General features: G+C 60.7%; 48 protein-coding genes and 2 tRNA genes (2 of these 50 only partly in view). 18 read left to right on the top strand and 32 right to left on the bottom strand.

What is annotated here, in order from left to right; all coding sequences use genetic code 11:
- The 3 genes from ACMDB8_RS02225 to ACMDB8_RS02215 form a co-directional block, all read right to left on the bottom strand.
- Positions 1-159, bottom strand: the 5' portion of a protein-coding gene (locus ACMDB8_RS02225; protein ID WP_056725421.1) for an ABC transporter substrate-binding protein. 975 nt of this gene lie to the left of the window's left edge; 159 of the gene's 1,134 nt are visible here — the first part of the coding sequence; the start codon lies at positions 157-159; its stop codon lies off the left edge, out of view.
- 362 nt (positions 160-521) lie between these two features.
- Positions 522-1,805, bottom strand: coding sequence for an L-pipecolate oxidase (locus ACMDB8_RS02220; RefSeq protein ID WP_056725423.1), 1,284 nt, complete (start codon positions 1,803-1,805; stop codon positions 522-524).
- 144 nt (positions 1,806-1,949) lie between these two features.
- Positions 1,950-3,440, bottom strand: a complete 1,491-nt coding sequence (locus ACMDB8_RS02215) for an L-piperidine-6-carboxylate dehydrogenase (RefSeq protein WP_056725425.1) — start codon at positions 3,438-3,440, stop codon at positions 1,950-1,952.
- Between the two features lie 175 nt (positions 3,441-3,615).
- Here ACMDB8_RS02215 and ACMDB8_RS02210 point away from each other — a divergent pair, with 175 nt between their 5' ends.
- The 3 genes from ACMDB8_RS02210 to nadE all read left to right on the top strand — a co-directional run bounded on the left by ACMDB8_RS02210 (position 3,616) and on the right by nadE (position 6,705).
- Positions 3,616-4,527, top strand: a complete 912-nt coding sequence (locus ACMDB8_RS02210; RefSeq protein WP_056725427.1) for a LysR family transcriptional regulator — start codon at positions 3,616-3,618, stop codon at positions 4,525-4,527.
- Between the two features lie 119 nt (positions 4,528-4,646).
- Positions 4,647-5,873: a nicotinate phosphoribosyltransferase gene (gene pncB, locus ACMDB8_RS02205; RefSeq protein WP_056725428.1), complete on the top strand. Its 1,227-nt coding sequence runs from the start codon at positions 4,647-4,649 to the stop codon at positions 5,871-5,873.
- A gap of 4 nt (positions 5,874-5,877) precedes the next feature.
- Complete coding sequence (nadE, locus tag ACMDB8_RS02200) at positions 5,878-6,705, top strand: ammonia-dependent NAD(+) synthetase (protein WP_056725430.1); 828 nt, start codon at positions 5,878-5,880, stop codon at positions 6,703-6,705.
- A 150-nt stretch (positions 6,706-6,855) separates the two neighbouring features.
- Here the strand turns inward: nadE and azu are convergent, their stop codons facing one another.
- Positions 6,856-7,302 carry an azurin gene (azu, locus tag ACMDB8_RS02195; protein WP_056725433.1) on the bottom strand — a complete coding sequence of 149 codons (447 nt, stop codon included), beginning with the start codon at positions 7,300-7,302 and terminating at the stop codon, positions 6,856-6,858.
- Positions 7,303-7,646: 344 nt separating this feature from the next.
- Here azu and ACMDB8_RS02190 point away from each other — a divergent pair, with 344 nt between their 5' ends.
- Positions 7,647-8,234 (top strand): TIGR00730 family Rossman fold protein, encoded by a 588-nt coding sequence (locus ACMDB8_RS02190; RefSeq protein ID WP_056725436.1) that lies wholly within the window; start codon positions 7,647-7,649, stop codon positions 8,232-8,234.
- Between the two features lie 68 nt (positions 8,235-8,302).
- Positions 8,303-8,482 carry a hypothetical protein gene (locus ACMDB8_RS02185; protein WP_007973286.1) on the top strand — a complete coding sequence of 60 codons (180 nt, stop codon included), beginning with the start codon at positions 8,303-8,305 and terminating at the stop codon, positions 8,480-8,482.
- A gap of 224 nt (positions 8,483-8,706) precedes the next feature.
- Here the strand turns inward: ACMDB8_RS02185 and ACMDB8_RS02180 are convergent, their stop codons facing one another.
- The 11 genes from ACMDB8_RS02180 to rnr form a co-directional block, all read right to left on the bottom strand.
- Complete coding sequence (locus ACMDB8_RS02180) at positions 8,707-9,597, bottom strand: transglutaminase family protein (protein WP_223541723.1); 891 nt, start codon at positions 9,595-9,597, stop codon at positions 8,707-8,709.
- A complete protein-coding gene (locus ACMDB8_RS02175) occupies positions 9,597-12,083 on the bottom strand; it encodes a circularly permuted type 2 ATP-grasp protein (RefSeq protein WP_409078575.1) in 2,487 nt (828 codons plus the stop codon). The genes ACMDB8_RS02180 and ACMDB8_RS02175 overlap by 1 nt, the downstream gene beginning before the upstream one ends.
- Before the next feature lie 88 nt (positions 12,084-12,171).
- Entirely contained in the window at positions 12,172-15,447 is a 3,276-nt protein-coding gene (locus ACMDB8_RS02170) for a DUF2126 domain-containing protein (protein WP_409078574.1), read from the bottom strand.
- A gap of 364 nt (positions 15,448-15,811) precedes the next feature.
- Positions 15,812-18,115 carry a YgiQ family radical SAM protein gene (locus ACMDB8_RS02165; RefSeq protein WP_056725442.1) on the bottom strand — a complete coding sequence of 768 codons (2,304 nt, stop codon included), beginning with the start codon at positions 18,113-18,115 and terminating at the stop codon, positions 15,812-15,814.
- 188 nt (positions 18,116-18,303) lie between these two features.
- Positions 18,304-19,701: a replicative DNA helicase gene (gene dnaB / locus ACMDB8_RS02160; RefSeq protein WP_056725443.1), complete on the bottom strand. Its 1,398-nt coding sequence runs from the start codon at positions 19,699-19,701 to the stop codon at positions 18,304-18,306.
- Between the two features lie 108 nt (positions 19,702-19,809).
- Positions 19,810-20,256 (bottom strand): 50S ribosomal protein L9, encoded by a 447-nt coding sequence (rplI, locus tag ACMDB8_RS02155; protein ID WP_007973276.1) that lies wholly within the window; start codon positions 20,254-20,256, stop codon positions 19,810-19,812.
- A 19-nt stretch (positions 20,257-20,275) separates the two neighbouring features.
- Positions 20,276-21,169, bottom strand: a complete 894-nt coding sequence (locus tag ACMDB8_RS02150; RefSeq protein ID WP_056725445.1) for a hypothetical protein — start codon at positions 21,167-21,169, stop codon at positions 20,276-20,278.
- A gap of 36 nt (positions 21,170-21,205) precedes the next feature.
- Complete coding sequence (gene rpsR / locus ACMDB8_RS02145) at positions 21,206-21,436, bottom strand: 30S ribosomal protein S18 (protein WP_002551829.1); 231 nt, start codon at positions 21,434-21,436, stop codon at positions 21,206-21,208.
- 28 nt (positions 21,437-21,464) lie between these two features.
- Positions 21,465-21,887: a 30S ribosomal protein S6 gene (rpsF, locus tag ACMDB8_RS02140; protein WP_008048087.1), complete on the bottom strand. Its 423-nt coding sequence runs from the start codon at positions 21,885-21,887 to the stop codon at positions 21,465-21,467.
- Positions 21,888-22,176: 289 nt separating this feature from the next.
- Entirely contained in the window at positions 22,177-22,944 is a 768-nt protein-coding gene (gene rlmB / locus ACMDB8_RS02135) for a 23S rRNA (guanosine(2251)-2'-O)-methyltransferase RlmB (protein ID WP_007973273.1), read from the bottom strand.
- Positions 22,941-25,568 carry a ribonuclease R gene (gene rnr / locus ACMDB8_RS02130; protein WP_056725446.1) on the bottom strand — a complete coding sequence of 876 codons (2,628 nt, stop codon included), beginning with the start codon at positions 25,566-25,568 and terminating at the stop codon, positions 22,941-22,943. The genes rlmB and rnr overlap by 4 nt, the downstream gene beginning before the upstream one ends.
- A gap of 225 nt (positions 25,569-25,793) precedes the next feature.
- Between rnr and ACMDB8_RS02125 the strand changes: the two genes are divergently transcribed.
- The 4 genes from ACMDB8_RS02125 to ACMDB8_RS02110 all read left to right on the top strand — a co-directional run bounded on the left by ACMDB8_RS02125 (position 25,794) and on the right by ACMDB8_RS02110 (position 28,884).
- Positions 25,794-25,880 (top strand) — tRNA-Leu (locus ACMDB8_RS02125).
- Positions 25,881-26,047: 167 nt separating this feature from the next.
- Positions 26,048-26,134: transfer RNA gene (locus ACMDB8_RS02120), tRNA-Leu, on the top strand.
- A gap of 183 nt (positions 26,135-26,317) precedes the next feature.
- Complete coding sequence (locus ACMDB8_RS02115; protein WP_056725448.1) at positions 26,318-27,328, top strand: extracellular solute-binding protein; 1,011 nt, start codon at positions 26,318-26,320, stop codon at positions 27,326-27,328.
- Positions 27,328-28,884 carry an ABC transporter permease gene (locus ACMDB8_RS02110; RefSeq protein WP_409078573.1) on the top strand — a complete coding sequence of 519 codons (1,557 nt, stop codon included), beginning with the start codon at positions 27,328-27,330 and terminating at the stop codon, positions 28,882-28,884. Before ACMDB8_RS02115 ends, ACMDB8_RS02110 begins: the two co-directional genes overlap by 1 nt.
- 90 nt (positions 28,885-28,974) lie before the next feature.
- On the opposite strand, the gene ACMDB8_RS02105 is transcribed toward ACMDB8_RS02110, so the two are convergent.
- The 12 genes from ACMDB8_RS02105 to ACMDB8_RS02050 all read right to left on the bottom strand — a co-directional run bounded on the left by ACMDB8_RS02105 (position 28,975) and on the right by ACMDB8_RS02050 (position 43,979).
- On the bottom strand, positions 28,975-30,909 hold the full coding sequence (locus ACMDB8_RS02105; protein WP_409078572.1) for a methyl-accepting chemotaxis protein: 1,935 nt from the start codon (positions 30,907-30,909) through the stop codon (positions 28,975-28,977).
- Positions 30,910-31,059: 150 nt separating this feature from the next.
- Positions 31,060-32,349 carry an adenylosuccinate synthase gene (locus ACMDB8_RS02100; RefSeq protein WP_409078571.1) on the bottom strand — a complete coding sequence of 430 codons (1,290 nt, stop codon included), beginning with the start codon at positions 32,347-32,349 and terminating at the stop codon, positions 31,060-31,062.
- A gap of 54 nt (positions 32,350-32,403) precedes the next feature.
- Positions 32,404-33,591, bottom strand: a complete 1,188-nt coding sequence (locus ACMDB8_RS02095; RefSeq protein ID WP_056725456.1) for an ATP phosphoribosyltransferase regulatory subunit — start codon at positions 33,589-33,591, stop codon at positions 32,404-32,406.
- Positions 33,592-33,903: 312 nt separating this feature from the next.
- Positions 33,904-34,773 carry a protease modulator HflC gene (gene hflC / locus ACMDB8_RS02090; RefSeq protein ID WP_056725458.1) on the bottom strand — a complete coding sequence of 290 codons (870 nt, stop codon included), beginning with the start codon at positions 34,771-34,773 and terminating at the stop codon, positions 33,904-33,906.
- On the bottom strand, positions 34,773-35,948 hold the full coding sequence (gene hflK, locus ACMDB8_RS02085; RefSeq protein WP_056725459.1) for an FtsH protease activity modulator HflK: 1,176 nt from the start codon (positions 35,946-35,948) through the stop codon (positions 34,773-34,775). Before hflK ends, hflC begins: the two co-directional genes overlap by 1 nt.
- A gap of 96 nt (positions 35,949-36,044) precedes the next feature.
- Positions 36,045-37,346, bottom strand: a complete 1,302-nt coding sequence (gene hflX / locus ACMDB8_RS02080; protein ID WP_008048071.1) for a ribosome rescue GTPase HflX — start codon at positions 37,344-37,346, stop codon at positions 36,045-36,047.
- Positions 37,347-37,358: 12 nt separating this feature from the next.
- On the bottom strand, positions 37,359-37,619 hold the full coding sequence (gene hfq / locus ACMDB8_RS02075) for an RNA chaperone Hfq (RefSeq protein WP_003221112.1): 261 nt from the start codon (positions 37,617-37,619) through the stop codon (positions 37,359-37,361).
- 93 nt (positions 37,620-37,712) lie between these two features.
- On the bottom strand, positions 37,713-38,684 hold the full coding sequence (miaA, locus tag ACMDB8_RS02070) for a tRNA (adenosine(37)-N6)-dimethylallyltransferase MiaA (protein WP_056725461.1): 972 nt from the start codon (positions 38,682-38,684) through the stop codon (positions 37,713-37,715).
- Complete coding sequence (mutL, locus tag ACMDB8_RS02065) at positions 38,684-40,594, bottom strand: DNA mismatch repair endonuclease MutL (protein ID WP_056725462.1); 1,911 nt, start codon at positions 40,592-40,594, stop codon at positions 38,684-38,686. The genes miaA and mutL overlap by 1 nt, the downstream gene beginning before the upstream one ends.
- Positions 40,591-42,021, bottom strand: a complete 1,431-nt coding sequence (locus tag ACMDB8_RS02060) for an N-acetylmuramoyl-L-alanine amidase (protein ID WP_056725463.1) — start codon at positions 42,019-42,021, stop codon at positions 40,591-40,593. Before ACMDB8_RS02060 ends, mutL begins: the two co-directional genes overlap by 4 nt.
- Positions 42,022-42,492: a tRNA (adenosine(37)-N6)-threonylcarbamoyltransferase complex ATPase subunit type 1 TsaE gene (tsaE, locus tag ACMDB8_RS02055; RefSeq protein ID WP_056725465.1), complete on the bottom strand. Its 471-nt coding sequence runs from the start codon at positions 42,490-42,492 to the stop codon at positions 42,022-42,024.
- Positions 42,480-43,979 (bottom strand): NAD(P)H-hydrate dehydratase, encoded by a 1,500-nt coding sequence (locus tag ACMDB8_RS02050; protein WP_409078570.1) that lies wholly within the window; start codon positions 43,977-43,979, stop codon positions 42,480-42,482. The genes tsaE and ACMDB8_RS02050 overlap by 13 nt, the downstream gene beginning before the upstream one ends.
- A 63-nt stretch (positions 43,980-44,042) precedes the next feature.
- Between ACMDB8_RS02050 and queG the strand changes: the two genes are divergently transcribed.
- Complete coding sequence (gene queG, locus ACMDB8_RS02045) at positions 44,043-45,122, top strand: tRNA epoxyqueuosine(34) reductase QueG (protein ID WP_056725468.1); 1,080 nt, start codon at positions 44,043-44,045, stop codon at positions 45,120-45,122.
- On the opposite strand, the gene ACMDB8_RS02040 is transcribed toward queG, so the two are convergent.
- Together ACMDB8_RS02040 and orn are read right to left on the bottom strand one after the other, a co-directional pair.
- Complete coding sequence (locus ACMDB8_RS02040) at positions 45,104-45,715, bottom strand: trimeric intracellular cation channel family protein (protein ID WP_056725470.1); 612 nt, start codon at positions 45,713-45,715, stop codon at positions 45,104-45,106. The genes queG and ACMDB8_RS02040 overlap by 19 nt on opposite strands.
- Positions 45,716-45,875: 160 nt before the next feature.
- A complete protein-coding gene (gene orn, locus ACMDB8_RS02035; RefSeq protein ID WP_223541729.1) occupies positions 45,876-46,418 on the bottom strand; it encodes an oligoribonuclease in 543 nt (180 codons plus the stop codon).
- 107 nt (positions 46,419-46,525) lie between these two features.
- Between orn and rsgA the strand changes: the two genes are divergently transcribed.
- From rsgA to ACMDB8_RS02015, 4 genes are all read left to right on the top strand, one after another.
- Positions 46,526-47,557 (top strand): small ribosomal subunit biogenesis GTPase RsgA, encoded by a 1,032-nt coding sequence (gene rsgA, locus ACMDB8_RS02030; protein ID WP_223541730.1) that lies wholly within the window; start codon positions 46,526-46,528, stop codon positions 47,555-47,557.
- Between the two features lie 201 nt (positions 47,558-47,758).
- Entirely contained in the window at positions 47,759-48,166 is a 408-nt protein-coding gene (locus ACMDB8_RS02025) for a TIR domain-containing protein (RefSeq protein ID WP_056725477.1), read from the top strand.
- A gap of 2 nt (positions 48,167-48,168) precedes the next feature.
- Positions 48,169-49,128, top strand: coding sequence for a caspase family protein (locus ACMDB8_RS02020; protein ID WP_409078569.1), 960 nt, complete (start codon positions 48,169-48,171; stop codon positions 49,126-49,128).
- The gene (locus tag ACMDB8_RS02015; RefSeq protein ID WP_056725481.1) at positions 49,128-49,619 is read left to right on the top strand and encodes a toll/interleukin-1 receptor domain-containing protein; all 492 of its coding nucleotides are present in this window, start codon (positions 49,128-49,130) and stop codon (positions 49,617-49,619) included. The genes ACMDB8_RS02020 and ACMDB8_RS02015 overlap by 1 nt, the downstream gene beginning before the upstream one ends.
- A gap of 51 nt (positions 49,620-49,670) precedes the next feature.
- Here the strand turns inward: ACMDB8_RS02015 and motB are convergent, their stop codons facing one another.
- Positions 49,671-50,717, bottom strand: coding sequence for a flagellar motor protein MotB (motB, locus tag ACMDB8_RS02010; RefSeq protein WP_056725483.1), 1,047 nt, complete (start codon positions 50,715-50,717; stop codon positions 49,671-49,673).
- A 161-nt stretch (positions 50,718-50,878) separates the two neighbouring features.
- Entirely contained in the window at positions 50,879-51,730 is an 852-nt protein-coding gene (motA, locus tag ACMDB8_RS02005; protein ID WP_015093220.1) for a flagellar motor stator protein MotA, read from the bottom strand.
- A 167-nt stretch (positions 51,731-51,897) separates the two neighbouring features.
- On the opposite strand from motA, the gene ACMDB8_RS02000 reads away from it, so the two are divergent.
- From ACMDB8_RS02000 to asd, 3 genes are read left to right on the top strand one after another with little or no spacing between them, the layout of a single operon-like run.
- Complete coding sequence (locus ACMDB8_RS02000) at positions 51,898-53,436, top strand: HDOD domain-containing protein (RefSeq protein ID WP_223541734.1); 1,539 nt, start codon at positions 51,898-51,900, stop codon at positions 53,434-53,436.
- A gap of 41 nt (positions 53,437-53,477) precedes the next feature.
- Positions 53,478-54,293, top strand: a complete 816-nt coding sequence (locus tag ACMDB8_RS01995; RefSeq protein ID WP_056725488.1) for a rhodanese-like domain-containing protein — start codon at positions 53,478-53,480, stop codon at positions 54,291-54,293.
- A gap of 18 nt (positions 54,294-54,311) precedes the next feature.
- The gene (asd, locus tag ACMDB8_RS01990; protein WP_056725489.1) at positions 54,312-55,172 is read left to right on the top strand and encodes an archaetidylserine decarboxylase; all 861 of its coding nucleotides are present in this window, start codon (positions 54,312-54,314) and stop codon (positions 55,170-55,172) included.
- A gap of 119 nt (positions 55,173-55,291) precedes the next feature.
- Here asd and serB read toward each other — a convergent pair whose 3' ends face one another.
- Positions 55,292-56,506, bottom strand: coding sequence for a phosphoserine phosphatase SerB (gene serB, locus ACMDB8_RS01985; protein ID WP_056725491.1), 1,215 nt, complete (start codon positions 56,504-56,506; stop codon positions 55,292-55,294).
- Positions 56,507-56,641: 135 nt separating this feature from the next.
- On the opposite strand from serB, the gene ACMDB8_RS01980 reads away from it, so the two are divergent.
- A protein-coding gene (locus ACMDB8_RS01980) for an AhpA/YtjB family protein (RefSeq protein WP_056725493.1) crosses the window boundary here: on the top strand, positions 56,642-57,671 show its 5' portion. 488 nt of this gene lie beyond the right edge of the window; 1,030 of the gene's 1,518 nt are visible here — the first part of the coding sequence; it begins with the start codon at positions 56,642-56,644; its stop codon lies beyond the right edge, outside the window.

The raw sequence follows: 57,671 nt of genomic DNA, 5'->3' as shown, positions 1-57,671 counted from the left end.
CTGTGCACCCTTCATGTACTGTTCGCCAAATGCCGCGTTGGCGCCAGTCATGGGTCCCGCTACGCCGATCTTGATGTCAGCCTGAGCAAACGCAGAAACACCCAGCGCAGTTGCCACTGCGAGGGCCAGAAAACCTTTCTTGTAAAACGTCTGGGACATGAGGTGGTGCTCCATGGTTTTTTTAATTGGCACTGCGACTTCACTGAATGCTCAGAGCAAGGGCCGTGCCATCGGTTTTTTATTCTGAAAAAAGTCGCTGCTTTCTTGTTATTTCGACTGTTTCGATCCCATTTTCATTGGGCGTGCAACCGTCTAAACCGCTGAAGGTAGTACCATTATTTTTTTGAGGCGCAACCCGACTGCGCCATCATTGCAACCGCGGCTTTAAACGACGTGCAACCAGCCTGTAACAACGTGCGTCACCGAAGTGCACACTGCTGGTGCGAGACTGCTACAACCCGCACCACTACAGGCTAGCCGCAGATCGAAAAAGCGCCGCTCCCCACTGCAAAAAACAACCTTCAGATCACGATCCGCAGGCACTGGCCTGCGTGATACAGCGAGAATCCCGCCTCATACAGACAGCTGCGCAACCCTACCCCGGCCAATGGCTGCATGGGCGCGAAAGGAATCGGAAGCGCTTGAGGATTTCCGTTACACAGGTAATCGGCAAAGGCCTTGCCGACCACTGTTCCCGTGGTCACGCCCCGGCCGTTGTAACCGGTGACTGCCACTAAACCGGGCGCCGGTTCGAACAGGCGCATCAAATGATCGGGGGTAAAGGCGATGCAACCGGTCCAGGTGCACTCCCATTCCACCGGTTTCAGGTAAGGGAAGTAATGTTGCTGCACCCGGTCGGCCCAGGCCTTGAGGAACCAGGCCGGTTTCTGATTGCCATTACCCAGGCTGCCAAGCAGCAGGCGACCGTCCTTGTCTCGACGGATACTGCTGAGCACCTGTCGGGTGTCCCAGGAACCCTGTCCTCCGGGCAGAATTTGCCGGGCGGCCTCTTCGGTCAGCGGGGCCGAGGCCACCTGATAGTAATAACCGGGGAAGAAATTGCGCCGCAGTTCCGTCCAGTCGCCCTCGGTGTAGGCATTGGAGGCAATCACCACTTTCTCGGCCATGACCGAGCCTTGGGCGGTTTGCACAGACCAGCGTTGGCCCTGACGCTCGAGTCGGGTGACCGGGGAATGATCGAATAATTGACCGCCCAGGCCGATGGCCGCCTTGGCCAGCCCCGTGGTGTAGGCCATCGGGTTGAGCGTGCCGGCGCGGCGATCGAGCAGCGCGGCGGCGATCTTTTTCGTGCCGGTGGCTTGTTCGCAGGCCTGGCCGGTGAGCAATTCCACCGGCGCACCGCGTCGTTTCCATTGTTCTTCACGACTGCGCAAGTCGGCTTCGCCACGGGCGTTGTGCGCCATGTGCAGCGTGCCTTCGCGGCGCAACTGGCAATCGATGTTGTACTTGTCCACAAGGCTGAACACCAGGGAAGGCGCCGCCCCCAGCATGCGGTTGAGCTGGCTGCCGACCGCCTCGCCAAACCCGGCTTCGATCTCGTCCGGGGGAATCCACATCCCGGCATTGACCAGCCCGACGTTGCGCCCCGAACCACCATGGCCGGCACGATGGGCCTCCAGCACACAAACGGACTTGCCCTGCTCCAGCAGATGCACCGCCGCCGACAAACCGGTAAATCCGGCGCCGATGACGCAGACATCTACTGAAACCTCACCCTTGAGGGCCGAATTGTCCGGCCTTTGCGGCGTCAGTTTTTCCCACAGACACTCTTCGCGTAACGGCATTGCCAGACTCCAACAGAAACCTAACCCACCTCGTTGTCGCCGCCAAAAGATCGCAGCCTGCGGCAGCTCCTACAAAATCGCAGCCAGCCACAGTCCCGTAGGAGCTGCCGAAGGCTGCGATCTTTCCAGCTTCACAATCAATACTTAATCGAAGGTGATGCCCTGCGCCAACGGCAACTCCAGCGAATAGTTCACGGTGTTGGTCTGGCGGCGCATGTAGCCGCGCCATGCATCGGAGCCGGACTCACGACCGCCGCCGGTTTCTTTCTCGCCACCGAACGCGCCGCCGATTTCCGCGCCGCTCGGGCCGATGTTGACGTTGGCGATGCCGCAGTCACTGCCCACCGCCGACATGAACTGCTCGGCTTCACGCACGTCGGTGGTGAAGATGCACGAGGACAGGCCTTGTGGCACGGCGTTGTTCAGGCGCAGGGCTTCCTGGAAGTCGCTGTAACCGACCACGTACAGGATCGGGGCGAAGGTTTCGTGGCACACCACATCGCTCTGCTCGGGCATTTCGACGATGGCCGGTGAAACGTAGTAGGCATTCGGGAACTTGTCTTGCAGCTGACGCTCACCGCCAAACACCCGGCCGCCTTCGCTCAAGGCCTGCTCCAGCGCATCCTGCATGTTGTCGAAACTTTGCTTGTCGATCAGCGGGCCGATCAGGTTTCCTTCCAGCGGATGGCCGATACGCACTTTCGAGTACGCCGCTTTCAGGCGGGTGACGATTTCCTCTTTCACCGACTCATGGGCGATCAGGCGACGCAGGGTGGTGCAGCGCTGACCGGCGGTGCCGACGGCGCTGAACAGGATCGCGCGAACGGCCATGTCCAGGTCGGCGCTTGGACCGAGGATCATTGCGTTGTTGCCGCCCAGTTCCAGGATGCTGCGGGCGAAACGTGCGGCGATTTTCGGTGCCACTTCACGGCCCATGCGGGTGCTGCCGGTGGCGCTGACCAGCGCGACACGCGGATCATCGACCAGGGCTTCGCCGGCATCGCGACCGCCAATGATCACTTGGCTCAGGTACGGTGGGGCATCGCTGAAGTTCTTCAGCACGCGATCGAACAGCGCCTGGCAAGCCAGTGCGGTCAGCGGGGTCTTTTCCGACGGCTTCCAGATCACCGGGTTGCCGCAGACCAGCGCCAGCGTGGCGTTCCAGGCCCATACCGCGACCGGGAAGTTGAATGCACTGATCACCCCGACAACGCCCAGCGGATGCCAGGTTTCGCGCATGTGGTGGCCAGGACGCTCGGAGGCGATGGTCAAACCGTACAACTGGCGTGACAGGCCGACGGCGAAGTCGCAGATGTCGATCATTTCCTGAACTTCACCCAGGCCTTCCTGGGTGATCTTGCCGGCTTCCCAGGACACCAGCTCGCCGAGGTCGGCCTTGTATTCGCGCAGGATGTCACCCAGTTGCCGTACCAGCTCGCCACGGCGCGGCGCCGGGACCTTGCGCCACAGTTCGAACGCATGATCCGCGCGACTGATGTGCTGCTCGACTTCAGCAGCGCCCTCCCAGTTCACGGCGGCAATCGTGCTGCCATCGATCGGCGAATGCACCGGCACTTTGCCGTTCTGGTACAGGGCCGGGTTCACACCTAGACGATCAAGCAATGCGGCAACCATGGGTCACTCCTCAAGCAAAAGACAGAACACGTGCAGCCGGAAATTCACGGCTGATCAGACCTGTAGTTTTAGCTGCCCGGAGGTTACTCAACAAACGACCATTAAGAGAGATATCATTCCGTTTATTCATGCTGTGCATTGCTGGCAATAAAGAGACAAGAACCAAGGACCGCCCATGCTGAATAAACGCTACTTGCCATCGATCGCTGCGTTGCAGTGCTTCGAGGCCGTCACCCGGCATTTGAGCTTCACCCGGGCCGCCGAAGAGTTGAACCTGACCCAGAGCGCCGTGAGCAAACAGGTCGCACAACTCGAAGAGCTGTTGCAGCACCTGCTGTTTCGCCGGGTGCGCCGACGCCTGCAGATGACGCCGGCTGGCGACCTGTACCTGGTTGAGGTGCGAAAAATCCTCACGCAGGTCGAGATGTCGACCCATTACCTGCGTTCCTACGGCGGCGAGACTGAAGTCCTGCGCGTCTCGACACCGCCGACCTTCGGCGCACGCTGGCTGGTGCCGCGCCTGAAAGGCTGGCGCCTGCGGCATCCGTCGATCCACCTGGACCTGTGCAGCGAACAGGAAGCCGACGACTTGCTGCAAGGTCGCAGCGACCTGGCGTTCTATTTCGGCCAGGGTTCGCGGCCGGGTTCCGAATGCCTGAAGCTGTTCGGCGAAGAGCTGGTGCCGGTGTGCGCCCCTGGCAGCCTGCCGGACACACCGTTTACCGATCCGACGCAACTGACGGACCTGGTCCTGCTGCAAAACGCTTCCCGCCCCCAGGCCTGGCATGACTGGTTCGACCATCAGGGCTACCACACCGAGCACAGCTACCACGGCCCGCGCTTCGAAACCTTTTATATGTGCATCCGCGCCGCCCAGGTCGGTTGCGGCGTAGCGTTGTTGCCGCGTTTTCTGGTGGAGGAAGAACTGGCTGACGGCAAGCTGGTCATTCCCTGGCAGCATGCAATGCCCAGCACCGACGCCTATTACCTTGCATACCCGGAGCACTCGGCGGAAGTGCCCAAGGTGCGGGACTTTGTGAAGTGGATGCTGGAGCAGATCGATAGCCCGGAGGCGGTGCAACATTAAGCCCCTGCACAATCCCTGTGGAATCCGCTGCGTTCCAAGAAATCGCTGGCATTCCTTGCTACTGATATGCGCCACTAGCGCCACCGATCAATACCGCTGCAACGCTGGAGATTCCCGTTATGAGCGAGAGTGTGTTTGCCGATCGCATCGTGCAGAACCTGCTCGACACCGACTTCTACAAACTGACGATGATGCAGGCGGTGCTGCACAACTACCCGAACGTCGAAGTCGAATGGGAGTTTCGGTGCCGTAACGGCGAGGACTTGCGCCCGTATCTGGCGGAAATCCGCTTCCAGATCGAGCGCCTGTCCGAACTGAGCCTGAGCGCCGACCAGTTGAGCTTTCTGGAGCGCATCAGCTTCCTGAAGCCGGACTTCCTGCGTTTTCTCGGTTTGTTTCGCTTCAACCTGCGCTACATCCACACCGGCATCGAAAACGGTGAGCTGTTTATCCGCCTGCGTGGCCCCTGGCTGCATGTGATCCTGTTCGAAGTGCCGCTGCTGGCCCTGGTCAGCGAGGTGCGCAACCGCTATCGCTACCGCGAAGTCGTGCTGGAGCAGGCCCGCGAGCAGCTCTACCGCAAGTTCGACTGGCTGAGTGCCAACGCCAGCAGTGATGAATTGTCGGAATTGCAGGTGGCCGATTTCGGCACCCGCCGTCGCTTCTCGTATCGGGTGCAGGAAGAAGTGGTGAACGTGCTCAAGCACGATTTCCCCGGACGCTTCGTCGGCACCAGCAACGTGCATCTGTCCCGGGAACTGGACATGAAACCCTTGGGCACCATGGCCCACGAATGGATCATGGCGCACCAACAACTCGGCCCGCGGCTGATCGACAGCCAGATCGCCGCCCTCGATTGCTGGGTCCGCGAATACCGTGGCCTGCTGGGGATTGCCCTGACCGACTGCATCACCATGGATGCCTTCCTCGGCGATTTCGATCTGTTTTTCGCCAAGCTTTTCGACGGTTTGCGCCACGATTCAGGCGATCCGGTGGTCTGGGCGGAAAAAGCCATCGCCCACTATCACAAGCTCGGCATCGACCCGATGAGCAAGACGCTGACCTTCTCCGACAGCCTGACATTGCCCAAGTGCCTGGAAATATTCCGGGCGCTGCGCGGTCGGATCAATGTCAGCTTCGGCATCGGCACCAACCTGACCTGTGATATTCCGGGTGTCGAACCGATGAGCATCGTGCTTAAAATGGCCGCCTGCAACGGCCAGCCGGTGGCGAAGATCTCCGACGAGCCAGGCAAGACGCACTGCAAAGACCCGAATTTCGTCGCTTACTTGCGACACGTTTTCCAGGTTCCTGCCACCCTTTCAAGTACATCAAGCAAGGAGTGAATTCATGCAAGCCGTACAGCGTGAGATTGCTGAACAGCTCAAGGTCCAGCCGCCATTCGCCGACGAAGCCGCCCTTGAGGCCGAAGTCGCCCGGCGGGTGACCTTCATTCAGGACTGCCTGGTCAACTCCGGGCTCAAGACCCTGGTACTGGGCATCAGTGGTGGTGTCGACTCCCTGACCGCTGGCCTGCTGGCCCAAAGGGCCGTCCGTGAACTGCGCCAGCGCAGCGGTGATGCCGCCTACAAGTTCATCGCCGTGCGCCTGCCCTACGAAACCCAGTTCGATGAGCACGACGCCCAGGCTTCGGTGGATTTCATCAAGCCGGACGAGCGCCACACCGTGAACATCGGCGCGGCGGTCAAATCCCTGGCCAATGAAGTGGCGGCCTTCGAAGGCAAACATGCGGTGTCGGTGGACTTCGTGCTCGGCAACACCAAGGCGCGCATGCGCATGGTCGCCCAGTACACCATCGCCGGCGCGGCCCATGGCCTGGTGATCGGCACCGATCACGCGGCGGAAGCGGTGATGGGTTTCTTCACCAAGTTCGGTGACGGCGCCTGCGATCTGGCGCCACTGAGTGGCCTGGTGAAAAACCAGGTCCGCGCCATCGCCCGCAGCTTCGGCGCGCCGGAGTCGCTAGTGGAGAAAGTCCCGACCGCCGACCTTGAAGACCTGTCGCCGGGCAAACCGGACGAAGCCTCCCACGGCGTGACCTACACCGAGATCGACGCCTTCCTGCACGGCGAACCGGTGCGTGAAGAGGCGTTCAAGATCATTGTTGATACGTACAACAAGACCCATCACAAGCGGGTGATGCCGTTTGCGCCGTAACGCCTGCGCGCAGGAGCGTGTAGGAGCTGTCGAGTAAAACGAGGCTGCGATCTTTTGATGTTCAAGATCAAAAGATCGCAGCCTGCGGCAGCTCCTACAAGTGCAAAAAAAGCGTCCACTAAGGACGCTTTTTTTATGACTGCGATTCGATTACTTCAGGGTAACCGTACCTTTCATCATCGAGATGTGGCCCGGGAACGAGCAGAAGAAACCGTACTTTTGAGCCGCATCCAACTTGGACACATCGAAGGTCACCGAGTCTGTCTCGCCAGCGCCGATGACCTTGGTGTGGGCAATCACGCGGGCGTCGCCTTCCTTCAGGTAGTTCTTGTCGATGCCGGCGCTCAGGCCGTCGGTGGCGATCGGCTGCATGTCGGCTTCTTTACTCAGCACCCAGTTATGGCCCATGACGTTCTTCGGCAAGCTGCCGGAGTGCTTGAGCTCCACGGTAAACGTCTTGCAGCTCTTGTCGATTTCAATGGCCTTCGTGTCGAAAGACATCTGGTCGGTGGAGTCGACAGTGACTTTGCACTCTGCAGCCATCAATTGGCTACTGGCCAGTGTCAACAGGGATACCGCAACAAGTTTGGCAAACATGGTGAATCTCCAAGGCAGGGTTAACGAAATCGCGAATAAACAGAAGACTGCCTGAAAACCTCGCAAGTTCATATGACTTGAATCAAAAATTGTATACAACTTTCGCGCTATGACACCGATGCGAAATATCTACCGGCCAAGCGTCTGGCCCGGGCCTATCATCAGACCGTCCCCCTTCAAATGGAACGTCTGTCATGTCAATCAACAGCCTGTTGTGCAGTTTGCTCGCCGCCTATGCCTGCGGCGCCAGCGGTACGTACGAAACTCCGGAACAACAAGTCTAGCCCTTGGAGTGCCGTGCGCCTGCCTTTACTCTGTGGCCCTGATCGACCATGGAGCAAGGCATGTCTTTAATATCCGTTTGTGTATTTTGTGGTGCCAGCACCGGCACCAACCCGGCTTACCGCGAAGCAGCCGTGGCCCTTGGCCGGGCGTTGGCCGAGCGCAAGCTGACCCTGGTGTATGGCGGTGGCGCCGTGGGCCTGATGGGCATCGTCGCCGATGCGGCCCTGGCGGCCGGCGGTGAAGTGATCGGCATCATCCCGCAAAGCCTCAAGGACAAGGAAATCGGCCACAGCGGCCTGACTCGCCTGGAAGTCGTCGATGGCATGCACGCGCGCAAGGCCCGGATGGCCGAGCTAAGCGATGCCTTTATCGCGCTGCCCGGTGGCCTTGGCACCCTCGAAGAACTGTTCGAAGTCTGGACCTGGGGCCAGCTCGGCTACCACGGAAAACCGCTGGGTTTGCTGGAAGTGAACGGTTTCTACAGCAAATTGACGTCTTTTCTTGATCACATCGTCGGCGAAGGCTTCGTTCGCGGGCAGCACCGTGACATGCTGCAAGTGAGCGAATCGCCGCAAACCCTGCTCGATGCTCTGGATGCCTGGCAACCGTCCGTAGCGCCAAAATGGGCCGAGCAAAAACCCAGCTAACGGCTCGGCACCGATACAGGGCAGAATATGCGCCGCTCAACCTCACCTTCGACCCCAGAGGATCGCCCATGGCTAAACCTAATTATTCCTTCGCCAAACGTCAGAGAGACTTGGCCAAGGAGCAGAAGAAAGAGGAAAAGCTTCAGCGCAAGAAAGCTACAGCTGAAGAAGCGGCACTGAACCCTGAGGGTGAAGTGGCGGCAGAAGACGATGTTGATGCACCGAAAGACTCGGCGCCTGACGCCTGAGAACCTCCGGGCCCGATAACCTGATCAGGCCCACCGGATCTGTGTCCAGGGTTGGCAGCTTTGCTGTCGACCCTCACAGGCCAGTCTGAAATACCCCTTTCCAGAAACCACTGCACACCCCCTGTGGGAGCGGGCTTGCTCGCGAAAGCGCAGTGTCAGGCAACATCCTTGTTGAATATGAAATTGCTTTCGCGAGCAAGCCCGCTCCCACATTTTGACCTGCGTTAATCCAGTGGCATCACGGTCACACGCACTTCCGGATCATGGTTGCCCCCACCCAGAATCACCCCCCGCAACGGCGACACATCGGAAAAATCCCGGCCCCAGGCCAGGGTGATGTGCTCCAGTGCCGGTTGCACATTGTTGGTCGGATCGAAATCCACCCACCCCAGCACCGGACAAAACACCGAGACCCAGGCGTGGGACGCATCGGCGCCGATAAGCCGAGGCTGGCCCGGGGGTGGCTGAGTCAGCAAGTAGCCGCTGATGTAGCGCGCCGCCAACCCTCTGGAACGTACGCAAGCGAGCATCAGGTGGGCAAAGTCCTGACAGACCCCGCGCCGACGCTCCAGCACCTCCACCAGCGGCGTCGCCACCTGGGTCGCCTCGGCATCGAAGGTGAACTCGCTGAAGATTTTCTCCATCAGCGCCTGCACGCCGAGCAATAACGCTCGACCGGGCGGAAAACAGCTTTGCGAGAACTCGACGAAGTTTTTCTTCAAATGCACATACGGCGATTCAAACCGGTATCGGCAGGCTTCGAGTAGCTCGGGCGACAGCGGCTGGCTGCTGTAGGTCAGCGCGCTACGGGTCTGTTCCCACGCGGGTGACCGATTGAAGTCCAACGCAGGCCGGGGCAGCACTTCAATGGTCAGGCTGGCGTTGACCAGCAATTCATCATGAGGACGCTCGAACGCCAGCCGGGTCAGCGGATTACCGAACACATCCAGTTCATCCCGACGCGAGGTCGGCTCGGGGCTGATCTGCAATTGCCGGTCGGTGCAGCGCTGCCAGGCACAAGGCCGCGGCCACAAATGCGCCAGTTGCTGGGCCAGGGACACCGGGCTGTCGTAGTGGTAATGGGTGTCGTGGAAAATCTGGTAATGAGCACTCATCAGACGGACACCGTGCGTTGGCTGACATCATCGACATGGGCGAAATGCCGCAGCGCCAGGCGATCGGAAACCTGCCCGCTGGCGTCGGCGATCTCTTGCAGCAGCGCGGCCAGCCCCTCGATGGCGGCGCGAACACTGGCGTCGCCGAACAGCGGGTTTTCCAGGCAGCCCAGATCGAATCGCGCCAGACGCTCGACCAATTGTGGCAACGCGGCTTCACGCGGCACGCCAAAGTCATCGTTGAGACGCTTGAGGGTGCGGGTCACCAGTTTCAACTGGAACAACACGGCATGAGGGTTCTGCTCGTCGAGCAAAAGCAGGTCGAGCACCGGGATCAACTGTGCCACCGCCAGGTATCGAGAACGGTAGGTGATGCTGCTGTTGCCCAGTTCCAGCAGCCATTCCAGCCCGGCCTGGTCAAAAGCCCCGGCGCCCCGAAGGAAGGCCGCCAGGCTGCCGCTGAGAAATTGCAGGCGCTCGATCCGTCGGCCAATCATCAGGAAACGCCAGCCTTCGTCCCGGGTCATGTCGTCCAGTGCAAAGCCGGACAGCGCCGCCAGGGACATCACCAGACGGTTGAGGAAATCCAGCAGCTCGCCGAAATCCGGCTCTTCGGTTTCCAGCTCCATGGCTTCGCGCTGCAACTCCACCAGCGCCTGCCAGTTTTCCCGCGAGAGCTTGCCGCGCACCTGCGAAGCAGCCCACTGCAAGCGCTGCAGGTTGGAACGCAGGCTGAACGGCCAGTCATCACCGAGCAACGCCGCCAACAGGCGCTCCTGCAACTCGCCCTCCTCGGGCAGCAATATCAGCCGTTCGCCGAGGTCCACAGCGGCCTGCAGGGCTTGCGGGTCGTCGCCGTCGACATAGAGCGCCAACATGATGCGCAGCAAACGGGCACTGTCGTCGCAACGCTCGCAGTAACGACCGAACCAGAACAGGTTTTCCACGACTCGCGACGGCAGGTACGGATCGCGCCGCACCAGATCGTGAACGCCGATGTTGCGCTGGGCCTTCCATTGTTCGCCACTGGGCGCACGCTCGCCCAACACCCAGGTGTCCTTGCTGGCGCCGCCGCGCTGCATCGACACCACTTCGGCATCGGCTTGGGCGGCGACCCGGGTCAAGCCACCGGGCAATACCCGATATCCCACGCGACTGGCCACCGCATACACGCGCATGCCGATGGCGCGGGGTTGCAATTGACCGTCTTCGGCTTGCCAGATCGGCGCCTGGGACAACTGCGCGAGTTCTTGCGCCACATAGGCGTAGGGCCGAGCCTGCATGCGCTCGGCGAGTTCCTGGCGCTGTTTTTCACTCAAATCCCGGCCAAATACCGGAGCAAAGCTCTGGGACGGAAACGCCGGCTTGATCAGCAGTTCCGGCAGTTTCTCCAGGGCCTGGGCCAGAACCGGCGCTTCGCCACACCACCAGGTGGCGATGGACGGCAGGATCAGTTCTTCGCCAAACAGGAATTGATTGATCTTCGGCAGGAAGCCCAACAAACCGGGCGACTCCAGCACTCCGCTGCCGAGGGCGTTGGCCACCAGCACCCGCCCCTGCCGCACGGCTTCCAGCAGGCCCGGCACGCCGAGGGCTGAGTCGGTACGCAGTTCCAGCGGGTCGCAGAAATCGTCATCAAGCCGACGCATGATCGCGTGAACCCGACGCAGGCCACTCAGTGTTTTCAAGTAGACCGTGGCGTCGCGCACCGTCAGGTCGCCGCCCTCCACCAGCGGATAACCGAGCTGGCGAGCCAGATACAAATGTTCAAAATAGCTTTCGTTGAAACGCCCCGGTGTCAGCAGTACCACCAACGGCGCGTCCCCGTCACTCGGGGCCTGACGGGCAAGGGTTTCCTGCAAGGTGCGGAAGAACCCGGCCAGGTGCTGCACTTTCAAATCGCGGTACAACTCGGGAAAGGCCCGGGACACAATCGTGCGGTTTTCCAGCGCATACCCGGCTCCCGAAGGCGCCTGGGTACGATCCGCCGTCACCCACCAGCGACCATCGGGTGTGCGCGCCAGATCCACGGCATACAGATGCAGAAAGGCCCCGTCGGGCGGGCTGATACCCTGGCAGGGCCAAAGGAAGTTGTTGTGACCGAACACCAGCTCGGCGGGCAGCAGACCTTCGGCAATCAGCCGTTGCGGACCGTAAAGGTCAGCCAGCACGGCATTGAGCAAGCGCGCCCGCTGAGCGATGCCCGCCGACAACTGTTGCCACTCATCAGCTGCGATGACATGGGGCAGCAGGTCCAGCTCCCACGGCCGGTCCGCACCCTTGGGATCGGCATAGACGTTATAGGTAACGCCGTTTTCCTGAATCTGCCGGGTCAGCAGGGCCTGACGCTGCACCAGCTGCGCCGGCGTGCTGCGTTGCAACTGCTCAAACAGCCGGCACCAGTGCGGGCGCACGGCGCCACTGTCGTCGAGCAGTTCGTGATAGGTGCCCGCCGTCAGCGGGTAGCGGTCTAGCAGGTCAGGCATGGAAAGCTCGGCAGACAGCAATGAACGGTCAGACTAACGCAGGCTCGTGACGCCCGGATATACGAAAAATCCGAGCGTCGCGTACGGTTTAGAAACGTCGCAAATCGAGTGTCATAGGTAGCTCGTCATTAATTTCCACATTGGGTACAGGAAGTTTTCCCGGCGTGTGTCCGATGCGGAAGAACCGCGCCATTCGCCGGCTCTCCGCTTCATTGGCATTGACCGGCAAGCTGTCGTAGTTGCGCCCGCCCGGATGGGCCACGTGGTACTGGCAACCGCCCAGCGAGCGCTGCATCCAGGTGTCGAGCAGGTCGAACACCAGCGGCGCGTGCACCGGGATGGTCGGTTGCAGGCAGTTGGCCGGTTGCCAGGCGCGAAATCTCACGCCCGCGACGAATTCGCCTACACGTCCGGTGGGCTGCAAGGGCACCGGAATGCCGTTGCAGGTCAGCAGATAACGCTGGGGCGGCAAGCCGCTGAGCTTGACCTGCAAGCGCTCCAGCGACGAATCCACGTAACGCACCGTACCGCCCATGGCGCCCTCTTCGCCCAGCACGTGCCAGGGTTCGAGCGCCTGGCGCAGTTCCAATGCAATGCCGCTGACGGCGTAGTCGCCAACCTTGGGGAAACGGAACTCCAGATGCGCGGCGAACCATTCCGCCCGCACCGGATAACCGGCGGCGTTGAGGTCGACGATGACATCGGCGAAGTCTTGCTCGATAAAGTGCGGCAACAGGAAGCGATCGTGCAGCTCCGTGCCCCAGCGCGCCAGTTTCGGCGGTGCATAGGGCTCGCGCCAGAACCGCGCGACCAGCGCCCGCAGCAACAGCTGTTGCGCCAGGCTCATTCGGGCATGGGGCGGCATCTCGAACGCACGCAGCTCCAGCAACCCCAGGCGCCCGGTGGCACCGTCCGGCGAATAGAGTTTGTCGATGCAGAACTCGGCACGGTGGGTATTGCCGGTCACATCGATCAGCAGATTGCGCAGCAGCCGGTCCACCAACCATGGCGGACATTCTTCACCCGGTTCAGGCATCTGTGCGAAGGCAATTTCCAACTCGTACAAGGCATCGTTGCGCGCTTCGTCGACACGGGGCGCCTGGGACGTCGGGCCGATGAACAATCCGGAAAACAGGTAGGACAGCGACGGATGGTTGTGCCAGTAGCTGATCAGGCTGCGCAGCAGATCCGGGCGACGCAAAAACGGCGAGTCCCCCGGCGTCGCGCCACCCAGCACAAAGTGGTTACCGCCGCCCGTGCCGGTGTGTCGGCCGTCGATCATGAATTTCTCGGTGGTCAGCCGGGTCTGGCGCGCTTCTTCGTAGAGGAATTCTGTGCGCTCGACCAACTCATCCCAGGTCGCGGACGGCTGCACGTTGACCTCGATCACCCCCGGATCCGGGGTGATGCGGAAGTTGCTCAGGCGTGGATCGCTCGGCGGCTCGTAGCCTTCCAGCAACACCGGGCACATCAGCTCTTCGGCGGTGGCTTCGATGGCAGCGACCAGTTCGAGATAGTCCTCGACCCGTTCCAGCGGCGGCATGAATAGGTACAACCGACCCGCCCGCGCCTCGGCGCAGAAGGCGGTACGGGTCAGCCAGTCGGCGGACTCGTCGATCTTCGGTGCGCGTTCCTGCACCTCGGCAGCTTCGCTTTGGCTTTGCAGTTGCGTGGTGTCGGGCAGCGGCGGGAAGTCTTGATTCGGGTCTTGCGGATGAATGAACGGATATTCCGCCGCTTTCACCCAGGGTTGCGAACCCAGCGGCAAGCGATAGCCCAGCGGCGAGTCCCCTGGCACCAGTCGGCAGTGCTCGTCGCGCAAATACCAGCGGCCGCTCTGCCATTGATCGCCCTTGGCAGTGCGCGCCAATGGAAGGACCTGGCCAATCACCTTGTCCAGGCCTTGGCTGAATACTTTGCGCAGGCGCGCACGCTCCAGAGGTTCTTCCAGGCGCGAGTCTTCGGCGCTGACGTTTTGCGGCAGCATCCCTTCGCGCCAGAGGTAATAGAAATTGTCTTCGTAGGCCGCAAAAACAAAGCGTGTCGGAATTTTCAGGCGTTCGGCGACACTCGCCAGAAAACGCCCGGCCAGTGCTCCGTCGGCGCCGTAGTCTTCCTGCTCGTCGGCGATCAGCGCGCTGTTGTGCCAGATCGGCACGCCGTCACGGCGCCAGTAGCAATTGAGCGACCAGCGCGGCAGTTGCTCGCCGGGGTACCACTTGCCTTGCCCGAAATGCACCAGCCCCTGGGGCGCGTAGTGTTTACGCATGCGTTGGAACAGTTCGGAGGACAACCGTCGTTTATCCGGCCCCAATGCCGCGGTATTCCATTCGGCGCCGTCCGGGTCATCGATGGACACGAAGGTCGGCTCGCCGCCCATGGTCAGGCGTACATCACCCTCCAGCAGGTCGGCATCGATCTGCCGGCCCAGGGCCTGGATCGCCAGCCACTGGTCGTCGGTGTAGGGCTTGGTGACCCGTGGTGCCTCCCAAATCCGCTCCACGGACATTTCGTGGCTGAATTCGCACTCGCAGGGTTCCACCAGGCCACTGATCGGCGCCGCTGAGGACGGATCGGGACTACAGGCCAAAGGAATATGTCCTTCACCGGCAAACAGCCCGGAAGTCGCATCCAGGCCGATCCAGCCAGCACCGGGCAAGTACACCTCGCACCAGGCGTGCAGGTCGGTGAAATCCACTTCGGTGCCGGACGGCCCGTCGAGACTTTTGACGTCGGCGGTCAGCTGGATCAGGTAACCCGACACAAAACGCGCCGCCAGCCCCAGGTTGCGCAGCAATTGCACCAGCAACCACGCGGAGTCGCGGCACGAACCGGAGGCCTGATCGAGAGTGTGCTCAGGTGTTTGTACGCCGGGTTCCATGCGGATCAGGTAGTCGATGTCTTCGCTCAGGCGCTGGTTGAGCGCGACGAGAAAGTCCACGGCAGGCAACGGAGTGCGGTCGATGCCGTCCAGGTAGGCCTTGAACTTCGGCGTCAGGGGCAGGGTTTCCAGGTACGGCGCCAGCTCCTTGCGCTCATCCGCGGCATAGGTGAAGGGGATTTTTTCCGCGTAGGGTTCGAGGAAGAAGTCGAACGGATTGAAGATCGCCATTTCGGCCAGCAGATCGACTTCGATTCGCAAATCTTCGGTTTTTTCCGGGAACACCAGCCGCGCCAGGTAATTGCCCTGAGGGTCCTGCTGCCAGTTGATGAAGTGCTGTTCGGGGGAGACTTTCAGCGCATAGGACAGAATCCGCGTGCGGCTGTGGGCAGCGGGACGCAGGCGAACAATCTGCGGGCCGAGCTCGACAGCGCGGTCATAGCGGTAATGCGTGACGTGGTGCAATGCGACATGAATCGACACGGCGTGCCTCCTGCGAGCCTTGAGCGTATGGGAAAGCGCGCAAGACTTATGCCATCCAGCAGCACTGGCGCTTTCTTCGGTTGCCTGAGGCAGTACAGCACCAAAATCGGGCGATGCAGGGAAATGGTTTGACGCAGGTGCACATAAATGTGGCGATCAGACAGAAATTAGTTGGCAGTTCCGGCCTCTTCGCGGGCAAGCCCGCTCCCACAGGGTTTTGCTGTGAACACAAAACTGCGGGCAACCCCAATAACCTGTGGGAGCGGGCTTGCCCGCGAAGGGGCCAGTGGCTCCAACAAACCTTTCAGCCTTGAATGCAAAACGCCAACCCGAAGGTTGGCGTTCTGTTCAGCTCAAGCGAGGTTTAGCGCGGCACGACCGGCTTGCGGGTCGGCTTTGGCCCCTTGCCCTTGGCCGCGTCCTTGCGTTCCTTGGCCGCCTGCTGGTTGCGGGCGAACGCCGCGGCCTTGGCCTGTTCGCGCTTGTCCCACGGGTTGCCGCCATCGCTGGCACGTGGTGGCAGGCCGGTGTGCTGGGTCAGGATCTTGGTGGTCTTTTCCCCTGCAACCTTGTGGCTGCCGGCCGGCGTCGAGTTCTTGCGCCGGGCGCTCTGGTAGCTGTCGGTCGACGGCTGGTGCAAAGGAATCAACTGGTTCTTGCCCGGCCCGATCAGGTCGGCGCGACCCATGCGGGTCAGTGCCTCACGCAGCATCGGCCAGCCTTTCGGGTCGTGATAACGCAAGAACGCCTTGTGCAGACGACGCTGCTCTTCGCTCTTGACGATGGTTACCGCGTCACTCTTGTAGGTGACCTTGCGCAGCGGGTTCTTGCCCGAGTGGTACATCGCGGTGGCGGTGGCCATCGGCGACGGGTAGAACGCCTGCACCTGGTCGGCACGGAAGCCGTTGCCCTTGAGCCACAGGGCAAGGTTCATCATGTCTTCATCGGTGGTGCCCGGGTGGGCCGCGATGAAGTACGGAATCAGGTACTGCTCCTTGCCCGCTTCCTTGGAGTACTTCTCGAACATGCGCTTGAACTTGTCATAGCTGCCGATGCCCGGTTTCATCATCTGGTTGAGCGGACCTTCCTCGGTGTGTTCCGGGGCGATCTTCAGGTAGCCACCGACGTGGTGGGTCACCAGTTCCTTGACGTACTCCGGCGACTCGACCGCGAGGTCGTAACGCAGGCCGGAAGCGATCAGGATTTTCTTCACACCCGGCAACTCACGGGCACTGCGGTACAGCTGGATCAGCGCCGAGTGGTCGGTGTTCAGGTTCGGGCAGATACCTGGGAACACGCACGATGGCTTGCGGCACGCGGATTCGATTTCCGGGCTCTTGCAGGCGATGCGGTACATGTTCGCGGTGGGGCCGCCGAGGTCGGAGATCACGCCGGTAAAACCCGGGACTTTGTCACGAATTTCTTCGATTTCGCGAATGATCGACTCGTGGGAACGGTTCTGGATGATCCGGCCTTCGTGCTCGGTAATCGAGCAGAAGGTGCAGCCGCCGAAGCAGCCACGCATGATGTTCACCGAGAAACGGATCATGTCGTAGGCCGGGATCTTCTCCTTGCCGTACGCCGGGTGCGGAATGCGCGCATAAGGCATGCCGAACACGTAGTCCATTTCTTCGGTGGTCATCGGAATCGGTGGCGGGTTGAACCAGACGTCGACTTCGCCATGCTTCTGTACCAGCGCACGGGCGTTGCCCGGGTTGGTTTCCAGGTGCAACACGCGGTTGGCGTGGGCGTAGAGCACCGCGTCGTTACGGACCTTTTCCACCGACGGCAGACGAATCACGGTCTTGTCACGGGTCATGCGCGGGCTGGCCAGGATCTGCACGACCTTGGCTTCCTGCGGATCCTCGACCGAACCTTTTTCCTGCTCGATGGCGCAGGCCTGGGTGTCCTGGGTGTTCACGTACGGGTTGATGATCTTGTCGATCTTGCCCGGACGGTCGATACGCGTGGAGTCCACTTCGTACCAGCCCTGCGGCGTGTCGCGACGGATGAACGCGGTGCCGCGCACATCGGTGATGTCTTCGATCTTGTGGCCGTAGGACAGGCGCTGGGCGACTTCGACAATCGCACGCTCAGCGTTGCCGTAAAGCAGGATATCGGCGCTGGCGTCGATCAGGATCGAGTTACGCACACGGTCCTGCCAATAGTCGTAGTGGGCGATGCGGCGCAGGGACGCTTCGATGCCGCCGAGCACGATCGGCACGTGCTTGTAGGCTTCCTTGCAGCGCTGGCTGTAGACCAGGCTGGCGCGGTCCGGACGCTTGCCGGCCAGGCCACCTGGCGTGTAGGCATCGTCGGAACGGATTTTCTTGTCGGCGGTGTAGCGGTTGATCATCGAGTCCATGTTGCCGGCCGCGACACCGAAGAACAGGTTCGGCTCGCCGAGCTTCATGAAGTCGTCTTTGGACTGCCAGTTCGGTTGGGCAATGATCCCGACGCGGAAACCCTGGGACTCCAGCAGCCGGCCGATGATCGCCATGCCGAACGACGGGTGATCGACGTAGGCGTCACCGGTGACGATGATGATGTCGCAGGAATCCCAGCCGAGCTGATCCATCTCCTCCCTGCTCATGGGCAGGAACGGCGCTGGCCCGAAACATTCGGCCCAGTACTTGGGATAGTCAAATAACGGCTTGGCTGCTTGCATGTCGATAACCGGTGTTGGCTTTCATTGAATTTCGCGGGCGCGGAATATAGCACAAATTTTGACCAATTCCGACGGCTGTGGTCGGAAATTGCGGTGACCCCATCGCGAGCAAGCTCGCTCCCACAGGTTCAATGTGATCCCTGTGGGAGCGAGCTTGCTCGCGATGAGGACCGATCAGTCGCTACAAATTACTCGTCATCATCAAAATTGTAGCTACCCGGCGCCAGGTTCTCGAAGCGGGTGTACTTACCGATGAAGGCCAGGCGAATAAAGCCGATCGGCCCGTTCCGCTGCTTGCCGATGATGATTTCGGCAATGCCCTTGTGCTCGGTCTCGGGGTGATACACCTCGTCGCGATACACGAACATGATCACGTCGGCGTCTTGCTCGATCGCTCCGGATTCCCGCAAGTCGGAGTTCACCGGGCGCTTGTTCGGGCGCTGTTCCAGGGAACGGTTGAGCTGGGAAAGTGCCACCACCGGGCAGTTGAATTCCTTGGCCAGGGCTTTCAGGGATCGGGAGATCTCGGAAATCTCGTTGGTCCGGTTGTCACCGCTGGAACCCGGGATCTGCATCAGTTGCAGGTAGTCGATCATGATCAGGCCGACTTCGCCGTGTTCACGCACCAGACGGCGGGTCCGCGCGCGCATTTCCGACGGGCTGATGCCGGCGGTATCGTCGATGAACAGCTTGCGGTCGTTGAGCAGGTTGACCGCCGAGGTCAGGCGCGGCCAGTCGTCGTCTTCAAGCTGACCGGAACGGACCTTGGTCTGGTCGATACGGCCAAGGGAGGACAGCATACGCATGATCAGCGATTCGCCTGGCATCTCGAGGGAGTAAACCAGGACGGCCTTCTCGCTGCGCAACACGGCGTTTTCCACCAGGTTCATCGCAAAGGTGGTTTTACCCATCGATGGACGGCCGGCGACGATGATCAGGTCGGACGGTTGCAGGCCGCTGGTTTTCTCGTCGAGGTCGGTGTAACCCGTGGACAGGCCGGTAATGGCGTTGTCGGTGTTGAACAAGGTGTCGATGCGGTCGATAGCCTTGGTCAGCAGGTCGTTGACGCCCACCGGGCCACCGGTTTTTGGCCGGGCCTCGGCGATCTGGAAGATCTGCCGTTCGGCTTCGTCAAGAATCTCGGCGGCGGTGCGACCTTCAGGGTTGAACGCACTGTCGGCGATTTCGGTACTGATACCAATCAGCTGGCGCAACGTCGCCCGCTCGCGAACGATCTGCGCATAGGCCTTGATGTTGGCGACGGACGGGGTGTTTTTCGCCAGTTCGCCCAAGTAACCGAGCCCGCCGACCTGAGAAGTCTGACCTTCCTTGTCCAGTTGCTCGGACAGGGTCACGACGTCGATCGGCATGTTCTGATCGGCCAGCTTGGCGATCGCACGGAAAATCAGGCGGTGGTCATGTCGATAGAAATCGCCGTCGGAGACTTGATCGAGCACACGCTCCCAGGCGTTGTTGTCCAGCATCAGACCACCGAGTACAGCCTGTTCGGCTTCGATGGAATGCGGCGGCACTTTCAGCGCGGCGGTTTGCAGATCGTATTGCTCAGGAGCGGAGATATCGTTCATGGCCACTTGAAATTGGAGGAATCAGAAAGACAAAGGGCACGACCTGTAAACAGGATCGTGCCCGATGTTACCGGCAAGCACCCGAGGGTGCCAGCCGACAAGTGCTGCTTAAGCTGCTACCACGACAACGCGTACGGTGGCTTCAACTTCGGCGTGCAGGTGCACGGCTACGTCGAATTCGCCTACGTTGCGGATGGTGCCGTTCGGCAGACGAACTTCGCTCTTCTGCACTTCAACGCCGGAGGCGGTCAGTGCGTCAGCGATGTCGTGAGTACCGATCGAACCGAACAGCTTGCCTTCGTCGCCAGCGGTGGCAGTGATGGTCACTTCCAGCTCGGCCAGTTGGGCAGCGCGGCTTTCAGCCGATGCTTTGCGATCTGCTGCAGCTTTTTCCAGCTCAGCGCGACGCTCTTCGAACGCAGCCAGGTTGGCTGGGGTCGCAGCGGTAGCTTTGCCGTAAGGCAGCAGGTAGTTACGACCGTAACCAGCCTTAACGTTCACTTTGTCACCCAGGTTGCCCAGGTTGGTGACTTTTTCCAGAAGGATCAGTTGCATGTGAAAATCCTCTTAACTTTTAACCTTCACCGTTCGCGTTATCGGCATCTTTCGGTGCCGAACGACCGCGAAAATCAATCAGGCTGTCGACGATGGCCAGGACCACCAGCAACGGATAGATCAGCTGCATGAACAGCAACAGCGTCACGTACAACCCCACCAGCCAGAACCTGGCCAGTCGCTTCTGCGCCACCAGCCCATGAATCAGGGCCAGCCCGGCGAACACCAGCGGTACGCTGCACAACGGCGTCAACATGGCCATCTGTGAACCGAGATTCGGCCCCAGAAGCATGCACGCCAGCAGCAACATCGCTGGCAACAGCGGGATGCGGATGGCGCGAAACTCGCGACCAAAACCGCCCGGGTTGTACAACAACGCCTGCCAGTAACGCCCGACAAGCAGGCTCAGCAAGCTGACGATTTGCAACAACGCCGCAATCAGGCCGGTCAGGACCGGTGCAATCAGGGACGCGAAACGCGCTTGTTCGTCTACCGACAACTTCTGGTAGACATCGCCGAGGAGCGACGGCATGACTTTGATCAAAGCCTGCGCCAGCATCTCGATCTGGGGAGCAAAAGCTGTCCCCAACACCACTGAAAACACCACTCCCATCGCTATGCTGACCAGCAGCACGCGGTTCCAGGACTCGCTTGCGCGCAAAACCAACGCAAGGCTCGCAGACCCCAGCAGCACCAGAAGTGCCCGTGGGTCGTCGGAGTAAAGCCACCAGGCCAATGCCGGCAGCAGTCCCAGAGCAAGAACGCCCAAGGCGTCCCTCAATCCGCGCCGCAGGAGCACAAGGCATCCGGCGGCAGCACCCAACCAATACAACAACGGCAATGCCGCGCATCCAGCCACTACCAGAGTGGCCTGCATACGGCCGCGCATGATGAACTCAGCTATGGCCCGCATGCATTCAATCCTTTGCTACGTGTCGACTGCCCGGTCTCAGCGGCCGTGGCTGTCGGTGTAGGCCAGCAGGGCCAGGAAGCGGGCGCGCTTGATAGCGGTGGCCAGCTGACGCTGATAACGAGCTTTGGTACCGGTGATGCGGCTTGGAACGATTTTGCCGGTCTCGGATACGTAGGCTTTCAGAGTGTTGAGATCTTTGTAATCGATCTCTTTCACGTCTTCAGCGGTGAAGCGGCAGAATTTACGACGACGGAAGAAACGTGCCATGTAATTGGCTCCTTAAAAGGTCCGTGGATTACTCGTCAGCGTTATCGCTGTTGTCGCTGTCATCACTATCAGCGCTTTCAGCGCCTTCGTGCTCAGGACGGTCGCGACGCTCACGGCGCTCACTGCGGTTTTCTTCAGCCTTGAGCATCTCGGACTGGCCGGTAACGGCTTCGTCGCGACGGATGACCAGGTTACGGATCACTGCATCGTTGTAGCGGAAGTTGTCTTCCAGCTCGGCCAGGGCCTTGCCAGTGCACTCAACGTTCAGCATCACGTAGTGAGCCTTGTGAACATTGTTGATTGCGTAGGCCAGTTGACGACGGCCCCAATCTTCCAGACGGTGGATTTTGCCGCCGTCTTCTTCGATCAGCTTGGTGTAACGCTCAACCATGCCGCCGACTTGCTCGCTTTGATCCGGGTGGACCAAAAAGATGATTTCGTAATGACGCATGAATGCTCCTTACGGGTTGTAGCCTGCCGCTCAAAAGCGGTCAGACAAGGAGTGAATGACACTTATGGACTTGCGGACGCTAGACACGTTGGTGCCTGCCATCGCAGCAAGGGGCGCAATTGTAGAGAAGGGGCGAGGGAGGTGCAAGGTAATTGGTGATTATTTGAACAATCACCTCAACCACATGCCGAACACCTGTAGGAACTGCCGAAGGCTGCGATCTTTTGACTTTGATTTTCAAGATCAAAAGATCGCAGCCTTCGGCAGCTCCTACGGGGGCCTGCGTGGATCAGGATTTCTTGGCAGCAGCCTTGGCTTTGACACTGCGCTGGCGCTGCGCCTCGAACAGACAAACGCCGGTCGCCACGGAAACGTTGAGGCTGCTGACGCTGCCGGCCATCGGCAGGTTCACCAGGTAGTCGCAATGCTCGCGGGTCAGGCGACGCATGCCCTTGCCTTCAGCGCCCATGATCAGGATGGTCGGGCCGGTCAGATCCTGATCATACAGGCTGACCTCAGCTTCACCGGCCGTACCGACAACCCACAAGCCGCGCTGCTGGAGTTTTTCCAGAGTGCGCGCCAGGTTGGTCACGGCAACCAGCGGAATCACTTCCGCCGCGCCGCAGGCGATTTTTCGTACAACCGGAGTCAGGGTCGCCGACTTGTCCTTCGGCACGATCACCGCCAGCGCACCCGCCGCATCGGCGGAACGCAGGCAGGCGCCGAGGTTGTGCGGATCGGTCACGCCGTCGAGCACCAGCAACAACGGCGCGCCGTCGGTGCGATCGAGCAACTCGTCGAGCATCGCCTCGCCCCAGACCTGGCTCGGACTCACGTCCGCGACCACACCCTGGTGCACGCCTTCAACCCAGGCGTCCATTTCACGGCGCTCGGCCTGGCCGACCTGGACCCGGTTTTCGTTGGCCAGTTCGATCAGCGTCTGGACCCGAGGGTCATTGCGACCTTCGGCCAACCAGATCTGCTTCACGCGTTTCGGGTGGTGACGCAACAACGCTTCTACAGCATGTACGCCGTAGATCTTTTCCAACTGACTCATGGCTTGGCCTTAGGTTTACGCGCCCCGCCACTCTTGGCTGGAGCCGAGCCCGCTTTTGGCGGACCTTTACGATGTTTGCTCGGTTTGGCTGGCTTGCCGCCGACGGCCTTGTCAGGCGTCGACCGACTGGTCTTTCCCCCAGACGCCGCTTTACCGCCGCTTTTCGCACCGGCCAGCAACGCCTGCTTCATTTCACGGCTTTTGCGCACTTCGGCGTTTTTCGCCGCCGCATCGCTCGGACGATAGGCTTCTACAGCCTTTTCCTTGGCAGGACGACGACCGGTTTTTGCCGGGGCCGGTTCTGCTTCGACTTTCGCTGCGGGTGCGGTGCTTTCGGTGCCACGCTTCTTGCGGCCGATCGGCGCGCTAATGGTTTTCTCGGCCATCTCGAAGTCGATCTTGCGTTCGTCGAGGTCGACGCGCATGACCCGCACTTCCACGGTATCGCCCAGGCGGAAGCTGCGACCGGTACGCTCACCGGCCAGGCGGTGGTGCACAGGATCGAAGTGGTAGTAATCGCCCGGCAGCGCGGTGACGTGCACCAGGCCTTCGACATAAATGTCTGTAAGCTCGACGAACAGACCAAAACCGGTCACGGCGGTGATCACACCCGGGAACGATTCGCCCACGCGGTCTTTCATGAACTCGCACTTGAGCCAGTTCACTACGTCGCGGGTCGCTTCGTCGGCACGGCGCTCGCTCATCGAGCACTGCTCGCCGAGTTGCTCCAGGGCCGCTTCGTCGTACGGATAGATGCGCGCTTTCGGAATGGTCATCGCACCGGCACGGCGAACGTGCGGGGTGTTCTGTTTCGAATGGATCACGCTGCGAATCGCCCGGTGCGTGAGCAAGTCCGGGTAGCGGCGGATCGGCGAAGTGAAGTGGGTGTACGCCTCGTAATTCAGGCCGAAGTGGCCCTGGTTATCGGCGCTGTACACCGCCTGGCTCAACGAACGCAGCATGACGGTCTGGATCAGGTGGAAATCCGGACGATCCTTGATACCGGCCAGCAATGCCTGGTAATCCTTCGGCGACGGACCGTCCTTGCCTTTGTGCAGGGACAGGCCGAGCTCGCCGAGGAAGGCGCGCAGCTTTTCCAGACGCTCCGGTGGCGGACCATCGTGGACACGATACAGCGCCGGGATTTCGTGCTTTTTAAGGAACTCGGCGGTGGCCACGTTGGCCGCCAGCATGCATTCCTCGATCAGCTTGTGCGCATCGTTGCGCACGGTCGGACGGATTTCGGCGATCTTGCGCTCGGAACCGAAGATGATCCGGGTTTCCTGGGTTTCGAAATCGATCGCGCCACGTACGTGACGGGCCGCCAGCAACACCTTGTACAGCGAGTACAGTTGCTTGAGGTGCGGCACAACGTCGGTGTACTCACCGCGCAGCTTGCGCCCTTCGGTGGCTTTCGGCGTTTCCAGCATGGCGCTGACCTTGTTGTAGGTCAGACGGGCATGGGAGTGGATCACTGCTTCGTAGAAGCAGTAGTCGGTCATTTCGCCGGATTTGGAGATGGTCATCTCGCAAACCATGGCCAGACGATCGACTTGCGGGTTCAGCGAGCACAAACCGTTGGACAGCTGCTCAGGCAGCATCGGGATCACGCGCTCGGGGAAATACACCGAGTTGCCGCGAACCTGCGCTTCGGCATCCAGCGCCGAACCGAGCTTCACGTAACTGGATACGTCGGCAATCGCCACGTACAGCTTCCAGCCACCCGAGAACAGGCGCAGCTTGCCCGGACGGGCTTCGCAATAGACCGCATCATCGAAGTCGCGGGCATCTTCGCCGTCGATGGTGACGAACGGCAGATGGCGCAGGTCGATGCGCTTCTCTTTGTCTTTCTCTTCGACTTCCGGCTTGAGCTTGCCGGCTTCCTTGAGCACGGCGTCAGGCCAGACGTGAGGAATGTCGTAGGTGCGCAGGGCGACATCGATCTCCATGCCCGGCGCCATGTAGTTGCCCACGACTTCAACCACATCGCCTTGCGGCTGAAAGCGTGGCGTCGGCCAGTGAGTGATCTTCACTTCGACGAACTGACCGATCTGCGCGTTGGCGTTACGACCTGGCGTCACCAGCACTTCCTGCTGGATCTTCGGATTGTCGGCAACCACGAAGCCGATGCCGCCCTCTTCGAAGTAGCGGCCGACGATGGTTTCGTGAGCGCGGGACACCACTTCGACGATCATGCCTTCGCGGCGACCGCGACGGTCCAGGCCAGATACACGGGCCAGGGCACGGTCACCATCGAACACCAGACGCATCTGCGCCGGGCTCATGAACAGGTCATCGCTGCCGTCGTCCGGCACCAGGAAGCCGAAGCCGTCGCGGTGACCGCTGATGCGACCCAGGATCAGATCAAGCTTGTCCACCGGCGCATAAGTGCCGCGACGGGTATAGATGAGTTGAGCATCGCGCTCCATGGCGCGCAGACGGCGGCGCAGGGCTTCGATCTGGTCTTCTGTGGTCAGACCAAACTCTTCGACCAGTTGCTCGCGGTTAGCAGGCGAACCTCGATCAGCAAGATGCTGAAGGATCAATTCGCGGCTAGGAATAGGGTTTTCATATTTTTCCGCTTCACGAGCGGCCTCGGGATCGAGGGACTGCCAATCGGCCATTAGAGAGTTTTCACCTTGTCTATATGCGGGTTAGTTTGGCATAGGCGTAATGAAACGGGAAATTTCAGGCTAAGACGACCCATCTAAAGCCCTGTATCGACACCGCAAAGCAGTTTTGTAGACCACTGGCGAAATTTTCCAGGTTTTTTTGACCTCGGGGGTTTACAGTTAAAAAGACGCTCCGTATAGTGCGCGCCATCGACGACGGACAACGTTGCCGATACTGCCCAGATGGTGAAATTGGTAGACACGCCAGCTTCAGGTGCTGGTGACCGCAAGGTCGTGGAAGTTCGAGTCTTCTTCTGGGCACCAATTTCGAGCTTGAGATTAGTTCAATTTCAAGGCTCACACAAAAACCCGCGAAAGCGGGTTTTTGCATTTTTGACCACTGGTTTATTATTTTTAGAATCAGGGGTTTACAGATCAAAATGCTCTCCGTATAGTGCGCCACATCAACAGCGGCAACGCTGAAGATGAATGCCCAGATGGTGAAATTGGTAGACACGCCAGCTTCAGGTGCTGGTGACCGCAAGGTCGTGGAAGTTCGAGTCTTCTTCTGGGCACCAATTCAAATCCAAGGTCAAGACCTTGGATTTCACAGAAACCCGCGAAAGCGGGTTTTTGCGTTTCTGGCATTTGAAAACCACACACGCCCCCTGTAGGAGCTCACCTCACAAAGCGCATTTGAGAAGCAATATCGTTTATCATTGTTACAAGTTTTTGCAATGTGACAGTGAGGAACCCTGCGAATGATGTTTCGAAATACCCTGCGCCGCGGCCTGATCACCACCCTCCTCGGCCTGGCACTCGCCACTCCCCTCACCCAAGCCGCCGACCCGGTTGCCCTGACCCTCTACAACGGCCAGCACAAAGAAGTCGGCGACGCAGTCGCCAAAGCCTTCGAAGCCAAGACCGGGATCCACGTCAATGTGCGCAAAGGCAGTAGCAACCAGCTCGCCAGCCAGATCGTCGAAGAAGGCGATCGCTCCCCCGCCGACGTGATCTACACCGAAGAATCGCCGCCACTGAACAAACTCGGCGAACAAGGCCTGCTGGCCAAGACGGATGACGCCACGCTGGCCGTTCTGCCAAAGGAATACGTCGCTGGCAACGGCACCTGGATTGGCGTGACCGCCCGGGTGCGCGTCGTTGCGTTCAACCCCAAGCTGATCGATGAAAAAGACCTGCCGACCTCGGTGATGGAGTTCTCCGATCCGAAATGGCAAGGCAAGGTCGGTTTCGTTCCTACCAGCGGCGCTTTCCAGGAACAAGCGGTGGCGATCATCAAGGTCCACGGCATGGACGCAGCCGAAGAGTGGCTGACTGGTCTGCGCGCATTCGGCAAGACCTACAGCAACAACATGGTTGCATTGAAAGCGGTGGAAAATGGCGAAGTCGCCACCGTGCTGGTGAACAATTACTACTGGTTCGCCCTGCAGCGTGAAAAAGGCCAGCTCGATTCGAAGCTGCATTACTTCACTGGCGGCGATGTCGGTGGGCTGATCACCGTTTCCAGCGCTGCCGTCCTGAAATCCAGCAAACATCCAAAAGAAGCCCAGCAATTGCTCGCCTACATGGCCAGTGAAGAAGGCCAGCGCGTGATCACCCAGACCACCGCCGAATACCCGCTGCACAAAGGCATGGAATCAGATCGCGGGCTCAAGCCATTCAGCGAACTGGAAGCACCAAAAGTCACGCCTGCCGACCTCGGCAACGCCGAAGAAGCGCTGGACCTGGAACGCGATGTTGGCCTGAATTGATGGGTGCCTCACTGTCCGCGCATCACGCCTGCGCACCACGGCGCAAGCGGCCGTCTATCTGGCTGATATTGCCTGTGTTGCTGCTGGTGGCGCTCAGTCTCCTGCCTCTGCTGTATGTCGGCCTGAAAGCCTGGCAGGCGGGCTGGGCACAAGCGCTGCATTTGCTTTGGCGACCTTATGTGTTCGGCTTGCTGCGCAACACACTCGCACTGATGATTGGGGTCACCGCTGTTTGCGGGGTAATCGGCCTGTCGCTGGCCTGGTTGCTGGAGCGCAGTAATCTGCCGGGTCGACGATTGTGGGGCGTGATCCTCTGCCTGCCGTTCGCCGTTCCAGCCTTTGTCAGCAGCTTCACCTGGGTTTCCCTCAGCGCTCATTTCGAGGGACTTGGCGGGGCTATCCTGGTAATGAGCCTGTCCAAGTACCCGCTGATTTTCCTGCCCGTGGCGGCAACACTGCGCAACCTTGACCCATCCCTCGAAGAGTCCGCGCGCACGCTGGGGCAGAATCGTTGGGGCGTATTTTTCAAGGTCACCCTGCCCCTGCTCTGGCCTTCGCTGCTGGCGGGTTCGCTGCTGATTGCCCTGCACATGCTGGTGGAGTTCGGCGCCTTGTCGATCATCGGCCTGCAAACCTTCACCACGGCGATCTATCAACAGTTCGAACTGGAGTTCAGCAATGCCAACGCGGCAATGCTCTCCGCCGTACTGCTGATGTTGTGCCTGACACTGCTGTGGCTGGAGTTGCGCGTGCGCGGCAAGGGTCGACACGTGCGCACCGGCCAGGGTGCGGCGCGACGCGCGGAACAGGTTCAACTGGGCCCATGGGCCATGGCGGGACAGTTTTACTGCCTGCTGCTGGCAATCATTGGCAGCGGGATTCCGCTGGGCATGCTGGCCTATTGGCTTGCGGTGGGATCATCGGCAGCCTTTCCCGCGGCGGCAATTGGCGAAGCATTGCTGTCATCCCTAGCACTGTCGCTGGGTGGCGCGGCGCTGTGCCTGGTGCTGGCGGTTCCAGTCGGCCTGTTGGTCGTGCGCCACAAAGGCCGGCTGGCGATCTGGGCCGAGCGTCTGCCGTATCTGCTGCATGCGCTGCCGGGACTGGTCATTGCCCTGACTCTGGTGTATTTCGCCCTGCACTACGTGCCGATGCTTTACCAGACTTCGGCATTGCTGCTGATCGCCTATGCCCTGCTGTTTCTGCCACTGGCCCAGGCGCCGATCCGCACCGCCCTGAACAAGGCGGCGCCACAACTTGAGGAGGCGGCACGCACATTGGGCGCCTCGTCATTCAGTGCTTTCTGCCGAGTGACACTGCCGATTATTTTCCCGGCGCTGGGGGCGGCTTTTGCCCTGGTGTTCCTGGATGCGATGAAGGAACTGACGGCGACCTTGCTGTTGAGTCCAACCGGACTCAACACGCTGGCGACGGAAGTCTGGGCGCATACCGCGAACGTGGAGTTTGCGGCGGCGGCGCCCTATGCGGCGTTGTTGATAGTGGTGTCGGGGTTGCCGGTCTATCTGCTGACGACCCGGATGTATCTAAGCCGCTGACAAAGCAAAAGATCGCAGCCTTCGGCAGCTCCTACAGAGAAACGCAAAGCCCCCTGTAGGAGCTGCCGAAGGCTGCGATCTTTTGATCTTTTAAGCCCTGAACTGCCCCAGACTCGCCTTCAACTGCGCCGCCAGACCATCGAGCACCTTACCGCTCGCCGTGGTCTCCACCACTGCCTGCGCCGCCTTCTCGGCCTGGGCGTGAATGGTCTGGACCCGCCCCCGCACTGCCTGCGCGCCCTGCGCCTGATGCGCCGCCGCCTGGGTGGCCAGACCGATCGCCGTATGGACCTGCTCGACCGATGCCTGCACCGACTGCTGCAACCGCGCACTGTCGCGCAGCACCAGCAAACCCTCATTGGCCTGGCGCCCGGCCTGACCAATCGCCGCCACCGCTTCACGCGCGCCTTGCTGCAACGCGACGATGTGCGCCTGAATATCGCCGGTGGAGCTTTGTGTCTTGCTCGCCAGCGCCCGTACCTCATCGGCCACCACGGCAAACCCGCGCCCGGTCTCGCCGGCACGCGCCGCTTCAATCGCCGCGTTCAGCGCCAGCAGGTTGGTTTGCTCGGCGATCCCGTGAATCACTGTCAGCACCACCTCAATCTGCTCACTTTGCTGCGCCAGACGCTCGATCACCTGGGCGCCAGTGTTGACCTGACCCGCCAACGCCTCGATCAGGCTGCCGACTTTCGCCGAGGTCCGGGTGTTTTCGTCAGTCGCCTGACGAATATCCACCACCTGTTTCAGCGCCGCCTGCATGGCGTGGCTTTCCGACTGGGCCTCATCAGCCATTTGCGACAAGGCGCGCAAACTTTCCGCCACCTCATCACGCTGCATGCCAGCCGCCGCATCCGCACCGGCGTTGCGCAAAGTCATGGCACCGATTTCCACGCCGGTACGCTGGGCTACATCACCGGCCTCGCGCACGATGGGCTGCAACTTATCCACAAAGCGATTGACCGCCGAGGCCATGTCGCCGATTTCATCCTTGCTGTTGATCTGCACACGCTTGGTCAGATCACCCTCGCCCGCCGCCAGGTCATCCATGGCAACGATCAGCATTTTCAGGCGATTGACCACTCGGCGACCGAGTACCACCGCCAACAACAGCAGGACACCAAAACCCACCACCGCCAGACACACGCCGATGCGCCAGCGCAATGTCGTAGCGGCTTCCTGCACGGTGCTGGTGGTATTGGCCTTCATTTCAGCCGCCGTGGACTGCGCCGACTGCAGGCGCGAGCGCATGGCCGTGGCGCTGTCGGCGGCCGCGCCCTTGAGGCTGTCACCCACCAGTTGATCGCTGCTGGCGATCAAGGCCGAGAAGCGCTTGTCGAGGGCCGCCAAGTCAGTCTCCACCGAAGCGGTCGAGACCCCCATCAGGACTTTGCCGATTTCTACGCCGTTAGGATTGATCGGGGCCTCGATGTAGAACACCGAAGGATCGTTCTTCGCCGCATCCAGCACCTTGTCCAGCGCACGCTCGCCCTGGCCTTTTTCCAGCAACGCCTTGTTGATCGGGTTTTCCCGGTTGAGGTAGCGCGTCAGGTGCTGGCCGGTGGCGTCGTCATACACCACGAACAGCACGTTGGGATTGCGCTGGGCGCGGCGAGCGAACTCGGAAAGTGTCGGAACGTCGTTGTCCCACATGGCGCGGGGCGCGACGGAAGCCAGAAGCTGCGCCATGTCGCCGGCGGAGTCCTTCAGGTCTTTTTCCAGCGTTGCGCGCAACTGCGCCTGCTCGTCCTTCAGTCGCGAGGACAAACCGGCCGTCAGGCGCTGGCGGGTACTGGTGGAGAGACTGTCGAGGCTCGACGTGACTTCGCGCCCCGCCTGCTCAAGCTCAGCGGAAAGCTTTTGGCTGTCCGCACCCAGGCGCATGCCCAGATCGGCCTCCAGCGCGGTCACCGTGCTCCGGGTCAGAGCGACAGCTACCAGCACCTGCACCAAAAGGGCGATACCAAGGGTAACGAACACGGGCCGCAACAAACGGCTTTGTAACAATGAGAGAACGGCCGACACTTGATATCCCTCTGCAAAAGCGCCATTAAATTGATGGCACGCCAAAAGTGACGTTTTAGGCAAAGCTAATAGCAAAGGTCATGCCGTCCAACAGGCATAAACGACAAAGGCCCCAATTAAGGGGCCTTTGTATTTTACATCAACAACTTATCAAGCAAACGGATGGCGCAGGACGATCGTTTCGTTGCGGTCCGGGCCCGTCGAAATAATGTCGATCGGCGCGCCGATCAGCTCTTCGACGCGCTTGATGTAAGCACGAGCGTTAGCTGGCAGCTCTTCCAGGGTTTTGGCGCCCACGGTCGACTCGGTCCAGCCCGGCACTTCTTCGTACACAGGCTGCAGGCCCACGTAGCTGTCAGCATCAGTCGGGGCAACGGCCTTGCCTTCTGCATCTTTGTAGCCGACGCAGATGTTGATGGTTTCCAGACCGTCAAGCACGTCCAGCTTGGTCAGGCAGATGCCCGAGATGCTGTTCACATCGATAGCGCGACGCAGGATAACAGCGTCGAACCAGCCACAACGACGAGCACGGCCGGTAGTCGCGCCGAACTCGTGACCTTGTTTAGCCAGGTGCGCGCCGACTTCGTCGAACAGCTCCGTCGGGAATGGACCCGAACCTACACGCGTGGTGTAAGCCTTGGTGATGCCCAGGATGTAGTCCAGGAACATGGGGCCAACACCCGAACCGGTAGCAACGCCGCCAGCGGTGGTATTAGAGCTGGTCACGTACGGGTAGGTGCCATGGTCGATGTCCAGCAACGAACCCTGGGCGCCTTCGAACATGATGTCCTTGCCAGCGCGACGCAGGTCGTGCAACTCGGCAGTCACGTCGAGCATCAGCGGCTTGAGCAGCTCAGCGTATTCTTTGCATTCGGCCAGGGTCTTGTCGAATTCGATGGCTGACTCTTTGTAGTAACCCACCAGCATGAAGTTGTGGTAATCCACCAGTTCACGCAGCTTGTCTTCAAAGCGCGGCATGTTGAGCAGGTCGCCCACACGCAGGCCACGACGTGCAACCTTGTCTTCGTAGGCCGGGCCGATGCCGCGACCGGTGGTACCGATCTTCAGCTCGCCACGGGCCTTTTCACGAGCCTGGTCCAGCGCTACGTGGAAGGACAGGATCAGCGGGCAGGACGGGCTGATACGCAGGCGCTCGCGCACCGGCACACCTTTTTCTTCCAGCTTGGTGATCTCGCGCAGCAGGGCGTCAGGTGCAACCACCACGCCGTTGCCGATCAGGCACTGCACGCCTTCGCGCAGCACGCCCGACGGGATCAGGTGCAAGACGGTCTTCTCGCCGTCGATCACCAGAGTGTGGCCAGCGTTGTGGCCACCTTGGTAACGCACTACGGCGGCAGCATGTTCGGTCAGCAGATCAACGATCTTGCCTTTGCCCTCATCACCCCATTGGGTGCCCAGGACTACGACATTCTTACCCATAACACTTGTCCTCATTCGCGCAAACTTGGTGCCGGCAGCAGCCGGCAGGAAAACTCAAGAAGCCAGTGGCGATACTTGCCAAAGCCCGTTCTGCTGAATCAATTGCCGGTCGCAGTCCGCTTCACGGGCGGCGGCCAAAGGTTGTCCAGGCAAGGCCTGAACGACACGCTGACCCTCACTGCGCAACTGGCAAACCTGCTGCCAGAGTGCCGCATCCGTACTGTCAGGCATCCAGATACCGCCAGACGGTAGCTCGATCTCAGCACGCCCCAGGGTCACCAGGGTTTTCAAATCGGTGGAGAAGCCGGTTGCCGGACGGGCGCGACCGAAGTCGGCGCCGATGTCGTCGTAGCGACCGCCCTGGGCAATGGACTGGCCAACACCCGGCACGAACACGGCGAACACCACACCGGTGTGGTAGTGGTAGCCACGCAGCTCGCCCAGGTCGAAATACAGCGGCAGCTCAGGGAAACGCACGGACAGCCGCTCGGCAATCGCCAGCAAGTCGTCCAGCGCGGCCAGAACAGGTGCCGGCGCCTTGGCCAGACGCTCGCGGGCTGCAGCCAGCACTTCACGACCGCCACACAGGTCGACCAGCGCCCGCAGCATGCCCGACAGATCGGCAGGCAAGCCTTCGGTCAAGGTAATGACCTCGTCGATGGCCTTACGTTGCAAGGCATCGAACAACTGCTGCTCGACTTCACCGGACAAACCGGCGGCACGGGCCAGGCCACGGTAGATACCGACATGGCCGAGGTCCATGTGCACATCCGGCACATCGGCCAGTTGCAGCATGGCCAGCATCAGGCTGATGACTTCGACGTCGCTGCTCGGACTGCCGTCGCCGTACAACTCGGCACCCAGTTGAATCGGGCTGCGCGAGGACGACAAGGCGCGAGGCTGAGCGTGCAGGACACTACCGGCATAGCACAGGCGGCTTGGACCTTCACGACGCAGGGTATGCGCATCGATGCGCGCCACTTGCGGCGTGATGTCGGCACGGAAACCCATCTGACGGCCCGATTGCGGGTCGATGACCTTGAAGGTGCGCAGATCCAGGTCCTGGCCCGCGCCGGTCAGCAGGGATTCCAGGTACTCGATATGGGGAGTCACGACAAACTCGTAACCCCAGCCCTGGAACAGATCCAACACCTGACGACGCGCGACTTCAATGCGCGCAGCTTCCGGTGGCAGTACTTCTTCGATGCCATCTGGCAGAAGCCAGCGGTCTACCGTTGCCATTACGCCTTCCCCTATCTCCGGGCGACCAGCCTGTCGGCGAGCCTTGAGTGAAGCAGAAAATGATCGGCTTGCGCACAAACCACGCGCATGAGCGACGGAGCGAAAAGCCCTTCTACCGGCTTCGCCAACCACTTTCCTCGAAAAACTGTCGAGCCAATCGGCCCGGCATCTGCTTTAAAACAGCAATCAAACATGCAGACGCAAAAAAGCCGGGAATTTCCCGGCTGCCGCATCATACACACGTTTTCCCAAAGGATCACCCCGCCAGAGGTTTTAGCCGCCCGGCGGGGGATAAATCAGGTCAACGCCGTATCAAGGCTTGGCTTTTTCCAGGTAGTGGAAGAAGTCGCTGCTTGGGTCGAGGACCAATACGTCGGATTTGTTCGCGAAGCTTTCACGGTAGGCTCGCAGGCTACGGTAGAACGCGTAGAACTCCTGATCCTGACCGTAGGCCTTGGAGTAGATCGCAGCTGCCTGGGCATCGCCGTCACCGCGAACCTCTTCGGATTCACGATAGGCTTCAGCCAGTAGCACGCGACGTTGACGATCGGCGTCGGCACGAATGCCTTCGGCCAGCTCGTTACCCTTGGCGCGGTGCTCGCGAGCTTCACGCTCACGCTCGGTGCTCATACGTTCGAACACGCTGCGGTTCACTTCTTTGGGCAGGTCGATGGTCTTGACCCGAACATCGACCACTTCGATGCCCAGCTCTTTCTCGGCCATCTTGTTCAGCGAAGCCGTGATATCCGCCATCAGCGCATCACGCTCACCCGACACCACTTCGTGCAGGGTGCGCTTACCGAACTGGTCACGCAGGCCCGATTCCAGACGACGGGACAGACGCTCGTCGGCGATCTGCTTGAGACCGGAAGTCGCGGTGTAGTAACGCTCTGCGTCCTTCACGCGCCACTTGGCGTAGGCATCGACCATCACGGCTTTCTTTTCCAGCGTCAGGAAGCGTTGTGTCGGTGCATCCAGCGTCATCAGGCGTGCGTCGAATTTACGCACCTGGTTAACGTAAGGCACTTTCACATGCAAGCCTGGCTGAACATCGGTCTGGACCACGCGACCGAACTGCAGCAACACCGCACGCTCGGTCTGAGCCACGATGTAGAAGCAGTTCCAGGCAGCGATCGCCACGACGACGCCGACAATAAGGGCGATCAGCGATTTATTGCTCATCAGCGACTCTCCCTGGTACGTGCTTGCTGTTGCTGCAGATCAGCTGCCGCACGCGCATTCGCTTCATTGCTGGTGGCTGCCGCACTGGTCACCGGAGTGCTGGTGCTGCGACCACTTTCGACCATCTTGTCCAGCGGCAAGTACAGCAGGTTGTTCTGGCCGTTCTTGTTGCCGGTCACGAGAACCTTGCTGGTGTTGGTGAAGACTTCCTGCATGGTGTCCAGGTACAGACGCTGGCGGGTGACTTCAGGGGCCTTGCGGTACTCGGCGACCAGCTTGGTGAAGCGATCGGCCTCACCCTTGGCGCGCGAGACAGTCTCGTCACGGTAACCGTTGGCATCCTCAAGGATACGCTGGGCCTGACCACGAGCTTCCGGCACGACGCCGTTGGCATAGGTTTCGGCCTGGTTGCGCGAACGCTGCTCGTCTTCACGGGCACGGATCACGTCATCGAAGGCTTCCTGGACTTCACGCGGTGCCGCTGCGCTCTGTACGTTGACCTGGGTAACGGTGATACCGGTGCGATAGGTGTCCATGAAGCGTTGCAGACGCTCCTTGATCTCGCTGGCCATCAACTCACGACCCTCGGTCAGGACCTGGTCCATCGCGGTGGAACCCACCACATGGCGCAAGGCGCTGTCGGTCGCGTGCTGCAGGCTGATTTCCGGCTGATCGACGCTCAGCACGAAGTCCTGCAGGTTGCTGATCTTGTACTGCACGGTCAGCGGCACTTCGACGATGTTCTCGTCTTCAGTCAGCATCTGGCCCTGCTTGGTATAGGCACGCTCACGCGTGACGTTTTCCATGTACTTCTTGTCGATCGGCGGGAAGTAGATATTCAGGCCCGGCCCCACGGTTTCGTAGTACTTGCCGAAGCGCAGCACTACAGCTTGCTCCTGCTCGTCGACGACATAAACCGCGCTGTACAGCCAAACGGCGGCCAACACGACCAGGCCGATGCCGAGCAGGCCGCCAAAGCCGCCACTCTTGCCCGGACCACCACCATCGTCACCACCACGTTTCTTACCGCCACCGAACAAACCGTTCAGGCTTTCCTGCAGCTTTCGGAAGGCCTCGTCGAGATCCGGTGGCCCCTTGCGATCGCCGTTGTTACGACGCTTGCCACCCCAAGGATCCTGATTATTCGAGTTGCCACCCGGCTCATTCCAAGCCATAGCGCTCTCCATCTGATAAAGCAAAGACGCACCCACGGCGCGCCGACCAATGCTACAGAATGCCTGTCACCACGGCACAACCGCTTTCTCAGGCTTTTATTGCAAAGTGTGTTGCTCGATGAATTCCATCGGCTGCAATCCCTCGCGGCTTACCAGTCGATTCAACTCGACCCGGGGCAAACGAACGGCCAGCAAACTGATGCCTTCTTCGTCGTGTTCTTCTTTCTGCACCGCACCGAGTTCGAAGAACTGCGCACGCAGTCGAGCGAATCGTTGCGGCAAGCGCAAGGTACCGACAAACAAATCACTGCCCAGTAACTCGGCAATGGCTTGCTCAAGCAATTCCAGACCACTGCCATCACGCGCCGACAGCCAGACCCGTTGGGGCTTGCCGTTTTCGTCGCGCTGGATTTGTGGCTCAACGCCTTCAAGCAAATCGAGTTTGTTATAGACCTCGAGGATCGGCAAGTCCTGAGCACCAATCTCGCCGAGCACCACCATTACCTGCTCGATCTGCAACATGCGATCCGGTTCGGCCGCATCGATCACGTGCAACAACAGATCGGAGTTGCTCGACTCTTCGAGGGTAGACCGAAATGCTTCGACCAGCTTGTGGGGCAAGTGGCGAATGAAACCCACAGTGTCCGCCAGGACAATCGGCCCCAGGTCGTCTATATCCAGACGACGCAGGGTCGGGTCCAACGTGGCAAACAATTGGTCAGCTGCGTAGACGTCGGATTTCGTCACGTTATTGAAGAGCGTGGACTTACCGGCGTTGGTGTACCCCACTAGCGACACGGTAGGAATATCCGCACGCGATCGGCCACGGCGCGACTGTTCGCGCTGGCTGCGCACTTTCTCCAGCCGCCCCTTGATCTGCCGCAGGCGAACCCGTAGCAAACGGCGGTCGGTTTCCAGCTGGGTTTCACCCGGGCCACGCATACCGATACCGCCACCTTGGCGCTCAAGGTGAGTCCAGCCACGAACCAGCCGGGTGCTCATGTGGTCAAGCTGGGCCAGTTCGACCTGGAGCTTGCCTTCATGGGTACGGGCGCGCTGGGCGAAAATATCGAGAATCAAACCGGTACGGTCGATCACGCGACACTCGAAAACACGTTCGAGGTTACGTTCCTGACTGGGTGTGAGGATGTGATTGAAAATCACCAGATCGGCCTGCTCGGCTTTGACCAGGTCGCGCAGTTCCTCGACCTTGCCACTGCCAATCAGGGTCTTGGCGGTTGGCCGATGACGCGGCACGTTAAAAAACGCAACGGTCTCGGCACCCGCCGAATTAGCCAGTTCCTGAAACTCCTGCGGATCTTCGCGCGCCTCAGGGTCCTGTCCATCCAAGTGAACGAGGATGACTCGCTCACCACCACCGTGGCGCTCAAAGAACAAAGGAGACTCCTATCAGGCGTTACCTGGCTCAGCGTCACCTGCATCGGATTCGGTTGCGCTAGGCAGACGAATTGGACGAACCGGCACCACTGTAGAGATAGCGTGTTTGTAGACCATCTGGCTTACGGTGTTTTTCAGCAGGATAACGAACTGGTCGAAAGACTCGATCGTGCCTTGCAGCTTGATACCGTTGACCAGGTAGATGGACACCCCAACTTTCTCTTTACGTAAAGTATTCAAGTAAGGGTCTTGTAGCGAATGCCCTTTTGACATGTGCCGCACTCCTTTAAGGATTCAATATAAAAAATAGGTAATCAGATGGCTTTGGCCGCCACACCCCCAAGGATAGACGGCAATTGCAAGGACTCAGCTCAATATGGAGATGGTCCCAAGGTATTTCAAGGCGCGCGGCAGATTGTCGCAATCCAGACTGTCCAGCCAATGCAGATCAGTCCAACTGCGCAGCCAGGTGAACTGGCGTTTCGCCAATTGGCGCGTGGCAATGATTCCACGCTCCTGCATCTCGGCTGACGTCAGCTTGCCATCCAGGTAGTCCCAGACCTGGCGGTAGCCTACTGCACGTATAGACGGCATCCCGGCATGCAGGTCACCTCTATTACGCAGGGCTACGACCTCGTCAATGAATCCCTGTTCCAACATTAAAGTGAATCTTTGTTTAATTCGCTCGTGAAGTACCTGACGATTTGCCGGAGCAATGGCCAAGTTCGCGACAGTATAGGGCAATTGTTGGTGTCCCGAAGCGGCTGCTTCAGTACTTTGCGCACTTTGTTGCAAACGCAGGGCAGTCATGCTCTGACCGCTGACACGATAAACTTCCAGTGCTCGACTCAAACGCTGCGGATCGTTCGGATGAATCCGCGCCGCGGAAACCGGGTCAATGACCGCCAACTGGTCGTGCAAGGCTTGCCAGCCAAGGCGCTCAGCCTCTTCTTCGATTTGCGCGCGGACCTCGGGATCGGCGGCCGGCATATCCGCCAGACCTTCAACCAAAGCCTTGTAATAGAGCATCGTGCCGCCCACCAACAGCGGAATTTTTCCGCGCGCGGTGATATCGGCCATGGCTTCCAGAGCGTCACGGCGGAAATCCGCGGCCGAATAGCTCTCGGCCGGGTCGAGAATGTCGATCAGACGATGCGGGTATTGCGCCAGCAACTCTTTGGAGGGCTTGGCGGTGCCGATGTCCATGCCACGGTAGACCAGCGCCGAATCGACGCTGATCAACTCGCAAGGCAGGACCTTTGTGAGCTCGATGGCCAGGTCAGTCTTGCCGGCGGCGGTCGGGCCCATCAGGAAAATCGCAGGTGGGAACTGGCTCATCAACGACCGCGCAAGAACAGTTTGTCCAGATCGTCCAGGCCCAGTTGGGTCCAGGTCGGTCGGCCATGGTTGCATTGACCGCTGCGTTCGGTGTTTTCCATGTCACGCAGCAGACCGTTCATTTCCGGCAAGGCCAGGCGCCGATTCGCACGAACCGCGCCGTGGCAGGCCATGGTCCCGAGCAATTCGTTCAGGTGCGCCTGAATGCGGTCACTGGTGCCGAATTCCATCAGGTCAGCCAAGACGTCGGCGACCAGCCGGTTGGCCTCGGCCTGCTTGAGCAGTGCCGGGATCTGCCGGATCGCCAGGGTTTCCGGGCCCAGGCGCTGCAATTCAAAGCCCAGGCGCTGGAACCAGGCGACATGTTCCTCGGCGCAATCGGCTTCACGCTGACTGACAGCCAGGGACTCCGGCACCAGCAACGGCTGGCCGCTCAGGCCCTCACTGGCCATCGCCACCTTCAAACGCTCATACATAATCCGCTCGTGGGCGGCATGCATGTCCACCAGCACCAGTCCCTGGGCGTTTTCCGAAAGAATGTAGATGCCCTTGAGTTGGGCCAGTGCATAACCCAGCGGCGGGATGTCGTCCTGCCCCTCCGGGAGCGCGACGGCATTGGCCTCGGGCAGCGGCGCAAAAAATTCGCGATAGGCAGCCTGCGCTTCGGCGACAGGCACACCGGACTGCGGTCGCGGCGTGTATTGATACTGATAACCCGCGCCCGAACCCGAGCCCGCCGGCGTATTGAACGACGGCTGAGCCTGTGGCTGTTCCAGCAGCGCATTGGCGGCCAGGCGCATTTCGCCCTGGGGCCCGAATTCACCGGCTTCAAGGCCGGTAGGCCGGACGATGGCCGTGGCGACCGGCGCTGCCAGCTGATCGTCGGGGCGCACATCGCCCAAGGCGCGGTGCAGGGTGCCGTAGAGGAAATCGTGAACCATGCGCCCTTCACGGAAGCGCACTTCGTGCTTGGTCGGGTGCACGTTGACGTCGACGCCGGTCGGATCGACCTCGAAAAACAGCACAAACGTCGGATGCCGACCGTTGAACAGCACGTCGCGATAGGCCTGGCGTACCGCGTGGGCCACCAGCTTGTCGCGCACCGCACGGCCATTGACGAAGAAATACTGCAGGTCGGCCTGGCTGCGGTTGAAGGTAGGCAAGCCGACCCACCCCCATAGATGCAGGCCGTTGCGCTCGATTTCGATCGGCAATGCCTGCTCCAGGAAACCCGGACCGCAGATCGCCGCCACGCGCCGGGCACGGGCCGCATCATCATGGGCCTCGTGCAGGCTGAGGATGGTCTTGCCGTTGTGGCGCAGATGGAACGCCACATCGAAGCGCGCCAGGGCCAGGCGCCTGATCACTTCTTGCAGGTGATCGAATTCGGTTTTTTCGGTCTTGAGAAACTTGCGCCGCGCTGGCGTGTTGAAGAACAGGTCGCGCACTTCAACCGAAGTGCCCACCGGGTGGGCCGCAGGCTGCACGCGGGGCGCCATGTCACGACCTTCGGTCTCGACCTGCCAGGCCTGATCGGCGTCGCGGGTGCGGGAAGTCAGGGTCAGGCGCGCAACGGAGCTGATCGATGCCAGGGCCTCGCCGCGAAACCCCAGGCTCATGACCTGTTCGAGGTCTTCCAGGTTGCGGATCTTGCTGGTGGCGTGACGGGCCAGGGCCAGCGGCAGGTCATCGGCGGAAATGCCGCTGCCATCGTCGCGCACCCGCAGCAGCTTGACGCCGCCCTGCTCCACATCGACGTCGATGCGCTTGGCGCCGGAATCCAGGCTGTTTTCCAGCAGTTCCTTGATCACCGAAGCCGGCCGCTCGACCACCTCACCCGCGGCAATCTGGTTCGCCAGTCGCGGGCTGAGAAGCTCGATTCGCGCGCCGTTGTTCACGACCTGATTCATTCTTTGGCCGCCAGTTCAGTGCCCGGAATGGTCAGGTGCTGACCGATCTTGAGCTCATCGTTCGACAGGTTGTTGGCGCTGCGCAGGGTCGCGGGCGAAACCTGATAGCGCACGGCGATCATCGCCAGGGTCTCGCCCGGGTTGACGCGGTGATCACGCGGCCCCTGCACAATCTTGCCGGAGTCGCGCAGCCAGGCAATATAAGTGCCCGGTGGCGGGTTCTGCTGGAAGAACTGGCGCACGCCGCTGCTGATTGAACGCGCCAGCGCCTGCTGGTGGCTCGACGCGGCAAGCTTGGAGGCTTCGTTGGCGTTGGAGATAAACCCGGTTTCCACCAGGATCGACGGTATGTCCGGCGATTTCAGCACCATGAACCCGGCCTGCTCAACCCGTTGCTTGTGCAGCGGTGTCACCCGGCCGATGTTGCTCAAGACTTTCTGGCCAACGTTCAGGCTGGATGTCAGGGATGCCGTCATCGACAGGTCAAGCAGTACGCCGGCGAGCATGCGGTCCTTGTCATCGAGGCTGACGTTGCCGGCACCACCGATCAGGTCGGAACGGTTTTCGCTGTCGGCCAGCCAGCGGGCGGTCTCCGAGGTGGCACCACGGTCGGACAAGGCGAACACCGACGCACCGAATGCAGCGGCAGACGGCGCGGCGTCGGCGTGAATCGAGACGAAAAGGTCGGCGCCTTTCTTGCGGGCGATTTCAGTACGGCCGCGCAACGGAATGAAGTAGTCGCCGGTACGCGTCAGTTCGGCGCGGAAGCCTTTCATGCCGTTGACCTGGCGTTGGGTTTCGCGGGCGATCTGCAGCACCACGTCTTTCTCGCGCTGGCCTCGGGAGCCGGAAGCCCCCGGATCTTCGCCACCGTGACCGGCATCGATCACCACAATGATGTCGCGTTTGCCGGCCGGGGCTGGCGGCAATTTGATAGCAGGCTCCGTCGGCGTGACCGGTACGGCAGGCACAGTCGCGACCGACGGTGTCGGCGCTGGAGGAGGCGCGGCGTCTGCGGCGTTATCGAACAGATCGACCACCAACCGGTTGCCGTACTGGGCGTTCGGTGCCAGGGAGAAGCTTTTCGGCGTCACGGCCTTTTTCAGGTCGATGACCACCCGCAGGTCGGTCGGCGTGCGCTGGGCCGAGCGCATGGCGGTAATCGGAGTGTTCGAGGTATTGACGTTGAGCGGCGCACCGAGGGTCGCGCCATTGATGTCGATGACCAGGCGATCCGGAGCCGTCAGGGTAAAAACGCTGTGTTGCACCGGGCCGGTCAGGTCAAACACCAGTCGCGTGTTGTCCGGTGCCCGCCACAGACGAACACTGTTGACCTTCGAATCGGCCACAGCGTCGACGGTCACCGCCAAAAACAACACCCCTACGGCAGCCACCAACGCGCGAAAGCGCATACCTAACCCCATCATCTATTTGGATTCCAATGCCAAAGCGGCACACCAGGCCTCGCCACGCGAGCCCTGGGATAAAATTTTCAGCGAACGCCCGCTGTCTTGCGGGCTAATGGTAATGGTCAGGTCAGGCTTTGGCAAAAAGCCTGCACCTTTATCGGGCCATTCGATCAGACACAGGGCATCGTCTTCGAAGTAGTCGCGGATACCGAGGAACTCTAGCTCTTCCGGATCGACCAGACGGTACAAATCGAAATGGAAGGCGCGAATGTCGCCGATCTCGTAGGGCTCAACCAGGGTAAAGGTCGGGCTTTTGACTGCCCCGACATGCCCCAGACCGCGGATGATGCCTCGGGACAACGTGGTTTTGCCCATCCCCAGGTTACCCTCAAGGAAGATCAGGCCATGGCCTTGGGTGATTCGGGCAATGCGTGCGCCAAAGTCGCTCATGGCCAGCTCATCGGCCAGATACAGGGTTACTTCAGACACGGTGCTTGCTCCTCCAACAATTGACGAATGGCTGGGATCAGATCACTGGCCGCCAGCCCACGGCCCGACTTTCCTTGTTGCGCCCCGGCATTGGCGTGCAGCCAGACCGCCAGGCAGGCTGCGTCGAATGGCTCCATGCCCTGGGCCAGCAATGCGCCGACCAGACCGGCCAGCACATCGCCCAAACCGGCGGTGGCCATGGCCGGGTGCCCCTGATGACACAGCGCCAAACGCCCATCGGGATGGGCGATCAGGCTGCCGGCACCTTTCAGGATGACGACAGCTGTATATTTTTTGCTCAAGGCATGGGCTGCGGCGGGACGGTCAGACTGAACGTCGGCAGTGCTCACCCCAAGCAAGCGTGCCGCTTCGCCCGGATGCGGAGTGATCACGCAATTACCGGGCAAACTCACACGCTCCCCGGCCAACATGTTCAGCGCATCGGCGTCCCAGACTTGCGGCAGCGGTGCATTGGCAGCGGCCGACAACAAGCTGCGCCCCCATCCAGCCTGGCCCAGCCCCGGGCCGACAACCAACACAGAAATTTTTTGAAGCAACCCCATCAATTGATTGGCCGACGAAGTGCCCAGCACCATCGCCTCGGGGATCCGCGCCAGCGCGGCGGACACGTGTTCGCTGCGGGTCGCCACCGACACCATGCCCGCTCCGCTGCGCAGCGCACTTTGCGCGCTCAGCAGGATCGCGCCACCCAACCCACGGTCGCCACCGATCAGCAACACATGGCCGAACTTACCTTTGTGGGAAGCCTGTGCCCGCGCCATTGGACGCGGCAGATTAGCAGCGGTCAGGCGACGGGCGGAGAAAGCAGCGCCTTCTATTAGCTGTGGGTCCGCGTGCAAGTCGTTGAACACCAGCTCACCGACCACATTGGCCGCCTCGCCGGTGAACAACCCCACCTTCAAGCCAATGAACGTGACCGTCAGGTCGGCACGCACGGCATGACCAAGGATGCGCCCCGTATCCGCACACAACCCTGACGGAATATCCACCGCCGCAACCGGCAGCCCGCTGGCATTGATCGCGACGATGGCGCTGGCATAGGGATCACGCACGTCACCGCTCAGACCGGTGCCAAGCAAAGCATCCAGCACGATGCCGCGCAATCCGGATTGTGCCGTCCAGGGCTCGATGAGCACGTTTTCGGACACCGCCTCGGCATGGGCCAACGCCGCATCCCCCTGCAAGCGCTGCGGATCCCCCACCGCCAGCACCCGCACCGACCAACCGGCACGCTGGGCCAACACAGCCACCAGGTAGCCGTCGCCTGCGTTATTGCCATGCCCGGCCAGCACGCTCAGTTCGTTCGCGGTCGGCCATTGCCGCACCAGCGCCCGCCACGTCGCCCGCGCCGCGCGCTGCATCAATTCGAAGCCCGCTGTGCCGGCGGCGATCAGGCTCGCGTCGAGCGCTCGCACCTGGGCGGCACTGTACAGCGCGTCGGGTAATTCATCTTTAGTGTGCGGCATGCGTCTTCGGGCTCCGATGTCTGGCAGAATTATACGCACCTCAGCTCCGGTTTCTCTCGTCTCATGCCCGCTATTACCACAGACCTGCCCGCCCTCGCCCAATCCATCAAGGACTGGGGCCGTGAGCTTGGCTTTCAGCAAGTCGGCATCAGCGGCCTCGACCTGGCCGAGCATGAGCAGCACCTGGAACGCTGGCTCGAAGCTGGCTACCACGGCGAAATGGACTATATGGACGCCCACGGCAGCAAACGCTCGCACCCCGAAGAGCTGGTGCCGGGTACGTTGCGCGTGGTATCCCTGCGCATGGACTACCTGTCCGGCGACACGCAGATGGCAAAAATGCTCGCCCAACCGGAAAAAGCCTACGTCTCCCGTTATGCCCTGGGTCGCGATTACCACAAGCTGATCCGCAAACGCGTTCAGCAACTGGCAGAAAAGATTCAGGCCGAGATTGGACCATTTGGCTTCCGCGCTTTTGTTGACAGTGCCCCGGTGCTGGAAAAAGCCATCGCCGAACAGGCGGGTCTTGGATGGATCGGCAAAAACACCCTGGTCTTGAATCGCAAGGCCGGCAGTTACTTTTTCCTCGCTGAGCTGTTCGTCGACCTGCCACTACCAGTCGACCCGCCCCACGCCACCGAACATTGCGGGCGGTGCAGCGCCTGCCTCGACATCTGTCCGACCAACGCCTTCGTCGGCCCCTATGTGCTGGATGCCCGACGCTGCATTTCCTACCTGACCATCGAACTCAAAGGCGCGATCCCTGAAGATTTGCGACCGTTGATCGGCAACCGGGTGTTCGGTTGCGATGACTGTCAGATCGTCTGTCCGTGGAACCGCTTCGCCCGCCCGTCCGGTGAAGGCGACTTCAAGCCGCGGCACAATCTGGACAATGCCGGACTGGCGGAACTGTTCATGTGGGATGAGGACAAATTCCTGAGCAGCACCGAAGGCTCGCCGCTACGCCGGACCGGTTACGAAAACTGGTTGCGCAACCTGGCGGTGGGGCTGGGGAATGCGCCTTCAACGATTCCGGTGCTGGAGGCGCTTAAGGCTCGTCGGGAGCACCCTTCGGAACTGGTGCGTGAGCATGTCGAGTGGGCATTGCGGCAACACGCTGAACGTCAGGCTTCGTCGTTGTAGACGAACTTCGGCATTTCCCAATGAAAACGAATCGCCAGCAAGCGCAGCAGAAAACCGCCGAACAAGGTGATCAGAATCGATTGCCCATCGGGTAATTGCAGGTAGATACACAGCATGTAACACCACGCCGCCGCAAACGAAACGCTGGCATAGAGCTCACGCCGGAAGATCAGCGGAATATCGTTGCAGAAAATGTCCCGCAGGATACCGCCGAAAACGCCGGTGATCACGCCACTGACGGAGGCGACCAACATGCCATGGCCCATTTCCAGGGCGGTGATGCAGCCGATCAGGGTGAAGGCTACGAGCCCCATGGCATCGAGCACCAGGAAAAGTGAACGCAGATGGCGCATCCAGCGCGCCGTGAACACCGTGATCATGGCGGCAGCCGTGGTCAGCACCAGGTATTCCGGGTGTTTGACCCAGGTCAGCGGATAGTGCCCGAGCAGCACATCACGTACCGAACCGCCCCCCAACGCCGTGACGCAAGCGATCAGCACCACACCGAACCAGTCCATGCCGCGACGGCCGGCAGAGAGGGCGCCGGTCATGGCTTCGGTGGTGATGGCGATCAGATAGAGCATCAGCAGCATGGTGGCGATCCTTGCAAAAAGGCGCGCAGTCTACTCACTTCACCAAAGCCTACAACCCCCCCCTGTAGGAGCTGCCGCAGGCTGCGATCTTTTGACTTTGGTGTTCAAGATCAAAAGATCGCAGCCTGCGGCAGCTCCTACATAAGGACCGTGGGCCGTATCAGAACTTGATGAAATGCTTGCGGTAGTGCTGCAACTCGGCGATCGATTCGCGGATGTCGTCCAGCGCCAGGTGGGTGCTGCCCTTCTTGAAGCTGTCACGCACATCCGGTGCCCAGCGCGCAGCCAGTTCTTTGAGCGTGGAAACGTCGAGGTTGCGGTAGTGGAAATAGCTTTCCAGAGATTTCATGTGGGTATAAAGAAAGCGACGGTCCTGGCAGATGCTGTTGCCGCAGATCGGCGACTTGCCCTTCGGCACCCACTTCTCCAGGAAGGCGATGGTTTCGGCTTCGGCTTCGGCCATGCTGACGCGGCTGTCGCGAACCCGCTGGGTCAGCCCGGAACCGCCGTGCTGACGAGTATTCCACTCGTCCATGCCAGCGAGGATTTCGTCGCTGTGGTGAATGGCGATCACCGGGCCTTCGGCCAGGGTGTTCAGGTCACTGTCGGTGACGATGGTGGCCATTTCGATGATGACGTCCGTGTCAGGGTTCAGACCGGTCATCTCCAGGTCGATCCAGATCAGGTTCTGTGGGTTTTGCATGTGTCGGCTCCTAGGCAATGCTGCGCAGTTTAGCCTAGGCCGGTGGCCGGGCGTGCTAAACTCGCGGCCGTTTTACCTAATCGCTGCATTCTTGATACGGAACACCCATGGCCAAACGCCAACTCAATCGTCGTCAAAACTGGCGCATCGAAAAGATTCAGGGCGAACGCGCTGCCCGCGCCGCCAAACGCGAGTCCTCGGCCGTCGAGGCGCTTGAGGGCGGCGATCTGGGCCCGGAACAGCACGGTCTGGTGATCGCGCACTTCGGTGTGCAGGTCGAAGTCGAGGCCCGTGATGGCGAACTGGCCGGCCAAGTGTTCCGTTGCCACCTGCGCGCCAACCTGCCGGCGCTGGTGACCGGCGATCAGGTGGTCTGGCGTGCCGGCAACCAGGGCATCGGCGTGATCGTGGCGCAACTGCCGCGCAACACCGAACTGTGTCGTCCTGACAGCCGTGGTCAGCTCAAGCCGGTTGCGGCCAACGTCGACATGATCGTCATCGTGTTTGCACCGCTGCCCGAGCCCCATGCCAACCTGATCGACCGTTACCTGGTGGCGGCCGAACATGCAGGCATCAAGCCACTGTTGCTGCTGAACAAATTCGACCTGATCGACGAAAACAACGCTCCTGCACTGAACGCCTTGCTCGCCGTATACCGCACCCTGGGCTATCCGGTGCTGGAAGTGTCGGCGCACCACGGCAACGGTATGGAGCAGTTGCAGACGCAGCTGGACGGACGCATCAGCGTGTTCGTCGGCCAGTCCGGTGTCGGCAAGTCATCGCTGGTCAACAGCCTGCTGCCGGAAGTCGAAACCCGCGTCGGTCCGTTGTCCGAGCTGTCTGGCCAGGGTACCCACACCACCACCACCGCGCGGTTGTTCCACTTCCCCGGCGGCGGTGAGTTGATCGACTCCCCGGGTATCCGCGAATTCGGTCTGGGCCACGTCAGCCGTGCCGACGTCGAAGCCGGCTTCATCGAGTTCAACGACCTCCTCGGCACCTGCCGCTTCCGTGACTGCAAGCATGACCGCGAACCGGGTTGCGCCCTGCTCAAGGCCCTGGAAGACGGCCGCGTGCAGCAGCAACGGATGAACAGCTACCGCTCGATCATCGCCAGCCTGCCGGAAAACGGCTACTAAACAGACGTGCCGACCGCCCTGCCTTCAGCGGGGCGGCCGACGGCTGGATCTTCCCCCCCCTCTTAAACATCAGACCTTTCTGTAAGACGTACGCACCCTCGCTTGTAGGGCATTTCTCTTTCCGCGCCGACACCTTGTGGCCGCGCTGCATTCGCCTAAGTTCAAACCCTCTTCGCACTCCAGCGACTCCGAGGGACACCCATGCAAACCTACCACCTGTTCATCAGCCACTCGTGGAACTACTCCGACGCCCACGACAATCTCGTGCGCCTGCTCAACGCCAAGCCCGGTTTCACGTACAAGAATTTTTCGGTACCGCCGGACAACCCGATTGTCGGCGCGAAAACCGACAAACAACTTGAGGAGGCCATCGAAAACAAGATCCGCCCGTGTTCGGCGGTATTGATCATGGCCGGGATGTATTCCACCTACAGCAAGTGGATCAACAAGGAAATCGAGATCGCCAAGCGCATGGGCAAGGTGATCATTGCGATCAAGCCGTTCGGTGCCGAGCGCATTTCCACGGTGGTACGTGACGCGGCACATGCCGAATGTGCGTGGAACACCAACAGCATCATCGATGCGATCCGCCAGCATACGGCGGTGTAACCATGCGCAAGGGACTGTTTATCGGCATCAACGACTACACCCATGTGTCACGCCTGAGCGGCTGCAGCAATGACGCCATGGCCATGGCCTCCGTGCTCAAGACCGACGCCAATGGCGATCCGAACTTCAAGAACATCGTACTGACCTCCGCCGAGGACTATCTGAGTCGGGAAAAACTCGAAGACCAGATCCGTGAGCTGTTTGCCGGGGACTGCAATGTCGCGCTGCTGTATTTCGCCGGCCACGGCAGCTTCGACACTGACACCGACGAAGGCATGTTGATCCCGCAGGATTACAAGAGTGCCAAGGACGGGATTCGCCTCAGCGACATTCTCAACTGGGCGAGCAAGGCCACGAAGATCAAGAACAAAGTGATCATTCTCGACTGTTGCCAGAGCGGTTCGGCCGGCGAACTGCGCGCCCTGCGCAGTGAGGGCAGCGTGGTCGGCGAAGGCATGACCATCCTGACCGCCTGCAAAAAGGAAGAACCGGCGATGGAGGGCGTGCAGCACGGTGTGTTCACCGGATTGTTGCTCCAGGCCCTGCACGGTGGCGCAGCGAACATCCTGGGCAAGATCACCCCCGGCAGCCTTTATTCGTTTGTCGACAACGCCCTCGATGCCTGGGAACAGCGTCCGGTGTTCAAGACCAACGTGTCGCAGTTCATCTCCCTGCGCGAAGTGTCGCCGCTGATCCCCAAGGAGATCCTGCGCAAACTCCCCGAATGGTTTGCCGAAGCGGAGTCGGTGTACCCCCTCGCCCCCAGCTTTGAGCCCACCGAACCCGAGTTCAACCCGGAACAGGGCGAGGTCTTCGCCCAACTGCAAAAGTGCAACCGCCACAGCCTGGTCGAACCGGTGGACGCCGAACACATGTACTACGCCGCCATCCACGCCACCGGCTGCCGCCTCACCGCCCTCGGCGCCTATTACCGCGAACTCGCGATCAAGGGACATTTCTGATGCCAGTGTTTATCAGCTACCGCCACATGGACCGCGCCCACGCGGTTCACATCAACACACGCCTGATCCAGGCCAACATCAAGACCTACCTCGACGTGCTGGATGCCGAATCCCAGACCACCGACGACATCACCGGGGTGATCACCCGCAACATCAGCGAATGCACGCACCTGCTGGCAGTGGTATCGGAGAAAACCGCGCTGTCCTGGTGGGTGCCGTTCGAAATCGGTGAGGCGACGATCACTAATCGGCGTATCTGCTCGTTCAAGACCGGCCCGACCGAGCTGCCGCTGTACCTAGATAAATGGCCGAAGCTGATCAGCGACCGGGACATCGACTTCTTTATCGATGCCTATCGCAACGAGTCGACGCTCAAGCGTTCGATGTCACTGGATTCGGTGACCGGTAGCGAGTCGGTGCGCAGCGTCAACAAATCCAATGCGGATCGCTTTCACGCCGACCTCAAGTCCCGAGTCATCCGCGGCTTTTAACGTAGAAAACGCCGACAAAAAAGCCGACATCGCTGTCGGCTTTTTTATCGGTCACTGTTTGGGCGGTTCAGCCGGTTTGGCTGGCTCGCCCGGTTTCGGCGCCGGGCCATCAAACAGGTTCAGACGCTCACGCAGTTCATGAGCCGGCAGCGGTTCCTTGTCCGCCGGCAACGCGTTCGGGTCGACCGGCTCAGCCGGTGCAGCTCCCGGAGCGGCCGAACCTTGCGGTGCATCAGGAGCAGGCTCCGCGCCTTGCGAGCCTTCGATCGCACGCTGGGCTTTTTTCGTCAGTACGACGATGTCGATACGGCGGTTCACCGGGTTGAACGGATGCTCGCGATCGAACAGGGCCGACGAGGCATAGCCGACCACCCGTGCCACCTGAGCATCCGGATAGCTGCCCGCCACTAGCGCACGCCGTGCGGCGTTGGCACGATTGGCCGAAAGCTCCCAGTTACCGAAATCACCGGTGCCGGTGTATGGCTTGGCATCGGTGTGGCCGCTGATGCTGATCTTGTTCGGCACCGCCTTGATGGTGTCGGCCATGGCCAGCAGGATGTCTTCGAAATACGGCTTCAAGCGAGCTGAGCCTGAGTCGAACATCGGGCGGTTTTCCGCGTCCATGATCTGGATGCGCAGGCCGTCCTGAGTGATCTCGAACAGGATCTGGTCCTTGAACTTCTGCATCTGCGGGTTTTCTTCGACCTTGTTCTGCAATTCTTGCAGCAACAGTTCGAGGCGCTCTTTTTCGACCTGCTCGGCCATGCCTTCGACCTGATCGGTATCGATGGTGACCTTGTCCGGTTGTGGCTGGGACTTCACCTCCGGGTTGAGGGTGTTTTCCGGCGCCAGGGTCGGTGTGCCGCCCAGATCGATGATGTAGGGCGTGCCGCTTTCGGAAAAGCCGATCGGGTCCTTGAAGTAACCGGCGATGGCAATCTTCTGTTCCGGCGTGGCGGTGGACAGCAGCCACAACACCAGGAAGAACGCCATCATCGCCGTGGCGAAGTCGGCGAAGGCGATTTTCCACGCGCCCCCGTGATGCCCGCCGGCGATGCGCTTGACGCGCTTGATGATTATCGGCTGGTTATTTTCCATGGAGAGTGCTCTGTCTCACAAATACTGTTCCTTTTTGACGGTGCCTGTTGTCGCCATACTGCGTTGCCGCTCCTCGCCATAGCGGGCTATGACTCGTCGCGGCGCCTTGTCTGGCAACAACAGTCACTCGCCAAAAAGGAGCGTATTTGCGAAACAAAGCACTAACGACCGCGAACCGCTTGTTCCAGCTCGGCGAAGCTTGGACGGTGCGCCGGGTACAGGACCTTGCGCCCGAACTCCACGGCCAGCGATGGCGGCATGCCGGAAGCCGAAGCCACCAGCGAGGCCTTGATGGCTTCGTAGACGTTCAGCTCTTCCTTGGCATCGTGGGCCAGAGAATGGGCCAGCGGGCCGAAGAAGCCGTAGGCGGCGAGAATACCGAAGAAGGTACCCACCAGTGCCGCACCGACGTGCAGGCCGATGGACTTCTGGTCGCCCTCACCCAACGAAGCCATGGTCACCACGATCCCCAGTACCGCCGCGACGATACCGAAACCAGGCATGGCATCGGCGATGCCGTTGACGGCGTGGGATGGATGCTCAAGGTCTTCCTTGAGGCTGAACAGCTCCATGTCGAACAAGCCTTCCAGCTCGTGGGGAGCCATGTTGCCGGAGGACATGATGCGCAGGTAATCGCAGATGAACGCGGTCATGCGCTCGTCCTTCAGCACCGTCGGGTACTTGGCGAAGATCGGGCTCGCGGCGGCATCTTCGATGTCGCCTTCGATGGCCATCATGCCTTCGCGGCGGCTCTTGTTGAGGATCTCGTAGATCAGGCCCAGCACTTCCAGGTAGAAGGCGTGGTTGAAACGCGAACTGAACATGCTCAGGGACTTCTTGAGCACGTGCATCGTCATATAGCCGGGGTTGGCCTGCAAGAAGGCGCCGAGGGCCGCGCCGCCGATGATCATGACCTCGAAAGGCTGGATCAGGGCGGCAATCTTGCCGTGGGAAAGCACGTATCCGCCGAGCACGCTCGCGAATACGACGATGATGCCGATAATTTTAGCCATAGGTTAGGAGAGCACTTACTGAGTCGGGTTCAAGGTCATATTCGGAAGTTAAAAAATCTCTTCTTCTACTTATCGGCAAAACTGCGCCAGACTATAGCCAGTTCAGGCGAAAAGCTAATTTGACCCCTTGCGGGCACAGGTACTGTTGACGATGATCGCCTCCCACCATGGTTAACGAAACGAACGCCCCAACCCCGAAACCGACCACTCTCGAAGGCTGGGTCAAGCTTCTCGATGGCGTGCGCCTGCCGGTTCCGCAAGCCAGCCACGACCGGGTCTGCAAGGCCATCCGCGACAATCGCAGCTCGTTGCGCGATATCGCCGACCTCATGCAAGGCAGCCCGGCCCTGGCCTTGAGCGTGATTCGCGAAGCCAACCGGCATACCCACGGCGGCATGACCGAGCCTGCGGAAAACCTTGAAGTTGCGATCAATCGCCTCGGCCTGAAACGCACCGAAGAACTGCTCGCGCGCCTGCCCGCCGAACCCCAGTCCGAGATTCCCAAAGCCCTGCGTCAGTTGCAGATGATCAGCCAGCACGCCACGCAACAGGCCAACGGCTTTTTTGCCAGTCGCCTGGCGCGCCTGTGGCAGGACATCCACTGGGGCAGCCTGCTGTTTCTTTCGCCCCTGTGGCCGCTGGCGCTGACCCATCCGAAACTGCTCGAAGACTGGGAGCTGCGGGTCATCCATAAAGGTGAATCGGCACGCAAAGTCGAACAGCAACTGTTTGGCGTACGCCTGCTGGAGATTGGCCAGGCACTGGTGGAGGTCTGGCACCTGCCGATCTGGGTGCAGCAAGGCTATCGACTGCTGCTCACCGAGCAGCGGGAACTGGTGAAGGTCCTGCGTATTGCCCGTGACAGCGAGCATCCACTGCGCCAGCAGAACCGCCTCGATGACGATCCGACCCTGCGCCGCTGGCTCAATCAACCGGCCAACACCGTGCTGCTGGCCAACGGGCTGGCGCTGTCGGCGCAACACGCCTGGGACAGCCCCCACAGTGAGCGCTGGCAGTACCTGACCAGCCTTTACCTGCAAATGCCGATGGACGAGCTGCAGCAACAACTGCACCAGCAAGCCGCCAACAGCGCACGCCAACACGCCATGCCCGACCTCTGGCACCCCGCCGAGTCGCTGATCTGGCCGTGGGGCATGAACCGTGTCCACGCAGGCTTGCTGCCGGCAGCGGCACCCACCGCCGAAGACCTGGCGAAGTGGCGCAAGCAATGCGCCGAACTGCTGGTCGAGCCGAGTCGTTTCACCAATGCCATGCACTTGACCATCGCCGCCCGGGACGCCCTCGTGGCCTGCGGCATGCGCCGGGTGATGATCCTGATGGCCGACCGCACCCACGCCAATCTGCGCGTGCACCAAACGGCCGGCCTGCCGAAGGAGGCTGCCGGGTTGAATTTCGTGGTCAGCCAGAGCAACGTGTTGCAACGCCTGCTCGCGCAACAGGCCCAGGTGCGACTGACGCCAACCAACAACGCGCAATTCTCGGCCCTGCTGCCCAACAGCCTGCGTTCGCAGTTCAATGGTGAACACTTGCTGCTGCGCTCGCTGGTCAACAATGGCCGGGTGATCATGATCATCGTGGCGGATCAAGGCGGCGGGCCGTTTTCGGAAATTTCCGTACAGGCCTTCGGCAAAACCGCGCAGTGCATCGAAAAAGCCCTGCACAGCTTTAGCCACCGTGGCCAATAAGCTGCGTTACAATCCTCCCTTTTGTGCTCTGGAGACCTCACATGTCTGACTTCTCTGGCTTGCCGCTGGTGATCGAGCCGAGCGACTTGCTCCCTCGCCTCGACGCCCGCGAACTGATTCTGGTGGACTTGACCAGTCCCGCCCGCTACGCCGAAGGGCACATTCCCGGCGCACGCTTTGTCGACCCGAAACGCACACAGCTCGGCCAGGCCCCCGCCCCGGGGCTGATGCCCCCGCAGGCAGCACTCGAAGCGCTGTTTGGTGAACTGGGACACAACCCCGACGCGATCTACGTGGTGTATGACGACGAAGGCGGCGGTTGGGCCGGGCGCTTCATCTGGCTGCTGGATGTCATCGGCCACAGCAAGTACCACTATATCGACGGCGGCCTGACGGCCTGGCTGGCGGAAGGCTTGCCCATGTCGATCCAGATCCCGCCACCGGTGGGCGGACCGGTTTCACTGACCTTGCACGACGAACCCACCGCCACCCGCGAATACCTGCAAAGCCGTCTCGGCGCCGCCGACCTGGCAATCTGGGATGCACGCGGGCCGCAGGAGTACTCCGGCGAGAAAGTCCTGGCAGCCAAGGGCGGGCACATTCCCGGCGCGGTCAATTTCGAATGGACCGCGGGCATGGATCGGGCACGCCAGTTGCGCATCCGCACCGACATGCCGCAGATCCTCGAACAACTCGGGATCAGCAAAGACAAAGAAGTGATTACCCACTGCCAGACTCACCATCGTTCTGGCTTCACCTATCTGGTGGCCAAATCCCTCGGTTATCCGCGGGTCAAAGGCTACGCCGGCTCCTGGGGCGAATGGGGCAACCATCCCGATACCCCGGTAGAAATTTAAGATTTTTAAGGACCGTTAATGAACAAGCGTCTGTTTCTCCTCGGCCAGTACCTGCTGCCCCACAACCTGCTCTCGCGACTGGCCGGCTGCATCGCCGAATGCCGCGTTCGCTGGTTCAAGAATGCCTTTACCGCCTGGTTCGCCAAGCGTTATCAGGTGGACATGTCCCAGGCGCTGGTCGAAGACCTGACCGCCTACGAGCACTTCAACGCGTTCTTCACCCGTGCATTGAAAGACGGTGCCCGTCCATTGGACGAAACCCCTGGCGCGATCCTCAGCCCCGCCGACGGTGCGATCAGCCAGCTCGGCCCGATCGAGCACGGCCGCGTGTTCCAGGCCAAGGGCCACAGCTTCAGCGTGCTGGAACTGTTGGGTGGCGATGCGGCAAATGCTGCGCCGTTCATGGGTGGTGACTTCGCGACCATCTACCTGTCGCCGAAGGACTACCACCGCGTGCACATGCCGCTGGCCGGCACCCTGCGCGAGATGGTCTACATCCCGGGCCGTCTGTTCTCGGTCAACCAGACCACCGCTGAAAACGTTCCGGAACTGTTCGCCCGCAACGAGCGCGTGGCGTGCATTTTCGACACCGAGCGCGGGCCTATGGCCGTGGTGCTGGTGGGCGCGATGATCGTGGCGTCGATTGAAACGGTGTGGGCCGGCCTGGTCACGCCGCCGAAGCGCGAGCTGAAAACCTTCCGCTACGACGAAGCCGCGCGCGCGCCGATCCACCTGGAAAAAGGTGCGGAGCTGGGACGCTTCAAACTGGGTTCGACCGCTGTCGTGCTGTTCGGGCCGGATCAGGTGAAGTGGGCTGAAGAAATGACCGCCGGTACTGCGGTGCAGATGGGCCAGGGCATGGGCCTGCCAAAGGCCTGATCTGTAGAGATCTAATGTGGGAGCGAGCTTGCTCGCGATTGCATAGTGTCAGTCGACATCTTCGTTGACTGATACACCGCTATCGCGAGCAAGCTCGCTCCCACATTTATTTGTGGTGCCTAGAGCTGGCCGTCGCGATCGCGGAAGCCCAGCAGATACAACACGCCATCCAGCCCGAGGGTGGAAATCGCCTGCTTCGCCGACTGCTTGACCAGCGGCTTGGCGCGGAATGCCACACCCAACCCGGCAATCGCCAGCATCGGCAGATCGTTGGCACCATCGCCTACCGCAATGGTCTGCTCCAGGCGCAAGCCTTCCTTGTGTGCCAGTTCCTTCAGCAAATCCGCCTTGCGCTGCGCATCGACAATCGGCTCGACCGCCACGCCGGTGACTTTGCCGTCGACCACTTCCAGTTCGTTGGCGAACACGTAGTCGATACCCAGCCTGGCCTGCAATTGCTTGGCGAAGTAGGTGAAGCCACCTGACAGAATCGCGGTCTTGTAGCCCAGGCGCTTGAGTTCGGCGAACAGGGTTTCAGCACCTTCGGTCAGGCGCAGCGAGGCGCCGATGGAGTCCAGCACATTGACGTCCAGCCCCTTGAGCAAGGCCAGGCGTTCCTTGAAGCTGGCGCGAAAATCCAGTTCGCCGGCCATCGCCCGCTCGGTGATTTCCGACACTTTGTCGCCGACGCCTGCAGCCTTGGCCAGTTCATCGATCACTTCGGCTTCGATGAGCGTTGAATCCATGTCGAACACAGCCAGGCGACGGTTGCGACGGAACAGCGAATCTTCCTGGAAGGCAATATCGACATTCAGTTCCTGGGCAACGCTGAGGAATTCGGCACGCAGCGCCTGCGGATCAGCCGCTTCGCCACGCACGGAAAACTCGATGCAGCCCTTGCCCTTGTCGGCCGGCGTGTCCAGCGGCATGCGCCCGGACAGACGATCGATGTGGTCGATGTTCAGGCCATATTTGGCGGTGATCGAACTCACGGCCTGCAACTGCCCGGCCGTCACCTTGCGGGTCAACAGGGTCACGATGTGGCGTTTTTTGCCCTGGTTGCCGACCCACTGCTGGTAATCCTCTTCGGACACCGGCGTGAAACGCACCTGTTGATCGAGCTCATAGCCCTTGAACAGGATGTCCTTGAGCACGGACCTGCCTTGTTCGGTGTCGGGAATTTCAACCAGGATACCGAACGACAAGGTGTCGTGGATCACCGCCTGACCGATGTCGAGAATGTTCACACCACCCTGGGCCAGAACGCCGGTAATGGCCGCAGTCAGACCCGGACGGTCGACTCCCGTGATGTTTATCAGGACGATTTCGCGCAAGGCGCACCCCCGCAGGTGGAAAAAAACCGCATTCTACCCACTTTCAGTGACCATCGGGCACCGTGAGCGCTTTGACGGTCTAGGGCCTGTCGCTATACTGCGCGTCAACTCCACGGACAAAAGAGCCGAGCTCAAGTGAACCGGCCTACGCCAGTAAAAACCGACAACTTCTTCCTGCTGATCTTCCGGGCACTGCGTCACCGCCGTGTACCGATTGCATTGCGCATCGCCAGCCATAACGTGATCCTGGTCGCCCTGGCCCTGGTCATCTATGCCGGTGTGATGGGCCTGCAGTTCAAGCAGGCCATGCACGAGCAGGCGGATGCGCTGGGCGAAAGCCTGACCACGCAGACGGCCACCTCGGCCACCGAGCTGTTGGTGTCCAATGACATCCTCAGCCTCAATGTGCTGCTCAATAACCTGACCAAGAACAAGCTGGTGGCCCACGCCGCCATCTACAGCCCGGACAACCGCATCCTCGCCGAATCCGGCCAGCGTCCCAAGCATGGCCTGCTGGGTGAAGCCGAGGGCATGTACCAGAGCAAGATCACCTTCCAGGACGTGACTGCCGGGCAATTGCGCATCAGCCTGGACATGGACCAGTTCCAGCAGCCGATGACCATCAGCCTGCAAAGCATGGGCATTCTGAGCGCCATCCTGCTGGCTTTGTCCCTGGCCCTGAGCCTGCGCATGGGGCGTTATCTCTCAACGCCACTGCTGCAATTGCGGGTATGGCTGCGCAATATCGACGAATACACCCCGGCCACCGACCGCCAGGACGAAATCGGCGACCTGGCGCGCCAGCTGCACGCCAACTTCGCCCCGGAGCCCGCCCCTGTGCCGGAACCGGAGCCGGAATTCGACGACATGGATGACGAGGCCGACCCGGCCTTCGAAGTCCGTAACCTGCGCGACCCGAGTTTCGACGAGAGCCGTCCGGTAGCGGCGCTCAAACCAGCGCCACGGCAGATCGTCAGCACCGTCGAAGACGACGATGATGAAGACCCGTTCGCCGATCTGCGCGACGAGTCGCTCGACAGCGCCCCACAACCGGTGGTTCGCAAGCCCACGCCGAACGTGCCGCAACACAGCGCGGTGCTGGCGGTGCAACTGGGCTCCCAGGAGCAACTGCGTCGCCTGCCGCGGGCACGTCTTGAAGAACTGC

The organism is Pseudomonas monachiensis, assembly GCF_047345015.1.
Classification (GTDB): domain Bacteria; phylum Pseudomonadota; class Gammaproteobacteria; order Pseudomonadales; family Pseudomonadaceae; genus Aquipseudomonas; species Aquipseudomonas monachiensis.
Note: the sequence above shows the minus strand (reverse complement) of the source record. Positions and strands in the feature narration are given on the sequence as shown.

What these genes read in the sequence shown, in the direction of transcription:
- ACMDB8_RS02220 (WP_056725423.1), bottom strand. Translation starts at nt 1,805, where the DNA reads ATGCCGTTACGCGAAGAGTGTCTGTGGGAAAAACTGACGCCGCAAAGG.
- ACMDB8_RS02215 (WP_056725425.1), bottom strand. Translation starts at nt 3,440, where the DNA reads ATGGTTGCCGCATTGCTTGATCGTCTAGGTGTGAACCCGGCCCTGTAC.
- ACMDB8_RS02210 (WP_056725427.1), top strand. Translation starts at nt 3,616, where the DNA reads ATGCTGAATAAACGCTACTTGCCATCGATCGCTGCGTTGCAGTGCTTC.
- pncB (WP_056725428.1), top strand. Translation starts at nt 4,647, where the DNA reads ATGAGCGAGAGTGTGTTTGCCGATCGCATCGTGCAGAACCTGCTCGAC.
- nadE (WP_056725430.1), top strand. Translation starts at nt 5,878, where the DNA reads ATGCAAGCCGTACAGCGTGAGATTGCTGAACAGCTCAAGGTCCAGCCG.
- azu (WP_056725433.1), bottom strand. Translation starts at nt 7,302, where the DNA reads ATGTTTGCCAAACTTGTTGCGGTATCCCTGTTGACACTGGCCAGTAGC.
- ACMDB8_RS02190 (WP_056725436.1), top strand. Translation starts at nt 7,647, where the DNA reads ATGTCTTTAATATCCGTTTGTGTATTTTGTGGTGCCAGCACCGGCACC.
- ACMDB8_RS02185 (WP_007973286.1), top strand. Translation starts at nt 8,303, where the DNA reads ATGGCTAAACCTAATTATTCCTTCGCCAAACGTCAGAGAGACTTGGCC.
- ACMDB8_RS02180 (WP_223541723.1), bottom strand. Translation starts at nt 9,597, where the DNA reads ATGAGTGCTCATTACCAGATTTTCCACGACACCCATTACCACTACGAC.
- ACMDB8_RS02175 (WP_409078575.1), bottom strand. Translation starts at nt 12,083, where the DNA reads ATGCCTGACCTGCTAGACCGCTACCCGCTGACGGCGGGCACCTATCAC.
- ACMDB8_RS02165 (WP_056725442.1), bottom strand. Translation starts at nt 18,115, where the DNA reads ATGCAAGCAGCCAAGCCGTTATTTGACTATCCCAAGTACTGGGCCGAA.
- dnaB (WP_056725443.1), bottom strand. Translation starts at nt 19,701, where the DNA reads ATGAACGATATCTCCGCTCCTGAGCAATACGATCTGCAAACCGCCGCG.
- rplI (WP_007973276.1), bottom strand. Translation starts at nt 20,256, where the DNA reads ATGCAACTGATCCTTCTGGAAAAAGTCACCAACCTGGGCAACCTGGGT.
- ACMDB8_RS02150 (WP_056725445.1), bottom strand. Translation starts at nt 21,169, where the DNA reads ATGCGGGCCATAGCTGAGTTCATCATGCGCGGCCGTATGCAGGCCACT.
- rpsR (WP_002551829.1), bottom strand. Translation starts at nt 21,436, where the DNA reads ATGGCACGTTTCTTCCGTCGTCGTAAATTCTGCCGCTTCACCGCTGAA.
- rpsF (WP_008048087.1), bottom strand. Translation starts at nt 21,887, where the DNA reads ATGCGTCATTACGAAATCATCTTTTTGGTCCACCCGGATCAAAGCGAG.
- rlmB (WP_007973273.1), bottom strand. Translation starts at nt 22,944, where the DNA reads ATGAGTCAGTTGGAAAAGATCTACGGCGTACATGCTGTAGAAGCGTTG.
- rnr (WP_056725446.1), bottom strand. Translation starts at nt 25,568, where the DNA reads ATGGCCGATTGGCAGTCCCTCGATCCCGAGGCCGCTCGTGAAGCGGAA.
- ACMDB8_RS02115 (WP_056725448.1), top strand. Translation starts at nt 26,318, where the DNA reads ATGATGTTTCGAAATACCCTGCGCCGCGGCCTGATCACCACCCTCCTC.
- ACMDB8_RS02110 (WP_409078573.1), top strand. Translation starts at nt 27,328, where the DNA reads ATGGGTGCCTCACTGTCCGCGCATCACGCCTGCGCACCACGGCGCAAG.
- ACMDB8_RS02100 (WP_409078571.1), bottom strand. Translation starts at nt 32,349, where the DNA reads ATGGGTAAGAATGTCGTAGTCCTGGGCACCCAATGGGGTGATGAGGGC.
- ACMDB8_RS02095 (WP_056725456.1), bottom strand. Translation starts at nt 33,591, where the DNA reads ATGGCAACGGTAGACCGCTGGCTTCTGCCAGATGGCATCGAAGAAGTA.
- hflC (WP_056725458.1), bottom strand. Translation starts at nt 34,773, where the DNA reads ATGAGCAATAAATCGCTGATCGCCCTTATTGTCGGCGTCGTCGTGGCG.
- hflK (WP_056725459.1), bottom strand. Translation starts at nt 35,948, where the DNA reads ATGGCTTGGAATGAGCCGGGTGGCAACTCGAATAATCAGGATCCTTGG.
- hfq (WP_003221112.1), bottom strand. Translation starts at nt 37,619, where the DNA reads ATGTCAAAAGGGCATTCGCTACAAGACCCTTACTTGAATACTTTACGT.
- miaA (WP_056725461.1), bottom strand. Translation starts at nt 38,684, where the DNA reads ATGAGCCAGTTCCCACCTGCGATTTTCCTGATGGGCCCGACCGCCGCC.
- mutL (WP_056725462.1), bottom strand. Translation starts at nt 40,594, where the DNA reads ATGAATCAGGTCGTGAACAACGGCGCGCGAATCGAGCTTCTCAGCCCG.
- ACMDB8_RS02060 (WP_056725463.1), bottom strand. Translation starts at nt 42,021, where the DNA reads ATGATGGGGTTAGGTATGCGCTTTCGCGCGTTGGTGGCTGCCGTAGGG.
- ACMDB8_RS02050 (WP_409078570.1), bottom strand. Translation starts at nt 43,979, where the DNA reads ATGCCGCACACTAAAGATGAATTACCCGACGCGCTGTACAGTGCCGCC.
- queG (WP_056725468.1), top strand. Translation starts at nt 44,043, where the DNA reads ATGCCCGCTATTACCACAGACCTGCCCGCCCTCGCCCAATCCATCAAG.
- ACMDB8_RS02040 (WP_056725470.1), bottom strand. Translation starts at nt 45,715, where the DNA reads ATGCTGCTGATGCTCTATCTGATCGCCATCACCACCGAAGCCATGACC.
- orn (WP_223541729.1), bottom strand. Translation starts at nt 46,418, where the DNA reads ATGCAAAACCCACAGAACCTGATCTGGATCGACCTGGAGATGACCGGT.
- rsgA (WP_223541730.1), top strand. Translation starts at nt 46,526, where the DNA reads ATGGCCAAACGCCAACTCAATCGTCGTCAAAACTGGCGCATCGAAAAG.
- ACMDB8_RS02025 (WP_056725477.1), top strand. Translation starts at nt 47,759, where the DNA reads ATGCAAACCTACCACCTGTTCATCAGCCACTCGTGGAACTACTCCGAC.
- ACMDB8_RS02020 (WP_409078569.1), top strand. Translation starts at nt 48,169, where the DNA reads ATGCGCAAGGGACTGTTTATCGGCATCAACGACTACACCCATGTGTCA.
- ACMDB8_RS02015 (WP_056725481.1), top strand. Translation starts at nt 49,128, where the DNA reads ATGCCAGTGTTTATCAGCTACCGCCACATGGACCGCGCCCACGCGGTT.
- motB (WP_056725483.1), bottom strand. Translation starts at nt 50,717, where the DNA reads ATGGAAAATAACCAGCCGATAATCATCAAGCGCGTCAAGCGCATCGCC.
- motA (WP_015093220.1), bottom strand. Translation starts at nt 51,730, where the DNA reads ATGGCTAAAATTATCGGCATCATCGTCGTATTCGCGAGCGTGCTCGGC.
- ACMDB8_RS02000 (WP_223541734.1), top strand. Translation starts at nt 51,898, where the DNA reads ATGGTTAACGAAACGAACGCCCCAACCCCGAAACCGACCACTCTCGAA.
- ACMDB8_RS01995 (WP_056725488.1), top strand. Translation starts at nt 53,478, where the DNA reads ATGTCTGACTTCTCTGGCTTGCCGCTGGTGATCGAGCCGAGCGACTTG.
- asd (WP_056725489.1), top strand. Translation starts at nt 54,312, where the DNA reads ATGAACAAGCGTCTGTTTCTCCTCGGCCAGTACCTGCTGCCCCACAAC.